A 57,671-nucleotide genomic window follows, 5' to 3' on the forward strand; every position below is an offset into this window, starting at 1 on the left:
ACTGTCGTCAGTCAGGTGAATAATTTTATCGCTCATATATAACTCCACAGGAATAAGCCTGGTACGTTGGTTTTGTCTCCACCAACGACGTGTTGATGTCGCATTAACCAACTAAAGGTTGACTTTATTTCACCGGATACGCTTTCGTAAAGCAATAGTAAGCTGATATTCTACCACACTATGAGCAAAACACATTTAACAGAACAGAAGTTTTCCGACTTCGCCCTGCACCCAAAGGTGACGGAAGCCCTTGAAAAAAAAGGGTTTCATAACTGCACGCCCATTCAGGCCCTCGCGCTGCCGCTAACGCTGGCCGGTCGCGATGTTGCAGGGCAGGCGCAAACCGGTACTGGCAAAACGATGGCGTTCTTAACGTCAACGTTTCATTATTTACTTTCTCATCCAGCGATTGCAGACCGCAAAGTTAACCAGCCGCGTGCGCTAATTATGGCCCCAACGCGAGAACTGGCGGTACAGATCCATGCAGACGCTGAGCCCCTGGCGCAGGCTACCGGCCTGAAGCTTGGCCTGGCCTATGGCGGCGACGGCTACGATAAACAGCTTAAAGTGCTGGAAAGCGGTGTGGATATCCTGATCGGTACCACGGGCCGCCTCATTGATTACGCAAAACAGAACCACATTAACCTCGGTGCCATCCAGGTTGTGGTGCTGGATGAAGCTGACCGTATGTACGATCTGGGCTTCATTAAAGACATCCGCTGGCTGTTCCGTCGCATGCCTCCGGCAAATCAGCGTCTGAACATGCTGTTCTCCGCGACCCTTTCTTATCGCGTACGTGAGCTGGCGTTCGAGCAGATGAACAACGCCGAATACGTGGAAGTGGAGCCCGAGCAGAAAACAGGTCACCGCATTAAAGAAGAGCTCTTCTATCCATCTAATGAAGAGAAAATGCGTCTGCTGCAAACGCTGATCGAAGAAGAGTGGCCAGACCGCGCCATTATTTTCGCGAACACCAAACACCGCTGCGAAGACATCTGGGGTCATCTGGCTGCAGACGGTCACCGTGTTGGCCTGCTGACCGGCGATGTGGCGCAGAAAAAACGCCTGCGTATTCTTGAAGAATTTACCCGTGGCGATCTCGATATTCTGGTCGCAACCGACGTGGCAGCACGTGGTTTACACATTCCAGCCGTGACGCACGTCTTTAACTATGACCTGCCAGATGACTGCGAAGACTATGTTCACCGTATCGGTCGTACCGGTCGTGCGGGCGCAAGCGGTCACTCTATTAGCCTTGCGTGTGAAGAGTATGCGCTGAATCTTCCAGCCATTGAGACCTACATCGGTCACTCTATTCCGCAGAGCAAATACAATCCGGAAGCGCTGCTAAGCGAACTGCCGCCGCCTAAGCGCCTTACCCGCGCCCGCTCCGGCAATGGCCCGCGTCGCTCTGGCGCACCGCGTAATCGTCGTCGTTCAGGTTAAGAAAATATGCTCAGTTCCACCTCGCTTTATGCGGCAATTGATCTCGGTTCGAATAGTTTTCATATGCTGGTTGTGCGCGAGGTGGCGGGAAGCATACAAACGCTGACGCGTATTAAGCGCAAGGTCCGCCTCGCGGCGGGCCTGAGCAGCGATAACCACCTATCCCATGAAGCCATGGAACGTGGCTGGCAGTGTCTGCGGCTCTTTGCTGAGCGTCTGCAGGATATCCCGCATTCCCAAATTACCGTTGTCGCCACGGCGACGCTCCGCCTGGCAGTTAACGCCGTAGATTTTATTGCTAAAGCGCAGGAAATTCTGGGGTGTCCGGTTCAGGTTATCAGCGGTGAAGAAGAAGCCCGCCTGATCTATCAGGGCGTTGCCCATACGACAGGAGGTGACGATCGCCGTCTGGTCGTGGATATCGGCGGTGCCAGCACCGAACTCGTGACCGGCACCGGCGCCCAAGCAACGTCACTGTTCAGCCTGTCGATGGGCTGCGTGACCTGGCTTGAGCGCTACTTCACTGACCGGAATCTGGGGAAAGAAAACTTCGACGAGGCGGAGAATGCCGCACGCGAGGTGTTGCGTCCGGTCATGGATGAACTTCGTTATCACGGCTGGAAAGTCTGCGTGGGTGCTTCTGGCACTGTGCAGGCCTTGCAGGAAATCATGATGGCGCAGGGAATGGATGAGCGGATCACGCTTGCCAAGCTCCAGCAGCTTAAACAGCGCGCTATTCAGTGTGGGCGGCTGGAAGAGCTTGAAATTGAAGGCCTGACGCTTGAACGTGCGCTGGTTTTCCCGAGCGGGCTGGCCATTCTGATTGCGATTTTCACCGAGCTAAACATTCAGTGTATGACGCTGGCTGGCGGCGCACTGCGAGAAGGCCTGGTCTATGGGATGTTGCATCTGTCGGTTGATCAGGACATTCGCAGCCGTACTCTGCGCAACGTGCAGCGTCGTTTTCTGGTTGATATCGACCAGGCGGGTCGTGTGGCGCAACTGGCATCACGCTTCGCCGATCAGGTTGCTACCGGCTGGGATCTTGACCCTTTGAGCCGTGATTTATTGCTGAGTGCCTGCGCGCTACATGAAGTGGGGCTGAGCATTGATTTCAAACAGGCCCCTGTTCATGCGGCCTATCTGGTACGTAACCTCGATTTACCGGGCTACACGCCTGCACAGAAAAAGTTGCTGGCAACCCTGCTGCTGAACCAGACCAACGCCGTTGACCTCTCCTCTTTACATCAACAAAACGCCGTACCGCCACGCGTGGCCGAGCATCTGTGTCGTCTGCTACGTCTGGCGATTTTGTTTGCCAGCCGCCGCCGCGATGATTTGCTACCTGCCATCAATCTGGTCGCTGATGGCGAGAAGCTTTCGCTGACGTTACCGGAAAACTGGATTGATAATCATCCACTTGGGGCAGAGATGATCGAACAGGAGTGCCAGTGGCAGAGTTATGTACACTGGGTTCTTGAAGTGAAGTAATACCCTGAGCATTGCCGGGTGGCGGTTTCGCCATACCCGGCCTTCGAATAATTATCCTTTCTCTTTGGCTTTTGCCAGCATCGCACGAATGTTCGCCACGTTAGCCTGCCCCTTGTGCATCCGCTCTTCTGCCGTAATCACTTTGCGCTCCTGCTCCCAGATCAGATCGTCCTGCGGTAGCTCCAGCAGGAAACGACTCGGTTCCGGACGCACCAGTTCGCCATACTGACGGCGCTCTTTGCACAGTGTAAATGTCAGCTCCTTCTGCGCACGGGTGATCCCGACATAGGCCAGACGGCGTTCCTCGTCGACGTTATCTTCATCAATGCTGCTCTGGTGCGGCAGCAAACCTTCTTCCATACCGACCAGATATACATACGGGAACTCCAGTCCTTTTGACGCGTGTAACGTCATCAGCTGAACCTGGTCAGCCTCTTCCTCGCTCTCGCCACGCTCCATCATGTCGCGAAGGGTAAAGCGGGTGACCACCTGAGTCAGGGTCATTGGCTCATCTATCTCCGAGCCTTCCAGCATCTCTGTCATCCAGCTAAACAGCTGGTTGACGTTTTTCATCCGCATCTCAGCTGCCTTCGGGCTGGCGGAGGTTTCGTACAACCAGGATTCGTAATCAATACCGTGAATGAGATCGCGTACTGCCGCGACAGGTTCACGTTCCGCAAGGCGTTGCACTTCACCCAGCCAGTGGGTGAAACGGGTTAACGAATCGTAACCACGTCCGGTCAGCGTCTGACTCAGCCCCATATCAAAGCTGGCGGTAAACAGGCTTTTGTTGCGGGTCATCGCCCATTCGCCAAGCTTTTGTAGTGTCGCCGGGCCGATCTCACGTTTCGGGGTGTTCACGATGCGCAGAAACGCGCTGTCATCATCCGGGTTGGTGAGCACGCGCAGATAGGCCAGCAGATCCTTGATTTCAGGACGCGAGAAGAACGACGTACCACCCGAAATTTTGTAGGGGATGCGGTTTTGCATCAGCATCTTTTCAAAGACGCGCGACTGGTGGTTACCGCGATACAGGATGGCGTAATCCTTGTACTCGGTTTTATTCACGAAGTGGTGGGCAATGAGCTCGCCGGTAACGCGTTCAGCCTCATGCTCTTCATTATTGGCACTGAGCACTTTCAGCTCGGTGCCGTAACCCAGTTCGGAGAACAGACGCTTCTCAAACACATGCGGGTTATTGGCGATCAGGATATTCGCCGACTTGAGGATACGCCCGGAAGAACGGTAGTTTTGCTCCAGCTTAATCACCTGCAACGCAGGAAAATCTTTGCTTAACAACACCAGGTTTTGTGGACGCGCACCGCGCCAGGAGTAAATTGACTGGTCATCGTCACCCACCACGGTGAAACGCGCGCGCTGCCCCACCAGCAGCTTCACCAGTTCGTACTGGCTGGTGTTGGTATCCTGATATTCATCCACCAGCAGGTAGCGGATCTTGTTCTGCCAGCGTTCACGTACCTCTTCATTACGCTGAAGCAGCAGCGTTGGCAGGAGGATCAGATCGTCGAAATCCAATACGTTGCACGCTTTCATATGCGCGTCGTACAGACCATAACAGTGTGCGAAGATCCGATCCCGTTCGCCCTTCGCACTCGCTGCCGCCTGTGCAGGCGTCATCAGATCGTTTTTCCAGTTTGAGATCGTCGAGATCAGCTGTTGCAGCAGAACTTTGTCGTCTTCGATCAGGCCTTCGGTGAGCTCTTTGAGCAACGCCACCTGGTCAGTGTCATCGAAAAGAGAGAAGTTAGACTTCATCCCCAGTGCGGCGTATTCGCGTTTAATGATATCCAGCCCCAGGGTATGGAAGGTGGAGATCATCAGCCCGCGCGCCTCTTTGCGCCCCAGCGTCTGGCCAACACGCTCTTTCATCTCGCGCGCTGCTTTATTGGTAAATGTCACCGCCGCAATGTGGCGTGCCTGATAGCCACACCCACGAATTAAGTGGGCGATTTTATTCGTGATCACGCGGGTTTTACCGGAACCCGCCCCTGCCAGCACCAGGCATGGTCCAGTAACGAATTCGACCGCTTGTTGTTGTCCAGGGTTTAAACGCATGGGAATATTGCTCAATCTTCGAACGGGGTGTGGATTGTAGCAGAAAGCCGGGCGCAGATTTACCGGCTAATGATAAAGTGGAGAAATCGCGTTTAACCCGTAGAGCAGAACCATGAAAAAGAGCGCAGCAGCCCTGCATATTCTGGTAAAAGAACAGAAACTGGCCCAGGAGATCCTTGCCAAGCTGGAGCGCGGCATCAGCTTTGATCATCTGGCAAAGCGCTACTCTAAATGTCCGTCCGGACGCAATGGCGGGGATCTCGGGGAATTTCAACAAGGTGCGATGGTCGGCCCGTTCGATCAGGCAGTCTTTAGCTGCCCGCTCCTGAAGCCCTACGGCCCGGTAAAAACCAAATTTGGCTACCATATCATTAAGGTGCTGTATCGCCGCTGACGCGTGGTATATTGCGCCCCGATTTATTTCAACCAATTCAAGGCACGATCATGGCAAAAACAGCAGCAGCAGTGCACATCCTCGTTAAAGAAGAGAAACTGGCTTTGGATCTTCTGGAGCAGATTAAGAACGGTGCCGACTTCGGTAAGCTGGCGAAGAAGCACTCCATCTGCCCATCAGGCAAACGCGGTGGTGACTTAGGTGAATTCCGTCAGGGTCAGATGGTTCCGGCGTTCGACAAAGTGGTCTTCTCTTGCCCGGTACTGGAGCCAACCGGCCCGCTGCACACGCAGTTCGGTTATCACATTATTAAGGTTCTGTATCGCAAATAAAAAGCCGGGTAGCGGCTGCGCCTTACCCGGCTTACGTCTTAGCGTTTTGTAAGTCGGGTAAGCGAAGCGCCACCCGACAAGGTTGTTAACCCGCTACCGCGATACGTTTCATATCGGTCATGTAGCCACGCAGTTTGTGACCCACTTTCTCGATCTGATGGCTGCGAATCGCTTCGTTCACATCGCGCAGTTGCGCGTTATCCACGGCTCCTTCTGCAATCGCTTTACCCAGATCGCCCGTCTGCAGCGTAGTCATGAACTCTTTCAGCAGCGGTACGCAAGCGTAAGAGAACAGGTAGTTACCATACTCAGCGGTATCAGAGATCACTACGTTCATTTCGTACAGACGCTTACGGGCGATGGTGTTCGCAATCAGCGGCAGCTCGTGCAGTGATTCGTAGTACGCAGACTCTTCGATGATGCCGGAATCCACCATGGTTTCGAACGCCAGCTCAACGCCTGCTTTCACCATGGCAATCATCAGTACGCCTTTATCGAAGTACTCCTGCTCGCCGATTTTACCTTCATACTGTGGCGCGGTTTCAAACGCGGTTTTACCGGTCTCTTCACGCCAGGTCAGCAGTTTCTTATCGTCATTCGCCCAGTCAGCCATCATGCCGGAAGAGAACTCACCGGAGATGATGTCGTCCATATGTTTCTGGAACAGCGGCGCCATGATGGTTTTCAGCTGTTCAGACAATGCGTAAGCACGCAGTTTCGCCGGGTTAGACAGACGGTCCATCATCAGCGTAATACCGCCCTGCTTCAGGGCTTCAGTGATGGTTTCCCAGCCGAATTGAATCAGTTTTTCAGCGTATGCAGGGTCAGTACCCTCTTCCACCAGCTTGTCGAAGCACAGCAGAGAGCCAGCCTGCAGCATGCCGCACAGAATGGTCTGCTCACCCATCAGGTCAGATTTCACTTCTGCAACGAAGGAAGATTCCAGCACGCCCGCACGGTGACCACCGGTTGCGGCAGCCCATGCTTTGGCAATCGCCATACCTTCGCCTTTTGGATCGTTTTCCGGGTGAACCGCGATCAGGGTCGGCACGCCGAAGCCACGTTTGTACTCTTCACGGACTTCCGTACCCGGGCACTTCGGGGCCACCATCACAACGGTGATGTCTTTACGGATCTGCTCGCCCACTTCAACGATGTTGAAACCGTGGGAATAACCCAGCGCCGCGCCATCTTTCATCAGCGGCTGTACGGAACGCACAACGTCAGAGTGCTGTTTGTCTGGCGTCAGGTTAACCACCAGATCCGCCTGCGGGATCAGCTCTTCGTAGGTACCCACTTTAAAGCCGTTTTCGGTCGCTTTACGCCAGGAAGCACGCTTCTCGGCAATCGCTTCTTTACGCAGGGCGTAGGAGATATCCAGACCGGAGTCACGCATGTTCAGGCCCTGGTTCAGACCCTGTGCGCCACAGCCGACAATGACCACTTTTTTACCCTGAAGGTAGCTCGCGCCATCGGCAAATTCGTCGCGCGCCATGAAGCGGCATTTGCCCAGCTGCGCCAGCTGCTGGCGCAAGTTCAGTGTATTAAAGTAGTTAGCCATGGGTGATACCTCGTGATGTTGTGTGTCTTATTGTTCGGTTCGCTGTTCAGCGAGAATGTACCCACATTACAACAGGAAATTCATTGCGGAAATTGATATATTCACAACGTCACGTTGCAATATCTGCAATGTAAAAAAGGGGAGTGACATCAGTGGATTTACGCGATCTGAAAATGTTCCTGCATCTTGCGGAAAGCCGCCACTTTGGCCGCAGCGCCCGGGCGATGCACGTCAGCCCCTCCACGCTTTCGCGGCAAATCCAGCGCCTTGAGGAAGATCTCGGCCAGCCGCTGTTTGTGCGTGATAACCGTACCGTTACCCTCACGGAAGCGGGTGAAGAACTGCGCATTTTTGCCCAGCAGACGCTGTTGCAGTACCAGCAGCTGCGGCACTCGATTGACCAGCAGGGGCCGTCACTTTCCGGCGAGCTGCATATTTTCTGCTCCGTGACCGCCGCCTATAGCCATCTGCCGCCCATTCTCGACCGCTTCCGCGCGGCGCATCCGTCGGTTGAAATTAAGCTCACTACCGGCGACGCCGCCGATGCAATGGAAAAAGTGGTGACTGGCGAAGCGGATCTCGCCATTGCCGGGAAACCCGAAACCTTGCCGGGTGCGGTGGCATTTTCAATGCTGGAGAACCTGGCGGTAGTGCTGATTGCCCCGGCACTGCCCTGCCCGGTGCGTAATCAGGTATCGGTGGAGAAACCGGACTGGTCAACGGTGCCGTTTATCATGGCCGATCAGGGACCGGTACGCCGCCGTATTGAGCTGTGGTTCCGCCGTCAGAAGATCAGCAATCCGTCGATTTACGCAACAGTTGGTGGCCATGAGGCGATGGTCTCAATGGTGGCGCTCGGCTGCGGCGTGGCGCTGCTGCCGGAAGTGGTGCTGGAAAACAGCCCGGAGCCGGTACGTAACCGCGTGATGATTCTGGAACGCAGCGACGAGAAAACACCGTTTGAGCTTGGCGTGTGTGCACAAAAAAAGCGGCTGCATGAGCCGCTTATTGATGCGTTCTGGCAGATCCTGCCAAACCATTAACCCGCGAGGAAGAACCTGAACGCCGGGTTATGCGTCTCATCGTGACAGTCATAGCCCAGTTCGTTCAGCCGCGTTTCGAAATCAGGCTCATGTTCGCCCAGCTCAAACGCGGCCAGCACGCGACCATAGTCCGTGCCGTGGCTGCGGTAGTGGAACAAAGAGATGTTCCAGTGCGTACCCAGCGTATGCAGGAACTTAAGCAGTGCGCCCGGAGATTCCGGAAACTCAAAGCTGAACAGACGTTCCTTGAGCGGTTTCGATGGACGTCCGCCAACCATATAGCGCACATGCAGTTTCGCCATTTCATCATCAGAGAGGTCAACAACGCTGTAGCCACCTTCGTGCAGCAGGCTGAGGATCTCTTTGCGTTCTTCCAGACCGCGACTCAGGCGCACACCGACAAAAATGCAGGCATCTTTGGCGTCAGCAAAACGGTAGTTAAATTCCGTCACTGAGCGGCCGCCGAGCAGCTGGCAGAATTTCAGGAAGCTGCCCTTCTCTTCCGGGATGGTCACCGCCAACAGTGCTTCCCGCTGTTCACCCAGCTCGCAGCGCTCTGAAACATAGCGCAGACCGTGGAAATTAACGTTAGCACCGGAGAGCACATGCGCCAGGCGTTCGCCGCGAATGTTGTGCTGAGCGATGTATTTTTTCATCCCCGCCAGCGCCAGCGCGCCGGACGGTTCCGCCACCGCGCGAACATCCTCGAACAGATCTTTCATCGCCGCGCAGATCGCGTCGCTATCAACCGTGACAATATCGTCAAGATACTCCTGGCACAGGCGGAAGGTCTCATCGCCGATGCGCTTAACAGCCACACCTTCCGCAAACAGCCCGACGCGCGGCAGGTCTACCGGATGACCGGCATCCAGCGCCGCTTTCAGGCAGGCAGAATCTTCCGCTTCAACGGCGATGACTTTGATCTGCGGCATCAGCTGTTTGATCAGCACCGCCACGCCCGCGGCCAGGCCGCCGCCGCCGACCGGTACAAACACGCGGTCAAGATGGGCATCCTGTTGCAGCAGCTCCAGCGCCAGCGTGCCCTGCCCGGCAATCACCATCGGGTGATCGAACGGCGGTACCCAGGTAAACCCCTGCTGCTGCGCCAGCTCAATCGCTTTGGCTTTTGCTTCGTCGAAGTTAGCCCCGTGGAGCAGCACTTCACCGCCAAAACCTCGCACCGCATCGACTTTGATATCTGCGGTAGCGACCGGCATCACGATCAGCGCTTTCAACCCTAAGCGAGCAGAGGAGAATGCGACGCCCTGAGCGTGGTTTCCTGCAGAGGCGGTAATTACGCCGCGTGCTTTTTGCTCGTCGGTTAACCCGGCCATCATCGCGTAGGCCCCGCGCAGCTTAAAACTGTGTACTGGCTGACGGTCTTCGCGCTTCACCAGGATCACGTTATCAAGGCGCGAAGAGAGTTTTTCCATTTTCTGCAGCGGGGTGACCTGCACCGCTTCATAGACCGGCGCGCGTAGCACCGCTCTTAAATATTCCGCCCCCTCAGGGGCGGCAGATAAGGGTTGTGATTCGGCCATCATTAGCCCCCAAGTTTCGATTTATCGCGCACCGCGCCTTTATCTGCACTGGTGGCAAGGCTCGCGTAAGCACGCAGGGCGAAGGAGACTTCACGCTGACGATCTTTCGGCGTCCAGGCTTTGTCGCCGCGCGCTTCTTGCGCCTCACGACGAGCCGCAATTTCCTGGTCGCTGAGCTTCAGCTGAATACCGCGATTTGGAATATCGATTTCGATCAGGTCGCCATCTTCGATAATGGCGATATTGCCGCCACTCGCTGCTTCAGGGGAAACGTGGCCGATGGACAAGCCGGACGTACCGCCAGAGAATCGACCATCAGTGATCAGTGCGCAAGCTTTACCGAGTCCCATGGATTTCAGGAAGGTGGTTGGGTAAAGCATCTCCTGCATACCCGGCCCGCCTTTCGGACCTTCGTAGCGGATCACCACCACATCACCTTCCACCACTTTGCCACCGAGAATCGCCTCTACCGCCTCGTCCTGGCTTTCATACACTTTTGCTGGGCCGGTGAATTTCAGGATGCTGTCGTCCACGCCTGCGGTTTTCACGATGCAGCCGTTTTCCGCAAAGTTACCGTACAGCACAGCCAGACCACCGTCTTTGCTGTAGGCGTGTTCCAGCGAGCGGATGCAGCCTTCAGCGCGGTCATCATCCAGGGTATCCCAGCGGCAGTCCTGCGAGAATGCCTGGGTGGTACGAATACCTGCCGGGCCGGCGCGGAACATCTTTTTCACCGCGTCGTCTTTGGTCAGCATCACGTCGTACTGGTCCAGCGACTCTGGCAGCGTCAGACCAAGCACGTTTTTCACATCACGGTTCAGCAGCCCGGCACGATCCAGTTCGCCCAAAATACCGATTACGCCACCGGCACGGTGCACGTCTTCCATGTGGTACTTCTGGGTACTCGGCGCGACTTTACACAGCTGAGGTACTTTGCGGGAGAGCTTGTCGATGTCGCTCATGGTGAAGTCGATTTCGGCTTCCTGCGCGGCGGCCAGCAGGTGCAGCACAGTGTTGGTGGAACCGCCCATGGCGATATCCAGCGTCATAGCGTTTTCGAACGCCGCTTTGCTGGCGATATTGCGCGGCAGCGCGCTGGCGTCGTCCTGCTCGTAGTAGCGTTTCGTCAGCTCAACAATGCGTTTACCGGCGTTGAGGAACAACTGTTTACGATCGGCGTGGGTCGCCAGCAGCGAGCCGTTGCCCGGCTGCGACAGGCCGAGCGCTTCGGTCAGGCAGTTCATGGAGTTGGCGGTAAACATCCCGGAACAGGAGCCACAGGTCGGGCACGCGGAGCGTTCCACCTGCTCACTCTGCTCATCAGAGACTTTCGGGTCCGCCCCCTGAATCATCGCATCAACCAGGTCGAGCTTGATGATTTTGTCGGAAAGCTTGGTTTTTCCAGCTTCCATAGGGCCGCCGGAGACGAAGATCACCGGAATGTTCAGACGCAGGGAAGCCATCAGCATCCCTGGGGTGATTTTGTCACAGTTGGAGATACAGACCATCGCATCCGCGCAGTGGGCGTTAACCATGTATTCCACTGAGTCGGCGATCAGTTCGCGAGATGGCAGTGAATAGAGCATGCCCCCGTGACCCATCGCAATACCGTCATCCACCGCAATGGTGTTGAACTCTTTCGCCACACCGCCAGAGGCTTCGATTTGCTCGGCAACCAGTTTACCGAGATCGCGCAGGTGCACGTGACCCGGCACAAACTGGGTAAAGGAGTTCACCACGGCGATAATTGGCTTGCCGAAATCGGCGTCGGTCATTCCGGTGGCGCGCCACAGTGCGCGAGCACCCGCCATGTTACGGCCGTGGGTGGTGGTGGCTGAACGATACTTAGGCATGCTTTATTTACTCCCGTCTGACTATTTAAATGGGACGGTGCGTGCCGTCCCATATTTATACTTAGTGATTAACCTGATCCAACCAGCCGTATTTATCTTCTGTTTCACCGGTGAAGAGGCCAAAGAAGGCTTGCTGAATACGTTTGGTGACCGGGCCGCAGCGGCCTTCGCCCACCTGGATACCGTCTACGCTGCGTACCGGCGTAATTTCAGCCGCAGTACCGGACATAAAGACTTCATCCGCCAGGTAGAGAGATTCGCGGGACAGTACCTGCTCGCGCACTTCGATACCCAGATCTTTCGCCAGCTTGATGATGGCGTCACGGGTGATGCCCGGCAGCGCGGACGAGGTAAATGGTGGCGTGAACAGAATGCCATCTTTTACTTCAAACAAGTTTTCGCCCGCACCTTCTGAGATGTAGCCATTCACGTCGAGGGCAATACCTTCCTGATAACCGTGACGGCGCGCTTCGCTACCGACCAGCAGTGAGGAGAGGTAGTTACCGCCCGCTTTAGCCGCGGTCGGGATGGTGTTCGGCGCCACGCGGTTCCAGGAAGAGACCATTGCGTCGATCCCCTGCTCCAGGGCTTCCGCTCCCAGGTAAGCACCCCATGGGAACGCGGCAATGATCACATCGGTGGTATAGCCTGCTGGTGGGTTAACGCCCATGCCCACATCACCCACAAACACCAGCGGACGAATATACGCGCTGGTCAGGTTGTTCTTGCGAATCACCTCGCGGCAGGCTTCCATCAGCTCATCGACACTCTGGGAAACCGGAAAACGATAAATTTTGGCTGAGTCATGCAGACGCTGCATATGTTCACGATGACGGAACACCACTGGCCCTTTGTGAGAGTCGTAGCAACGGATGCCTTCAAACACAGACGTACCGTAGTGCAGCGCGTGGGACATCACGTGGACCTTCGCGTCCTCCCAGCGAACCATCTCACCATTGAACCAAATGTAATCAGCTTTTTTTGTCGTCATTTTTTCGTCCTGTCACGCTTAAGCGCGGATTTGTTGTGATGTGGTTGTGCTCTGGCAGATGGCTACATGGGCAACGTCTACCAGCTTTGATAACTGACTAAACAGTAAGTCGACCGGGCGCGGACTGGCAACGGTTAATTCGATACTGATATTTTCAGCATCAGTGGCCGTCTCCATATTCATAGAGCAAATCTGAAAACCACGATGACGGACCACACGCAAAACGCGTTCTAAGGTTTCTGGATTGAAGCGAGCCTGCACGGCGACCTGATGTTGCATCATGATAATTTCTCCAGCATTTGTGAGTTACTGGCACCTGGCGGTACCAACGGCCAGACATTCTCAAGCTCGTCGATTGAGACATGAAGCAGGTAAGGCCCTTCGCTTGACAGCATGGTGTCGAGTGCCGCTTCAACCTGGTCTTTACGGGTAATGTGCTGGCCAGGGATGCCAAAGGCGCTGGCCAGAGTGAGGAAATCGGGGTTATCGGTCAGGGTGGTTTCGCTGTAACGCTCCTGGAAGAACAACTGTTGCCACTGACGAACCATCCCTAAACGCTGGTTATCGAGTAACACGATTTTCAGCGGCAACTGCTTACGCTTCACGGTGCCCAGCTCCTGAACATTCATCATGAAGGAGCCGTCACCGGAGATACAGATAACGGTATCGTTCGGTCGGGCAACCTGCGCGCCTACTGCTGCTGGCAGACCGAAACCCATCGTCCCTAACCCGCTGGAAGTGATGAAATTTTCCGGGCGAGTGTAGGTCATGTGCTGGGCTGACCACATCTGATGCTGGCCCACGTCGGTGGTAACGACGCTGTCTGCGGGTTTACGATCGGACAACTGTTTCAACAGCAGCGGTGCGTAGATGGCCTCACCGGGGTGGTCGTAACGCCAGGCATGCTCAGCGCGCATATCGGCGGTGTGCTGACGCCATGCGTGGATATCTAACGGTTGCTGCAAAGCGGGTAACAATGCGTTGAGATCACCCTGCAGGGCGACGTGTGCCTGACGCAATTTGTTCATTTCTGCCGGGTCGATATCCATATGGATGACTTTGGCATTCGGCGCGAAGGTGTTCAGCTTACCGGTGACGCGGTCATCGAAACGTGCCCCTACGGCGATGAGCAGATCGCACTCCTGCACCGCCAGGTTTGCGGCTTTGGTGCCGTGCATCCCCAGCATGCCGAGGTAGTACGGATAGTCGGCATCTACCGCGCCCAGACCTTTCAGCGTGCAGGTCGCTGGCATCTGCGTTGTTGCGATAAATTCGCGCAGGGCTGGAACGGCCTGTGCCATGCCTACGCCACCGCCGACGTACAGCATCGGCTGTTTCGCCTGCGCCAGTATCTGGCGCGCCTCTGCAACGTCCTCATGTGGAAACACATCGTCGCTTTCAACGGTGGAGAAGTGCGGCTCCAGATCGCCGAGAGCCACCTGGATATCTTTTGGGATATCCACAAGAACCGGGCCAGGACGGCCAGAACTGGCAACAGCAAATGCTTCAGCCATCACACGCGGCAACTCTTCCAGAGACTGGACGAGGAAACTGTGTTTGGTGCAAGCCAGCGATAAACCAAGTACATCCACTTCCTGGAAGGCATCGGTACCGATAAAGGGAGAAGCGACCTGACCAGTGATTGCCACGACAGGAACAGAGTCGAGCAGTGCATCAGCCAGACCGGTGATCAGGTTGGTTGCACCCGGTCCTGAGGTTGCCATGCAAACCCCAGTTTTGCCGGTAGCCCGCGCATAACCAATGGCTGCCATTGCTGCGCCCTGCTCGTGTCGGCACAACAGGTGTTCCACGCCGCCGTCATACAATGCATCGTAAATCGGCATAATTGCGCCACCCGGATAACCGAATACTGTCTCGACTCCCTGCGCGCGCAACGCATGTACTACCCACTGTGCCCCATTCATAGTTAGTTCCCCGTCATAAATCGGGAGAAACAGAATTTTGTGCTAGTGTTCATTCTCTGCTCCTCGCTTAAGTTTTTTAGTCATAAAAAAACCCCCGGACCTTTCGGTGCGGGGGTCTTAGTTCGTTAAGGCTTGATTTCTAAGCCTTTCCTCGTCCAAGTGCAGCCCCGCACGGTGGGATAATAATCACCACCACGCTAATCACGACCAGGCTAATCACTCGTAGAAGGGCTGTCATTTTCAGTTCTTTTTGCATCTTGTTCGAAGGAATACCTAAAGAGGTATCACAGTTTTTAAATCAAACACAAGATTTATTTATGACCATTTTGATTAGCACACAAATCATATTCCGAAAAATCATTGTTTTATATGAGAAAAACAGAGTGTGAATATTTTTCATAATTTCAAGCGTACTCAGGCCATCAAAACGAACCGCTCTTTTTCTGCGAGAATGCTTCCGCCAAGACGTAATGGTTACATTTTGTCGTCAAAAGCCTGGAACAGGCGTCGTAAAATACAGAACTGACACTAAAGGTGTGATCGAGATACTGGCATAGTCGGCCCTCAAGGAGGTGCTTATGTCACTGTCAGTTGTTTATACGCGTGCGGCTATTGGAGTCAAAGCACCGCTGATTTCCGTAGAGGTCCATCTGAGCAATGGGCTTCCCGGATTAACGCTCGTCGGCTTGCCGGAAACAACGGTGAAAGAAGCCAGAGATCGGGTTCGCAGCGCAATCATCAATAGCGGTTATACCTTCCCCGCAAAGAAGATCACTATCAACCTGGCGCCTGCGGACCTGCCCAAAGAGGGAGGTCGATATGATTTACCTATCGCTATAGCGCTTCTCGCGGCCTCTGAACAGCTTAATGCGTCCAGGCTATGCTCGTATGAGTTCATCGGTGAACTGGCGCTTACAGGCGCATTGAGGGGCGTTCCTGGTGCAATCTCAGGTGCACTGGAAGCCATTCGTGCTGGTCGACAAATCATTGTTGCCAATGAAAATGGTTCCGAGGTGAGCCTAATAGCCGAAAAAGGATGCCTGATAGCAGGGCACTTGCAGGAGGTCTGTGCATATCTTGAGGGGCGACATGAGTTAGCAGAGCCTGAAGAAACAGGGGATCTCCTACCTGAAAGCCTGGACGATCTCAGCGAGATTATCGGTCAGGAGCAGGGGAAACGGGCACTGGAGATTACCGCTGCCGGAGGGCATAACCTGCTGTTGATTGGTCCGCCGGGTACAGGGAAAACGATGCTGGCGAGCAGATTAAATGGTCTGCTTCCCCCACTCAATAACCATGAGGCACTTGAAAGCGCTGCGATATTTAGCCTGGTGAGTTCTGTGTCGTTACAAAAACAGTGGCGACGTCGCCCCTTCCGCTCTCCGCACCACAGTGCCTCACTAACAGCCATGGTAGGGGGAGGTACTATACCGGTGCCGGGAGAGATCTCACTGGCCCACAATGGCATTCTGTTTCTTGATGAGCTGCCTGAGTTTGAAAGGCGAGTGCTGGATGCTCTGAGGGAGCCTATCGAATCGGGTGAAATTCATATCTCCCGTACACGTGCCAAAATAAGCTACCCCGCGCAGTTCCAGCTGGTTGCAGCAATGAACCCCAGCCCGTCAGGACATTATCAGGGTAATCATAATCGCTGTACGCCTGAGCAGACGCTGCGATATCTGGGGAAACTCTCTGGCCCTTTTCTGGATCGTTTCGATTTATCCCTGGAGATCCCTTTGCCTCCCCCTGGCCTGCTCAGCCAGAGTAGCGTCAGAGGGGAGAGCACGGTAGAGGTTCGCGAGCGGGTTATCGCCGCTCAGGCCCGACAGTATATACGTCAAAATAAACTGAATGCCCGTCTGGATAATGCTGAGATTCGGCAGTTTTGCAAGCTAAAGGCCGAGGACGCAAACTGGCTGGAAGAAACATTGACGCGATTTGGGCTCTCAATTCGTGCGTGGCAGCGCCTCTTAAAAGTTGCCCGAACTATCGCCGATGTGGAAAGGTGTCATGAAATTGAGAGACAACATCTGCAGGAAGCGTTGAGCTATCGTGCAATCGATCGTCTGCTTTTGCACCTGCAAAAGTTACTGGCGTAAAAAAGGGGCCGTAGCCCCTTTCTTATTAGTCGTCAGACTCGGTGTAGTCTTCTGCACCTTCCATCTGTGGCTTACCGCCAGACAGCGTATGGAAGCGCTTTGGACGTTTAATGCGCGCCATGTACTTGATCCATACACGTTCCGCTTCAGACTGCGGCTCACGCTCGCCACGGCAAACAGAAACAAACTGTTTTTCGTCTTCAGTTGCAGGTTCACGCTTACCCAGATCCAGCTCGTTAAAGGCATAACCATGGCGCTCAAGCAGTTGAGCTTCTTTGATGGTGAAATCGCCGTGACGAGAGAACCCGCGCGGATAATGTTTATTGTCGAAAAAACGATTAGTCGTCGTAAAGCTTTCCGCCATCCTACACGCTCCTAATTCTTTGGCCGAGCTATTTATGGCGCGGAGTATTAGTTACGCTTGACAGAGTGTAAAACAAAACATTTAAATCATAACGACAAATAATTTTGTGGAGAAAGATGTGGATACGGAATTGCTAAAAACTTTCCTTGAAGTGAGCAGAACGCGCCACTTTGGGCGAGCAGCTGAAGCCCTTTACCTGACGCAGTCAGCAGTCAGTTTTCGTATTCGACAGCTGGAAAACCAACTGGGCGTGAATCTTTTTACCCGCCATCGCAACAACATACGTTTAACCCCTGCCGGAGAGAAACTGCTCCCGTACGCAGAAACGCTGATGAATACCTGGCAAGCTGCCCGCAAAGAGGTTGCACATACTTCCAGGCATAATGAGTTTTCAATAGGGGCCAGTGCTTCACTGTGGGAATGCATGCTAAGTCAATGGCTTACCCGGCTGTATCATTCTCATGGGCATTTGCAATTTGAAGCCAGGATTGCACAACGGCAGTCGCTGGTTAAGCAACTTCATGAACGCCAGCTTGATCTTCTGATCACAACCGAAGCCCCCAAGATGGACGAATTTAGCAGCCAGATTGTGGGTCAGTTTGGCCTGGCGCTTTATGCTTCTGAACCTTCAATGATGAAGGCAGACTTGACCTATTTGCGACTGGAGTGGGGGCCTGATTTTCAGCAGAACGAGACGGGGTTGATTGCAGCTGATGATGTTCCGCAGTTAACGACCAGCTCTGCAGAGATCGCCTGCCAGCAACTTTCCTTGCTGAAGGGTTGCACCTGGTTACCTGTCCGCTGGGCTGATGCTAAAGCCGGGCTTCACACTGTATTGGATTCCACAACGCTTACCAGGCCGCTGTATGCGATTTGGCTGCAAAACAGTGATAAACAATCACAGATAAAAGATCTATTAAAAATCAATGTAATAGATTGATACATCAGCCAGCAGGAATGCTGGCTGAAAATTAAGAAGAGAGTTTTCTTCAGTGTTTCAGGCAAAAAAAATCCTTTGCCGGAGCAAAGGATTATATATGGCAGGGGCGGAGAGACTCGAACTCGCGACACCCGGTTTTGGAGACCGGTGCTCTACCAACTGAGCTACGCCCCTAAAGTTTTTTGCCATTAAGCCTGCCAATAAGGCAGGCTTAATGTCTTAATAAGTGGCGGAACGGACGGGACTCGAACCCGCGACCCCCTGCGTGACAGGCAGGTATTCTAACCGACTGAACTACCGCTCCACCGAAGACTGCTGTAACCACCGGATTTATGCACCGGCTTACTACTTAATTTGATGCCCTGGCAGTTCCCTACTCTCACATGGGGAGACCCCACACTACCATCGGCGCTACGGCGTTTCACTTCTGAGTTCGGCATGGGGTCAGGTGGGACCACCGCGCTAAAGCCGCCAGGCAAATTCTGTTAAATCTGTATCAGAGCTGAAATTTGATTGTCTGTCTCTTCGCCGAAACAGCTTCGGCGTTGTAAGGTTAAGCCTCACGGTTCATTAGTATCGGTTAGCTCAACGCATCGCTGCGCTTACACACCCGACCTATCAACGTCGTAGTCTTCAACGTTCCTTCAGGACTCTCAAGGAGTCAGGGAGAACTCATCTCGGGGCAAGTTTCGTGCTTAGATGCTTTCAGCACTTATCTCTTCCGCATTTAGCTACCGGGCAGTGCCATTGGCATGACAACCCGAACACCAGTGATGCGTCCACTCCGGTCCTCTCGTACTAGGAGCAGCCCCCCTCAATTCTCCAGCGCCCACGGCAGATAGGGACCGAACTGTCTCACGACGTTCTAAACCCAGCTCGCGTACCACTTTAAATGGCGAACAGCCATACCCTTGGGACCTACTTCAGCCCCGGATGTGATGAGCCGACATCGAGGTGCCAAACACCGCCGTCGATATGAACTCTTGGGCGGTATCAGCCTGTTATCCCCGAGTACCTTTTATCCGTTGAGCGATGGCCCTTCCATTCAGAACCACCGGATCACTATGACCTGCTTTCGCACCTGCTCGAGCCGTCACTCTCGCAGTCAAGCTAGCTTATGCCATTGCACTAACCTCCTGATGTCCGACCAGATTAGCTAACCTTCGTGCTCCTCCGTTACTCTTTGGGAGGAGACCGCCCCAGTCAAACTACCCACCAGACACTGTCCGCAACCCGGATTACGGGTCTACGTTAGAACACCAGCCATTAAAGGGTGGTATTTCAAGGGCGGCTCCACGCAGACTGGCGTCCACGCTTCAAAGCCTCCCACCTATCCTACACATCAAGGACCAGTGTTCAGTGTCAAGCTATAGTAAAGGTTCACGGGGTCTTTCCGTCTTGCCGCGGGTACACTGCATCTTCACAGCGAGTTCAATTTCACTGAGTCTCGGGTGGAGACAGCCCGCCATCATTACGCCATTCGTGCAGGTCGGAACTTACCCGACAAGGAATTTCGCTACCTTAGGACCGTTATAGTTACGGCCGCCGTTTACCGGGGCTTCGATCAAGAGCTTCGCGTTGCCGCTAACCCCATCAATTAACCTTCCGGCACCGGGCAGGCGTCACACCGTATACGTCCACTTTCGTGTTTGCACAGTGCTGTGTTTTTAATAAACAGTTGCAGCCAGCTGGTATCTTCGACTGATTTCAGCTCCACCCGCAGGGGCTTCACCTACATATCAGCGTGCCTTCTCCCGAAGTTACGGCACCATTTTGCCTAGTTCCTTCACCCGAGTTCTCTCAAGCGCCTTGGTATTCTCTACCTGACCACCTGTGTCGGTTTGGGGTACGATTTGATGTTACCTGATGCTTAGAGGCTTTTCCTGGAAGCAGGGCATTTGTTACTTCAGCACCGTAGTGCCTCGTCATCACACCTCAGCGTTAATAAGGTACCGGATTTACCTGGAACCTCCGCCTACATGCTTAAACCGGGACAACCGTCGCCCGGCTAACATAGCCTTCTCCGTCCCCCCTTCGCAGTAACACCAAGTACAGGAATATTAACCTGTTTCCCATCGACTACGCCTTTCGGCCTCGCCTTAGGGGTCGACTCACCCTGCCCCGATTAACGTTGGACAGGAACCCTTGGTCTTCCGGCGTGCGGGCTTTTCACCCGCATTATCGTTACTTATGTCAGCATTCGCACTTCTGATACCTCCAGCACCCCTCACAGGACACCTTCAACGGCTTACAGAACGCTCCCCTACCCAACAACACATAGTGTCGCTGCCGCAGCTTCGGTGCATGGTTTAGCCCCGTTACATCTTCCGCGCAGGCCGACTCGACCAGTGAGCTATTACGCTTTCTTTAAATGATGGCTGCTTCTAAGCCAACATCCTGGCTGTCTGTGCCTTCCCACATCGTTTCCCACTTAACCATGACTTTGGGACCTTAGCTGGCGGTCTGGGTTGTTTCCCTCTTCACGACGGACGTTAGCACCCGCCGTGTGTCTCCCGTGATAACATTCTTCGGTATTCGTAGTTTGCATCGGGTTGGTAAGCCGGGATGGCCCCCTAGCCGAAACAGTGCTCTACCCCCGAAGATGAGTTCACGAGGCGCTACCTAAATAGCTTTCGGGGAGAACCAGCTATCTCCCGGTTTGATTGGCCTTTCACCCCCAGCCACAAGTCATCCGCTAATTTTTCAACATTAGTCGGTTCGGTCCTCCAGTTAGTGTTACCCAACCTTCAACCTGCCCATGGCTAGATCACCGGGTTTCGGGTCTATACCCTGCAACTTAACGCCCAGTTAAGACTCGGTTTCCCTTCGGCTCCCCTATACGGTTAACCTTGCTACAGAATATAAGTCGCTGACCCATTATACAAAAAGGTACGCAGTCACACCACGAAGGTGCTCCCACTGCTTGTACGTACACGGTTTCAGGTTCTTTTTCACTCCCCTCGCCGGGGTTCTTTTCGCCTTTCCCTCACGGTACTGGTTCACTATCGGTCAGTCAGGAGTATTTAGCCTTGGAGGATGGTCCCCCCATATTCAGACAGGATACATCCACGTGTCCCGCCCTACTCTTCGAGTTCACAGCCTGTGCATTTTCGTGTACGGGACTATCACCCTGTACCGTCGGACTTTCCAGACCGTTCCACTAACACACAAGCTGATTCAGACTCTGGGCTGCTCCCCGTTCGCTCGCCGCTACTGGGGGAATCTCGGTTGATTTCTTTTCCTCGGGGTACTTAGATGTTTCAGTTCCCCCGGTTCGCCTCGTTAACCTATGTATTCAGTTAACGATAGTGCAACGAATTGCACTGGGTTTCCCCATTCGGACATCGCCGGGTCAAAGGTTCATATCACCTCGCCGGCGCTTTTCGCAGATTAGCACGTCCTTCATCGCCTCTGACTGCCAGGGCATCCACCGTGTACGCTTAGTCGCTTAACCTCACAACCCGAAGATGTTTCTTTCGATTCACCATCGACTTGCGAAAATTTGAGAGACTCGAACACACATTAACTGTGTGTCGTTTCAATTTTCAGCTTGATCCAGATTTTTAAAGAGCAAAACTTCGCAGTGCACCTTTTCAGGTTCACTCTGAAGTTTTCTTGGGTTCGCAGTAAAGGATGGTGGAGCTATGCGGGATCGAACCGCAGACCTCCTGCGTGCAAAGCAGGCGCTCTCCCAGCTGAGCTATAGCCCCATCGTTTGCAATCTCTGTACCGCTCATCCTTTAAAAGGAGTTTGGTAGGCCTGAGTGGACTTGAACCACCGACCTCACCCTTATCAGGGGTGCGCTCTAACCACCTGAGCTACAAGCCTGCAGAGATTTTTACTGCTGTTTTTCATCAGACAATCTGTGTGAGCACTGCAAAGGCAGGTTCTTTAAGGTAAGGAGGTGATCCAACCGCAGGTTCCCCTACGGTTACCTTGTTACGACTTCACCCCAGTCATGAATCACAAAGTGGTAAGCGCCCTCCCGAAGGTTAAGCTACCTACTTCTTTTGCAACCCACTCCCATGGTGTGACGGGCGGTGTGTACAAGGCCCGGGAACGTATTCACCGTAGCATTCTGATCTACGATTACTAGCGATTCCGACTTCATGGAGTCGAGTTGCAGACTCAATCCGGACTACGACGCACTTTATGAGGTCCGCTTGCTCTCGCGAGGTCGCTTCTCTTTGTATGCGCCATTGTAGCACGTGTGTAGCCCTACTCGTAAGGGCCATGATGACTTGACGTCATCCCCACCTTCCTCCAGTTTATCACTGGCAGTCTCCTTTGAGTTCCCGGCCGGACCGCTGGCAACAAAGGATAAGGGTTGCGCTCGTTGCGGGACTTAACCCAACATTTCACAACACGAGCTGACGACAGCCATGCAGCACCTGTCTCAGAGTTCCCGAAGGCACCAAAGCATCTCTGCTAAGTTCTCTGGATGTCAAGAGTAGGTAAGGTTCTTCGCGTTGCATCGAATTAAACCACATGCTCCACCGCTTGTGCGGGCCCCCGTCAATTCATTTGAGTTTTAACCTTGCGGCCGTACTCCCGGGCGGTCGACTTAACGCGTTAGCTCCGGAAGCCACGCCTCAAGGGCACAACCTCCAAGTCGACATCGTTTACGGCGTGGACTACCGGGTATCTAATCCTGTTTGCTCCCCACGCTTTCGCACCTGAGCGTCAGTCTTTGTCCGGGGGCCGCCTTCGCCACCGGTATTCCTCCAGATCTCTACGCATTTCACCGCTACACCCGAATTCTACCCCCCTCTACAAGACTCTAGCCTGCCAGTTTCGAATGCAGTTCCCGTGTTGAGCCCGGGGATTTCACATCCGACTTGACAGACCGCCTGCGTGCGCTTTACGCCCAGTAATTCCGATTAACGCTTGCACCCTCCGTATTACCGCGGCTGCTGGCACGGAGTTAGCCGGTGCTTCTTCTGCGGGTAACGTCAATTGCTGAGGTTATTAACCTCAACACCTTCCTCCCCGCTGAAAGTACTTTACAACCCGAAGGCCTTCTTCATACACGCGGCATGGCTGCATCAGGCTTGCGCCCATTGTGCAATATTCCCCACTGCTGCCTCCCGTAGGAGTCTGGACCGTGTCTCAGTTCCAGTGTGGCTGGTCATCCTCTCAGACCAGCTAGGGATCGTCGCCTAGGTGAGCCGTTACCCCACCTACTAGCTAATCCCATCTGGGCACATCTGATGGCAAGAGGCCCGAAGGTCCCCCTCTTTGGTCTTGCGACGTTATGCGGTATTAGCTACCGTTTCCAGTAGTTATCCCCCTCCATCAGGCAGTTTCCCAGACATTACTCACCCGTCCGCCGCTCGTCACCCGAGAGCAAGCTCTCTGTGCTACCGCTCGACTTGCATGTGTTAGGCCTGCCGCCAGCGTTCAATCTGAGCCATGATCAAACTCTTCAATTTAAAAGTTTGATGCTCAATGAATTAAACTTCGTAATGAATTACGTGTTCACTCGTTGAGACTTGGTATTCATTTTTCGTCCGAGGACGTTAAGAATCCATGTCACTTTGAGTGCCCACACAGATTGTCTGATAAATTGTTAAAGAGCAGTTGCAACGCGGCTTTCAGCTCACCGTTGCGAGGTCCCGTATATTACGTTTTCCTCATTCAGAGTCAAGCGATTATTTTCACTTTTCTCTGTTGGTGTTCATCTCTGAACCCCGCTAACCCGGCGGCTTGTAAGCCGTTGTTCCGTGTCAGTGGAGGCGCATTATAGGGAGTTCTCAGACGTTGACAACCCCTCTTTTGAAAAAAACTTTCAACCGCCTCTTTTTTGCTCAAAACCGTGCTACAACGCCAGTTTTTCGAGCGTTTCAAAGCCGTAACGATGTAAAACGGGCAAAAGTTGTTCAGTTTCTTTTGTGATCGCCATACAAAAAGCGATATTTGCATCGGTAGATTTTGCATCTGGCGCTTCATGTTCCAACAGCCAGGCAGTACGACGCGCAATGGCCGCACCGGAATCCACCAGACGAGTCCCCTCTGGCAGAACAGCCAGAAGCTCTTCCTGTAAAAGAGGGAAATGGGTACATCCCAGAACAACGGTGTCTGGCGGCTCCGGCATCCGCAACCACGGGCGCAAAATGCGGCGCAGCTCTTCCAGCGAAACAGCGTGTCCATGCAACTTCGCTTCAGCCATTTCGACAAGCTCCGCCGATCCGAGCATTGCTATCTGGCATTCATTAGCAAAGCGGTCGATCAGTTCACGCGTATAAGGACGCTTCACGGTGCCACGTGTTGCCAGCAAACCAACGATACCGTTCGCCGTCAGACGCGCGGCTGGCTTTATTGCAGGAACGACGCCCACAACCGGGAACTGGAATTTTTCACGCAAGGCAGGAAGGGAAACCGTACTCGCCGTATTGCAGGCGATGACCGCCAGCGCAAGGGGGTAACGCTTTTGTACCGCGGTAACAATTTCAACCACACGCTCAACAATAAACTCTTCGCTTTTTTCCCCGTACGGAAAAGCGACGTTATCAAAAGCGTAGATGTAATGGAGATTCGGCAGGAGATGCCGAATCTCATCATAGACCGAAAGCCCACCAACGCCGGAATCAAACACCAGTACAGTGGGACGCGGATCAGAAGGTGTAGCTGCCAGACAAGGTGTATTCCCGTCCTGCAGTTTGATAGCCATAAACTGTCTCGTAATCTTTATCGAACAGATTGGCTATTTTACCACGAACTGTGAGGTGAGAGGTGACAGGATATGAAACTGCGATATCCCACAAACTTACGCCACCCATTTTCACACGTTCTGACGCATAGGTATTCGGATCGATCGCAACGTCGTAGCGAGTTCCCAGATAACGGTACGCCAGATTCCAGTCGAGATCCCAGACCTGCCAGTCAAGCTGATACTTAACCTGCTGCTTAGAGCGGCGAGCCAGGACTTCGTTGGTTTTCGCATTACGTGGGTCAACATAATCGTAAGAAATCTGATGGCCTACCGGGCCAGTGTCAAACTGCGCCGTGGCTTCCACGCCTTTGATACGCGCTTCATCAACGTTGTAGTAACGGTATGTATGCGGATCGCTGCTGATCAGATTATCAATATCATTACGATAACCTGTAATACGCCAGTTAACCGGTCCCGTCAGGCCTTCAAAACCTCCTTCCCACTGCTTACTCTCTTCCGGTTTAAGGTCCGGATTACCATAGTTCGCACTGTGGATCTGACTCATCGTAGGCGCTTTAAATGCGGTACCGTAGGAGGCTATCACGCGATAACCATCCACAAACTCCCACGCTGCGCTGGTTTGCCATGTTCCATGGTTACCAAAGTTGGAGTTGTCGTCATTACGCGCCGCCGCTTCCAGCGTCACGCTGTTGAACTGCTGCATCGCTGAAACGAACACGCCGGTATTACGCTGCTCGTAACCTTTATCCAGGTAGCCCGTTCCGGCCTGCGTCTTCTGCTTTTGCCAGTCCAGTCCTGCACCAATGTTGCCGTGACCGACTTCAACAGTATTAAGCCACTGGGTGGTGTACTGCTTCACATCATCCATCGTTGCGGAATCAGCATAGCGCCCTTTCTTCGGGTCATAGTTCTGATCTTTACTGCGACCGTAACCCGCCACCAGTTGCGACTGGAAAATCCCCTGGTTGTAACGTAGTCCTGTATCCCAGTTCTGGCTGTAGAGCTGGCGAGTATCCGGTCGCCCATCCACCATAAAGTTGGCGTCATAGTGATCGTAACCGTCATACGCCGTGCGGTTGTCATAACCAAAACCACGGAAGAAGCCGCTCACGCTGTCGGTAATCTGCTGTTCCACAGAGCCGTACAGTGACTTGCTCATAAAGCCATCGCGGTCAGGCTGACGCGGTGCGTCCTGGGCTGCAATATCAAAACCACGGGTATAGGTATAGTTACCCGCCATGGTGATCCTGGTTTTATCAAGAACCTGCTGGAAAGAGCCATCATAGGTTTGGTAACCCTTAGACCCCACACCTGCAGAAATTTCCGCACCCGGTTTATCGCGTCCGGTAATGATGTTGATCACACCGCCAATCGCGTCGGAACCATACAGAGCCGAACGTGGGCCACGAATGTATTCAATACGCTGAATCAGGGAAGTCGGGATCTGGCTCAGGTCAGGTACGTTGCTGATCCCGGCGTTATTCAAAGGAATACCGTCAATCAGCACCAGCACATGGCGAGATTCCGTTCCGCGAATAAATGTCGAAGAGTTCGAGCCCATTCCACCGCTTTGCGCGATATCCACGCCAGGCAGACGTGACATGATTTCCACCACACTCTTTGCCTGCCAGCGTTCAATATCTTCACGCGTCACAACAGATGTCGGAGCCAGAACGGTTTTTGCCGGTTGTTCAAAACGGTTTGCAGTCACCACCAACGAGTCTGCGCTATCCTGCGCCCAGCCCGAAAATGCCGTGACGGACAACGCCGTCAGCAGCGATACTTTTTTAATCATTGTTAAAGCATCCACAATATAAGAAGGATGCCGCAGGATTCATCTATAGCACGCGATGATGAAACCAAATGCGACGTGATCCCGGCAGGTCTTCGGGCTAGGTGGCTTTAGAAGGATGAAGACTTCCCATTTTCACAGTGTCTACAACGCTCATCCCGCCAGTCTTTACCGCTGCGCGTCAGCTCCAGATTTACACTGGATTCCCTTTTCACTCTCAGGAGACCGGAAACAGAATGCTACAATTAGACACGTATAGATGTCCAGATAGCTATTAGCCATTAAATCTGGACATCCCCTGAACAATGCCTACAATCCCCGCGTAATTCTTTATCACTCAGGACGCATCATGACCCCAGAACACCTCCCGACAGAACAGTACGACGCGCAGCTGGCAGAGAAAGTTGTCCGCCTGCAAAGTATGATGACGCCTTTCAACGCGCCCGTTCCCGAGGTGTTCCGCTCTCCTGTCAGCCACTACCGCATGCGCGCCGAGTTCCGCATCTGGCACGACGGTGACGACCTGTACCACATCATTTTTGATCAGCAGACAAAATCCCGTATCCGCGTAGACAGTTTTCCGGCGGCGAGCGAGCTGATTAACCAGCTAATGACCCTCATTATGGACGGTGTGCGCACCAACCCAGTGCTGCGCAATAAGCTGTTCCAGATTGACTACCTGACTACCCAAAGTAACCAGGCGATTGTCTCTCTGCTGTATCACAAAGCGCTGAATGACGAGTGGCGCGAGCAGGCAGAAGCCCTGCGCGATGCGCTGCGCGCGCTGAACATCAATGTTCATCTGATTGGCCGTGCTACCAAAACCAAAATCATGCTGGATCAGGATTACATCGACGAGCGTCTGCCGGTGGCGGGTAAAGAGATGGTGTATCGTCAGGTAGAGAACAGCTTCACCCAGCCGAACGCCGCGATGAACGTGCAGATGCTTGAGTGGGCGCTGAAGGCGACGGAAGGATCGACGGGCGATCTGCTTGAGCTGTACTGCGGTAACGGCAACTTCTCGCTGGCGCTGGCGCGTAACTTCGAGCGCGTGCTGGCCACAGAAATCGCAAAACCATCGGTTGCTGCGGCACAGTACAACATCGCGGCTAATCATATCGACAACGTGCAGATCATTCGTATGGCCGCAGAAGAGTTCACGCAGGCCATGAACGGCGTACGCGAGTTTAATCGCCTGCAGGGCATTGATCTGAAGAGCTACCAGTGTGAGACGATTTTTGTCGATCCGCCGCGCAGTGGCCTGGACAGCGAAACCGAGAAGATGGTGCAGGCGTACCCGCGTATTTTGTACATCTCCTGTAATCCGGAGACGCTATGCAAGAACCTCGAAACATTCAGCCAGACGCACAAGGTTGAACGTCTGGCGCTGTTCGATCAGTTCCCGTATACGCACCATATGGAGTGTGGTGTACTGCTCACGGCGAAGTAATTATCTGGCGTTTTTGGCAGGTGGCGCTTCGCTCACCTGCCCTACAAATAATTCATTACTCTGGTAACTGGCTCTTACAGCTACGCATGCGCGAGCCAATCCAGAACACCAGCGCCACAGACAGTACCGCAGGGAAGAAGTTAGAGCCGATATCCGGATACTCGGCACGCACCACAGTGCTATACAGCAACACACCCAGAATAAAGCAGGCGGCAGCCAACCCCGGTAACCCGACCGGCATAGTGCGGTTCAGGTAACGTTGATGCAGACAGTAAACCGTCAGCACCAGTGCAATTAGCGGGAAAATCGAAAAAGGTACGATTGAGCTAAAAATAGCGGCAAACGTACCATTAATGGATAAGCCAGCGATCAATGCCAGCAACAGCGTCCCTTTATCCTGACCTGACTGTTTCATTACTCACCTTCACTCTTCGGTTTGATGTGCCAGTTTCTCTTGTTCACGGCGATACCAGTAGTACGCACCTTTAGAAATCATGCGAAGCTGTAATACCAGTCGCTCTTCGAGCTGCTTGCGTTGTTCAATGCTGATATCCAGCGCTTCGGCACCCGCGCTGAAAACAATCGTCACCATCGCCTCAGCCTGTGCTTCAGTAAACGCACGCGGCATATGGTTTTCGAGTTCAAGATAGTCGGCAAGTTCCGCGATGAAATGCTGAATTTCACGCGCGACGGCAGCACGAAACGCCGCAGAGGTTCCGGAACGCTCGCGCAGAAGCAGACGAAACGCGTTGGGGTTATTGCCAATAAATTCCATAAAGGTCGACACGGAGGTGCGGATCACGCTGCCGCCTTTTGCGATACGCTGACGCGCCTGGCGCATGAGCTGGCGCAGCATCAGACCACTTTCGTCGACCATGGTCAGACCCAGTTCATCCACATCACGGAAGTGACGATAGAAGGACGTTGGCGCAATCCCGGCCTCGCGCGCAACTTCACGCAGGCTCAAACTGGCAAAACTACGCTCGGCACTCAGTTGACTGAATGCGGCTTCCACCAGCGAACGCCGGGTTTTCTCTTTTTGTTGTGCTCTTACGCCCATCACGATAGTTGAATCCTTCCAAAGGCCTGATGGCACTATACCAGAGAATAAAATTAATCTGTTTGCCTGGCTTTGTGAATGATTGTTTACGCGCGGTTTGTGCTTCACTGCCCGAAAAAAGCACAACGATAATTGGGTTACTCTGGCAATGATGTTATGATTCTGTTGCTTTTATGTATAAGAACAGGTAAGCCTTGCCATGCCACATTCCTACGATTACGACGCAATAGTTATTGGTTCCGGCCCCGGCGGCGAAGGTGCTGCTATGGGTCTGGTGAAACAGGGAGCCCGAGTAGCGGTCATTGAGCGCTACCATAATGTTGGCGGCGGTTGCACCCACTGGGGCACCATCCCTTCGAAAGCCCTCCGCCACGCCGTTAGCCGCATTATCGAATTTAACCAGAACCCTCTCTACAGCGACCACTCCCGACTTCTTCGTTCATCCTTTGCCGACATCCTGAATCACGCGGATACCGTCATTAACCAGCAGACACGTATGCGTCAGGGGTTTTATGAGCGTAACCACTGTGAAATTTTGCAGGGTAACGCGCATTTTGTTGATGAGCACACCCTGGCGCTCGAATGCCACGACGGTTCGGTTGAAACCATCACCGCTGAAAAATTCGTTATTGCCTGCGGCTCACGCCCGTACCACCCGGCCGATGTAGATTTCTCGCACCCACGCATCTACGACAGTGACTCCATCCTCAGCCTGCACCACGAACCACGCCACGTGATTATCTATGGCGCTGGGGTGATTGGCTGCGAATATGCGTCGATCTTCCGGGGCATGGAGGTCAAAGTTGACCTGATCAACACCCGCGATCGCCTGCTGGCCTTCCTCGACCAGGAGATGTCGGATTCCCTCTCGTATCACTTCTGGAACAGCGGTGTCGTCATTCGCCACAACGAAGAGTACGAGAAAATCGAAGGCTGCGATGACGGTGTGATCATGCACCTGAAATCTGGCAAGAAGCTGAAAGCCGACTGCCTGCTGTATGCCAACGGCCGTACCGGTAACACCGATTCACTGGCGCTGGAAAACATTGGTCTGGAAACCGACAGCCGTGGTCAGTTGAAGGTCAACAGTATGTACCAGACCGCCCTGCCGCACGTTTATGCAGTCGGGGATGTTATTGGCTATCCAAGTCTCGCGTCAGCAGCCTACGACCAGGGACGCATTGCGGCTCAGGCGCTGGTGAAAGGCGAAGCAACGGCGCATCTGATTGAAGATATTCCGACAGGGATTTACACCATCCCGGAAATTAGCTCAGTCGGGAAAACCGAACAGCAACTGACGGCTATGAAAGTGCCTTACGAGGTGGGTCGTGCGCAGTTTAAACATCTGGCGCGCGCGCAAATCGTAGGTATGAGTGTGGGAACGCTGAAGATTCTGTTCCATCGCGAGACGAAAGAGATCCTCGGTATTCACTGCTTTGGTGAACGCGCGGCGGAAATCATTCATATCGGCCAGGCGATAATGGAGCAAAAAGGGGGTGGTAACACCATCGAGTACTTCGTTAACACCACCTTTAACTACCCGACCATGGCAGAAGCCTATCGGGTAGCGGCACTAAACGGTCTGAACCGCCTGTTTTAACGCGCTGTCAAAATGGCCATCCATTGAACTCCGGATGGCCTCTGCCAGCTGCTCATAGCGGCTGCGCAGCGGCGAACCCGGGCGATATACCAGGCCAATCGTACGGCGCGGCTCTGGCTTAATGCACGGCAGGTACACCACGCCATCTCGCGTGCGTTCACGAGGTACGGCCAGCGCAGGCAGCAGTGTAATACCACTTCCCGCAGCCACCATATTACGCAGCGTTTCCAGGCTGGTTGCGCGGAAATGGGTATCTTCATCAGCACCCGCTTCAAAGCAAAAACCCATCGCCTGATCGCGCAGGCAGTGGCCATCTTCCAGCATCAGCAGCTTCTCGCCGGCCAGATCGGCCATCGGCACGCGATCGCGGTTCGCCCACGGGTGATCTTGATAGATCGCCAGCATCATCGGCTCATCAAACAGCGGCACCTCAATAAAGGCTTCGCTCTCTTTGACCAGCGCCAGAATGGCACAGTCGAGCTTACCGCTATCTAACTGCGCCAGCAGCTGATGGGTCTGCGCTTCATGCAGGTACATTTCAAGTTTCGGGAACGTCTGGTGCAGCATCGGAATGATGTGCGGTAACAGGTACGGGCCAACGGTTGGGATCAGGCCAATATGCAGTGGGCCTGACATCGTTTCCCCCTGCTGGCTTGCCATTTCCTTGAGCACTTTGACCTCGCGCAGCACGGTGCGCGCCTGATCAACCAGCAAAAGACCTGCCTGGGTGAACAGTACCTTACGACTGGTGCGCTCCAGCAGCATCACACCCAGTTCATCCTCCAGCTTGCGGATCTGACCGCTCAGTGTAGGCTGGCTGACGTGGCAGGAATCTGCCGCGCGGCGAAAATGACGGTGCTCGGCTAACGCTACCAGGTATTCAAGATCACGAATATTCATTATTCATCCTCCGTCGCCACGATAGTTCATGGCGATAGATAGCATAGCAACGAACGATTATCCCTATCAAGCATTCTGTTGAATAATACACCACATAGACGAGGCGGCACGTGTTTGACCCAAAACGACCCCGCTCCGTCAGCGAGTTTCTCTCAAAACTCGAACAACTAAAGCCAACGTGAACTTTTGCGGACCCCGTGGTCCGCTTTTTTTTTGCGTAAAAAAGCCTGGCGTTAAGCCAGGCTCCGTTTTTCTCCCACTCCCCGTGGGAGAGGGCCGGGGTGAGGGCACCCGCCCGCACAGTTTAAACTAAGCGGTTTTTCGCATCCGCAATCGCCTGCGCGACCTGCTTAGGTGACACGCCGCCTTTCGCCGCACGCTTATCCAGGCAAGACTGTAATGCCAGAATCGGATAAACATCATCCCCGATAACCGCGCTGAACTTCTGCAGCTCGGCAAGCGCCAGATCTTCCAGCGGTTTACCCTGGCGAATCGCTTCCACTACCGCTTCGCCCACAATATGGTGCGCTTCACGGAACGGTACGCCTTTCGCAACGAGGTAATCCGCCAGCTCAGTGGAGTTTGCATACCCCTGCTGCGCCGCTTCCTGGCAACGCGGGCGTTTCACCTGAATACCATCCAGCACCAGTGCGCCCATATGCAGACAGTCCAGCCAGGTGTCGAGCGCGTCGAACAGCCCTTCTTTGTCTTCCTGCATATCTTTGTTATACGCCAGCGGCAGCCCTTTCAGGGTCATCATCATGCCGGTCAGCGCGCCCTGGACGCGGCCACACTTGCCGCGGATAAGCTCCAGCGCATCCGGGTTTTTCTTCTGCGGCATCAGGGAAGAACCTGAAGTCACACGGTCAGACAACTCGACAAACCCGGCCTCACCGGAGTTGAAGAAGATCAGGTCTTCTGCGAAACGCGACAGGTGAACCATGCCGATAGAAGCATTTGAGAGCAGTTCCAGCACGTGGTCACGGTCAGACACGCTGTCCAGGCTGTTACGGGTGGCAGAGGCAAAGCCCAACCAGCCTGCCAGCTGTTCACGGTCAATTTCATACGCCGTACCGGCCAGCGCGCCGCTACCCAGCGGACTCACGTCCAGACGTTTCAGAGTATCCTGCAGACGGCTTTCATCACGCGCCAACATCTCGACATAGGCCAGGCACCAGTGCGCAAACGTCACTGGCTGCGCACGCTGCAGATGGGTGTAACCCGGCATGACCGCGTCCTGGTTATTCTGAGCGGTTTCCACCAGCGCACTCTGCAGTTGACGGTTAGCGGCCAGCAGTTCGCCAACGGTATCTTTACACCACAGCTTCAGATCGGTTGCGACCTGGTCGTTACGGCTACGGCCAGTGTGCAGCTTCTTACCCAACTGACCGACTTTATCGATCAGTTTGCCTTCTACCCAGCTGTGAATGTCTTCGGCGTCGCTCTGGAGGATTTGCTCCGGGTTCAGGCGCACTTCCTCCAGCAGATTATTCAGTGCCTCTTCCAGCTGCTGCTGTTCCTCTGCGGTCAGTACGCCAACTGTCACCAGCGCTTTGGACCAGGCCACAGAGCCGACAATATCCTGTTCGGCCAGGCGGTAGTCGAAGCGCAAAGAGTCGTTGAACTGTTTGAACCGCTGATCCGCTGCCTGTGTAAAACGCCCACCCCAAAGTGCCATAACATCGTTCCTTTATTCGTTAGTTCCGCCGGGTGGCGCTACGCTTACCCGGCCTACGGTCATTCAATAAAAACTTACGCTAAAATACGCGTGCCAATCGGCGTGCCGTTAAACAGCGCCGGGAGTTGCTCCGCGTGACGCCAGGAGGCGATATCTACCGGGCGACCGAGCGTGCGCGCGGCATCCAGTGCAGCGTTCACTTTGACGATCATACCGTCGGTAATAATGCCCTGCGCAATCAGCTGCTCGGCTTTCGCCGCCGTCATTTCCGCAATGCGCTGACCTTTGCCGTCCAGAATACCGCTCACATCAGAGAGCAGGATCAGGTCTGCGCCCAGCGTTGCCGCCAGTGCCGTTGCCGCCTGGTCCGCGTTCACGTTCATCAGCTCGCCCTCTTCGGTGACACCGATAGAACTGACCACCGGCAGGAAACCACCGTCCAGCAGCGTGTTAATCAGCTTAGGCGAACCTGGCTGCGCCAGTCCAACATGACCGAGTTCTTCGTCGAGCTGAGTCACTTTTACGCTATCGCCATCGCCCAGGTAGAGGCCAACGGAAGCAATATGGTGTTTCTTCGCCCATGCCAGTAGCGTTTTGTTCGCCGTCCCCGCCAGCGCACCGGTGATGATGTCAATCTGATCGGCAGGCGTAACGCGCAGACCATTTTTCTTTTTCACCGGCAGATTGAGCCCTTTCATCAGCTCATCCACCACGCAGCCGCCACCGTGAACAATCACCAGCGGACGTTGGTGTGATTCGCGATAGTTAACCAGCGCGGTAAAAAGACGCTCCAGCGCTTCTTCGCTGTCCAGCAGTACACCACCGAGTTTGATAATTAATGGGTTCATCATCACACCTTAAATAAGAGCCTGCGTTTCAGGGAAGCCGAAACGAATATTTGCGCACTGCATTGCCTGAGCGGCAGCGCCTTTGAGTAAGTTATCTTCTGCGGCGACCACAATCAGGTGTTCGCCCTGCACGGCAAAGCCGATATCGCAGAACGGCAGACCGACCACGTTTTTCAGCGCCGGCACGCCTTTATCGTACAAACGCACCAGCGGTTTATCCGCGTATGCCTGAGTGAAGACCTCGTTCACCTGTTCTTTGGTTACGCCCGGTTTCAGGCGGCAGGTAATAGTTTCGAGGATCCCACGCGGGAAGCTGCCCAGGTGCGGGGTGAAAATAACCTCCGCGCCCAGATGGGTAGTAATTTCAGGGTGATGACGGTGATTAAACACGCCATACGGCTGAAGGCTCACTTCGCAGAAGCTGTTGGAGATAGCGGCCTTGCGCCCTGCACCGCTCACGCCGCTGGTGGCGTTGATCACCGGCCACTGGTTCAGATCCAGCAGGCCCGCGTCGATCAAAGGCTTAAGAGAAAGCTGCGCCGCCGTTGGATAGCAGCCCGGGACAGCAATCAGATCCGCTTCTTTCAGTTTGTCTGCGCTCCACTCCGCCAGGCCGTACACCGCTTTTTCAAGCAGATCCGGGTGCTGATGGGTAAAACCGTAATATTTTTCATAGAACGCGCCATCGTTAACACGGAACGCGCCAGAGAGGTCGAACACCACACAACCGGCCGCCAGAAATTGCGGTGCCAGGTCGTGGCTGACTTCGTGCGCAGTGGCCAAAAACACCACGTCGAAGCCTTCGGTGAACTCACTGATGTCAGACATTGGCTGCAACGGCAGATCAACAATGCCCTTAAGTTGCGGATGCAAATCAGAAATTAACTTTCCTGCATCATTGCTTTGCGCTGACACGGTCAAAGCGGTTATGGTCATATGTGGATGGCGATTCACGTAGCTTACAAGCTCTGCGCCCGCATAACCGCTAGCGCCTACAATCAGCGTATTCAACATCGGGTTCCTTTATGCTCAACGTTAATGTATTTTTATTCACATTTATTGCATGAATATTGATACTATCACGACCTAAGGTGTGTCAACAATGAAAATGAACTTACCGCCATTTATCGAGATCTACCGCGCCCTGATTGCCACACCGTCCATCAGTGCAACCGAAGAAGCGCTGGATCAGAGCAATGAGTCTTTAATCAATCTGCTGGCGGGTTGGTTTAGCGATCTTGGGTTTAACGTTGAGGTTCAGCCCGTCCCCGGAACCCGCCACAAATTTAACCTGCTCGCCAGCACCGGAACCGGTGCGGGCGGCCTGCTGCTGGCCGGTCATACTGACACCGTACCGTTTGACGACGGCCGCTGGACGCGCGATCCGTTCACCCTGACCGAACATGACAACAAGCTCTACGGTCTGGGCACCGCCGACATGAAAGGATTCTTCGCCTTTATCCTCGACGCGCTGCGTGACGTCGACGTGACGAAACTGAAGAAACCGCTCTACATTCTGGCGACCGCCGATGAAGAAACCAGCATGGCGGGCGCTCGCTACTTCTCTGAAAACACGTCGATTCGCCCGGATTGCGCGATCATCGGCGAGCCAACGTCTCTGCAACCGATTCGCGCGCACAAAGGCCATATCTCGACGGCAGTGCGCGTGCTGGGCCAGTCCGGCCACTCCAGCGACCCGGCGCGCGGCGTGAATGCCATTGAGCTGATGCACGATGCCATCGGCCACATCATGCAGCTGCGTGATTCCCTGAAAGAGCGCTATCACCATGATTCGTTCACCGTTCCTTATCCGACGCTGAACCTCGGCAGCCTTCACGGCGGCGATGCCTCCAACCGTATCTGCGCCTGTTGCGAGCTGCACATGGATATCCGCCCGCTGCCGGGTATGACGCTGAGCGATCTGAACGGATTACTGACAGAAGCTTTGGCACCGGTGAGTGAACGCTGGCCTGGTCGTCTGACGGTTTCCGATCTTCATCCGCCAATTCCGGGCTATGAGTGCCCGCCGGATCACCAGTTGGTCGACGTGGTGGAAAAACTGCTTGGCGAGAAAACCGATGTGGTGAACTACTGCACCGAAGCGCCGTTTATTCAAACGCTCTGCCCGACGCTGGTCCTTGGCCCTGGCTCCATCAACCAGGCCCACCAGCCGGATGAGTATCTGGAAACTCGCTTTATCAAGCCAACCCGCGAACTGATTACTCAGGTTGTGCATCACTTCTGCTGGCATTAATGACCTTTCCCCTCTCATCTGAGAGGGGAAAATCTCGCGATCTCCGTCACATTCCCATAAGCATCACTTATCTGACGCGAAGCGAATTAAATTTCGTAAATTACCCACATTTATTCGTTTGCTGAACCGTTTTCGCAGCAATTGACGACGGGGGTTTTACGTGGCTTTATAAAGGGAGATGACAAAATAATGTCCAGAAGATTTTCGACTGGGCATAAACAAAAATGATGGGGTGACTGGGTTTTTATGAACGAACAATATTCCGCGTTGCGTAGTAATGTCAGTATGCTCGGCAAAGTGCTTGGAGATACCATCAAAGATGCGTTGGGGGAGAACATCCTCGACCGTGTTGAAACCATCCGCAAGCTATCGAAATCTTCTCGTGCAGGTAATGAGGCCAATCGTCAGGAGCTGCTAACCACCTTGCAGAACCTTTCTAACGATGAGCTGTTACCCGTTGCACGCGCATTCAGCCAGTTCCTGAACCTGGCAAACACCGCTGAGCAATACCACAGCATTTCGCCAAATGGCGAAGCTGCCAGCAACCCGGAAGTCATTGCCCGTACGCTTCGTAAACTCAAAGATCAGCCAGGCCTCAATGAAGACACCATCAAAAAAGCGGTGGAGTCCCTTTCGCTCGAACTGGTACTGACCGCGCACCCAACCGAAATCACCCGTCGTACCCTGATCCACAAAATGGTGGAAGTGAACAACTGCCTGAAGCAGTTGGATAACAAAGACATCGCTGACTACGAGCGCAACCAGCTGATGCGCCGCCTGCGCCAGCTGATTGCCCAATCCTGGCACACCGATGAAATTCGTAAGCATCGCCCAAGCCCGGTTGACGAAGCCAAATGGGGCTTTGCGGTGGTAGAAAACAGCCTGTGGGAAGGGGTTCCGAACTACCTGCGCGAACTGAACGAACAGCTGGAAGAGAACCTGGGTTACCGCCTGCCGGTGGATTTTGTGCCAGTGCGCTTCACCTCCTGGATGGGCGGAGACCGCGACGGCAACCCGAACGTGACCGCAGAGATCACCCGTCATGTCCTGTTGCTGAGCCGCTGGAAGGCTACCGACCTGTTCCTGAAAGACATTCAGGTGCTGATCTCCGAACTGTCGATGGTTGAAGCAACACCGGAACTGCGCGAGCTGGCTGGTGAAGAAGGTGCCAGCGAGCCGTATCGTTTCCTGATGAAAAAACTGCGCAGTCAACTGATGGCTACTCAGGCCTGGCTGGAAGCACGACTTAAAGGCCAGCGCCTGCCAAAACCCGAAGGTCTTCTGAGCCAGAACGAACAGCTCTGGGAGCCCCTGTACGCCTGTTATAAATCTCTGCAGGCCTGTGGGATGGGCATCATCGCGAACGGTGAGTTGCTTGATACCCTGCGCCGCGTGAAGTGTTTTGGCGTACCGCTGGTGCGTATCGATGTGCGTCAGGAGAGCACCCGTCATACCGAAGCCCTGGGCGAACTGACCCGCTATCTCGGCATCGGCGATTATGAAAGCTGGTCCGAAGCCGACAAGCAGGCCTTCCTGATCCGCGAACTGAACTCCAAACGTCCTTTGCTGCCTCGCAACTGGGAACCAAGCAACGACACCCGCGAAGTTCTCAACACCTGTAAAGCGATCGTTGATGCGCCGAAAGGATCGGTGGCGGCCTATGTGATCTCCATGGCGAAAACGCCGTCCGACGTGCTGGCCGTTCATCTCCTGCTGAAAGAAGCCGGTATCGACTACGCCCTGCCGGTCGCGCCGCTGTTTGAAACCCTCGATGACCTGAACAATGCCAATGATGTCATGACCCAGTTGCTGAACATCGACTGGTATCGTGGCTTTATTCAGGGCAAACAGATGGTCATGATTGGCTATTCTGACTCCGCAAAAGATGCGGGCGTAATGGCAGCATCATGGGCCCAGTACCAGGCGCAAGATGCACTGATTAAAACCTGTGAGAAAGCCGGTATTGAGCTGACCCTGTTCCACGGACGCGGCGGTTCCATTGGCCGTGGCGGTGCACCTGCTCATGCCGCACTGCTGTCACAACCGCCGGGAAGTCTGAAAGGCGGCCTGCGCGTGACCGAACAGGGCGAGATGATCCGCTTCAAGTACGGTCTGCCAGAAGTCACCATCAGCAGCCTGTCGCTTTACACCAGCGCTATTCTGGAAGCGAACTTGCTACCGCCGCCGGAGCCAAAAGCGTCCTGGTGTCATATTATGGACGAGCTGTCAGATATCTCCTGCGATCTGTACCGCGGCTACGTGCGTGAAAACAAAGACTTCGTACCTTACTTCCGTTCAGCGACGCCTGAGCAGGAACTGGGTAAACTGCCGCTGGGCTCACGTCCTGCGAAGCGTCGCCCAACCGGTGGCGTAGAATCCCTGCGTGCTATCCCGTGGATCTTCGCCTGGACGCAGAACCGTTTGATGCTGCCAGCCTGGCTGGGTGCCGGTGCCGCGCTGCAGAAAGTGGTAGAAGATGGCAAACAGAGCGAGCTGGAAGCTATGTGTCGCGACTGGCCATTCTTCTCAACCCGCCTGGGTATGCTGGAGATGGTCTTCTCGAAAGCTGACCTGTGGCTGGCGGAATACTACGATCAGCGCCTGGTGAAACCTGAGCTGTGGGCACTGGGTAAAGAGCTGCGCGAACTGCTGGAAGGTGACATCAAAGTGGTGCTGGATATCGCCAACGACTCCCACCTGATGGCGGACCTGCCGTGGATTGCCGAGTCTATTCAGCTGCGTAACATCTATACCGACCCGTTGAACGTCCTGCAGGCAGAACTGCTGCACCGTTCGCGTCTGGCGGAAGAAGAAGGTAAAGAGCCGGATCCACGCGTTGAACAGGCGCTGATGGTGACGATTGCAGGCGTTGCGGCAGGTATGCGTAACACCGGCTAATGCTTTATGCCCGGCAGCGCTGCGCTTGCCGGGCAATACCTCGGTATTCACATCATGCACCACGATATCACCCACATCCTGACTGACCTGATAAACGGCACGTTGCCGCTACGTCAGGTGCATTTTGCAAACTCAACATCCTCCGTTCCCGCACTTGCCTTGCAGGTCGATTTTCCTCGTCTGGAGATCGTGCTCGAAGGTTCGGTGAAAGACCTGGCTGCTTCCGTTTTACAGCAGGGTGATGTTTTATACGTTCCTGCTGGCGGCTGGAATGATCCGCAATGGCAAAAGCCCGCGACGACGTTGAGCATTCTGTTTGGCAAACAACAACTTGGGTTTAGCCTCCTGCACTGGGATGGCGTTGAAGTCCGTAACCTGGCAAAACGGCATGTTGCCCGCAGAGGTCCTCGTATTGGCTCATTCCTGCTACAAACGCTCCATGAAATGCAGATGCAGCCGCATGAGCAGCAAACCGCGCGGCTGATTATCGCCAGCCTGCTTAGCCACTGCGTCGACCTGCTGGGCAGCCAGATCCAAACCGCCTCGCGTAGTCAGGCTCTGTTTGAAGCGATTCGGGTCTATATTGACGAGCACTACGCCGCGCCGCTAACCCGTGAATCCGTGGCGCAGGCGTTTTACATCTCCCCCAACTATCTGTCGCATCTCTTCCAGAAAACAGGTGCAGTGGGTTTCAATGAATACCTGACGCATACCCGGCTGGAACACGCGCGTCAGTTGCTGAAAGGGTATGATTTAAAAGTGAAAGAGGTGGCACATGCCTGCGGGTTTGTTGACAGTAACTATTTCTGCCGGTTGTTCCGTAAAAACACAGAGCGATCCCCGTCAGAATACCGTCGCCAGTATCACAGCCAGCTAACAGGGAAAGTGGCTAGTCCAGAATGAGCTGAGTATGCTGCGGTGCGGAAAACATTTTACGCACCGCTCCCATCACCCTTTGCGGGTCACGTAAAAAGGCGTTAATCCCGCACTTCACGTAGCGGGTATGTTCGAAGCGTTCACTGCCAGCCAGTTCGATATCCGCGATCAGTAGAACAACATCGGCGCGACGAATATCGTCATCTGTGAGCTCGTTTTCAACGCCCAGAGCTCCCTGCGTCTCAATGTGAACGCTCCACTTCTCATGCAGGCAGAGTTTTTCAAGCCTTTCGGCTGCCATATAGGTATGTGCAACGCCACTGACACAAGCGGTCACCGCCACCAGGTGACGTTCCGTTATCACTGCCATACTTAACCTCCTACGGTGACATGGAAACCTTCGCGCTCAGCCATTTGACGCATCGCCGCAACCTCACTTTCTGTTGGCGGAACCACTTGCCGCATCCCCCACTCCTGACCAAGGAGACGATACTTTGGTTCCCCGTACTGATGGAACGGCAGTAAATGCAATTGCCGTATTCCAGAAGGTAACAGAAACGCCAGCACGCGAGCCATGTTCGTTTCATTGAGCGTAAAACCCGGAATAAGCGGCACGCGAGGGATCACATTTACTCCGTCTGCCACCAGTTGCATAAAATTATCGAGCACTCTGGGCAGATTCATTGCTACCACTGAACGCGCCAGCTCCGTATCCATTATTTTCAAATCAAACAGCACTTCATCACACTGGTGCGCCAGTGGCAGTAAGCGAGATAAAGGCGCATCTCCTGCCGTTTCGATGGCTGTATGCACGCCATATCGACGCAGCCTCTGCAAAAGCAGTGTCGCAAAAGGTGCCTGCATCAACACTTCCCCTCCGGAGAGGGTGACGCCACCCCCCGAAGAACGGAAGAACACATCGTCTTTCATTACCTCACGTTCGAGCACATCGAGCGTAACGTCTCTTCCAATATGCTCGAACGCGCCAGAAGGGCACTCATTAGCATCCCGCAGACAGGGGCTACAGTGCAAACATTTGCTCACGCGGCGCACTGTCTCGATTTTCGGTGAGATCGACTCAGGATTAGCACACCAGGGGCAGCGGTGAGGACAACCTTTAAAAAACACTACCGTACGAATGCCACGCCCATCATTCAACGAATAGCGCTGAATGTTGAAAATACGCGCCGCATTGGCGCGCGTTTCAACCTCGTCACAGCTGATGTGCTGTGCGACGGATAATGTCATCCTGGATCTCCTTCGATAACTCAACAAAGAAGGCGCTGTATCCGGCAACCCGGACGACCAACCCGGCAAAATCCTGTGGGCGCTGCTGTGCTTCGCGTAGCGTGTCCGCGTTAACGACGTTGAACTGGATATGCTGCAGTTTAAGCTGGGTGAACGCGCGCAGAAAATCCGCCAGCTTTTGCAGCCCGGTATCGCCTTCCAGCGTCGCAGGCGTGAATTTAACGTTCAGAAGTGTACCGTTAGATAATAAATAGTTATCCAGCTTACTCACCGATTTCAGTACCGCCGTCGGGCCCTGCATATCTTGCCCGAGCATAGGAGAGAGCCCACCGTCTGCCAGCTGCTCACCTGCCAAGCGACCATCCGGTGTGGCACCCACGACTGCGCCCAGCGGTACGTGTGCCGACACGGTATATGAACCGGGGGTAAATTGCCCACCACGCGGGTTGCGGTATTTTTCGACCTCTTTACAGTAATGGCGCAGCAATTCAGCGCTGATATTGTCGACATCATCAATATCATTGCCGTATTTTTCGAAGCGGTTGATCAGCCTTGCACGCACTTTCTCGCCTTCAGGGGTGGCAAAATTGGCTTTTAACACGGCTAATAGCTCATCAAAACTTAAGCGTTGCTGTTCAAAAACCAGCCCTTTCAGAGCATGCAATGAGTCACTCAAATTCGCTATCCCTATCCCCTGCACGCCAGAGAAGTTATAGCGTGCACCGCCGTCGGTAATATCTCTCCCCGTAACCAGGCAATCACTGATAAACGAAGAGAGAAGCGGCACGGGCGCCCAGTCGCGGTGGCCGATATCGCAGATATTGCTCCCCTCGACCATCAGCGCAATGTAGTGATTAATTTTGGCGCGAATATGCCTCAGCAACTCTTCATAACTGAGATCCGCATTACCTTCGTTCTCCTGCATCGCGATTTCCATGACTTTCAGCAGGTTAAACATCGCGATATCGTGAAGGCCGTAGGTTTTACCCGGAATGGATAGTTCAACGCAGCCGACAACAGCGTAATCACGTGCATCTTCAAGTGACACACCACGATTCAGGAAAGCTGGCACCACCACTTCATCGTTAAATATCTGCGGAATACCGGTTCCCAGACGGATCGTCTCTGCAGTTTTGAGCAGGAAAGGTCGGTCAATAAGTTCGTTCACTCGCACGCCAAGGTTGGGCTGCGGAAGCTGAACGCTCTGGTAGGCATCCAGGCACAGGAAGGAAAGCACATTCACCGCACTGCGACCACTCTCCGTCAGGCCGCCCAGCAGTGCAGTATATCCCGTCGGAAATCCGGCAAAATAACGTGCGCTGCTGGTCGAACGTAATAACACCACGTCATTGCACTTCACCCACAGTGATTCCAGAAGTTCTTTCAGAAACGAAGGATCGTCACCTTGCGAGAGCGAAGCCTGATAAAACGGCAACATATACTGATCAAAGCGCCCGATGGAGAGCGAGCTGGCGTTAGATTCGTACTGTAAAATAACGTTCATGTACCAGAATAGCTGACACGCCTGCCAGAACGTTTGCGGTTTATGCTGAGCGTTATGACGAGAGTTTTCCGCAATCTTGAGTAATTCCTCGCGTCGAGAGCCATGGCTGATGGCAGCGACGTCTTCAGCCAGCACTGCATAGCGCAGAATGTGGCGCTGCGAGGCTTCAAGCAGAATCAGCGCCGCGGCATAGAAGGTGTTCTCCGTATCGCGGGTGCAGTGTTCACGCATTTCCTCTACCAGCGCACCCAGACCATTATTCAGCAGGCGTGGGTAATCAATGATGATATGCCCCTGCCCTTTATCCGTCTGATTGACGCTAAAAATCTGTGTCCCCACGGCGGCTTTCACTTCATCCGTCATCTGGCTGTTGATGAAATCTTTCATCGACCGTTTTTCCCACCAGGGATACAGCACTTCACGGTAGATCCGCTTATCCTCGTCGCTAATGTCGAAGCGATCCTGGGGTCGTGTGGCAAACTGATCCAACTCCTTAAGCAGCCAGTACGGGTCCATCTCAGGGGACATAATCCCTGCGCGCGGTTTAACGGTGCGGTTTCCGGCAATCAGTTCCTCATCACGAATCGCGATATTCACATGGTCGAGAATGTACGCCGTGGCTTTCGCGCGCCTGAGCATAACCGGCTCGCCTTCCGTCTGCTGATAACTGGCGGTATAGAGCAAAGCACGCTCAAGTGAGATTTCGCGCGGGTTAGCAAAGAGTGCGTCTTTCAGACGCTGGGTACGATTCGTCATGAGGTAACTCCTGTAACGGAAAAACGAGCCCGCCCCGAAGGGCGGGAGAGCATCAGGCGGTTTGTGTCAGGTGGGCATCAATTTTGTTCATGATGGCGTCAGCACGCTTTACCGCGTCGCTAATGTTGACGCGCACGATGGTTTTCCCGCTAAAACGCTCTTCGAATTTAATGCCGATATCTTTAGTCAGGATCACCATATCCGCTGCGGCGATATCCTCAGCCGTCAGTTCGTTCTCAAGACCTATCGACCCCTGCGTTTCAACTTTCACTTCCCAGCCTTTGGCTTTAGCGGCACTTTCCAGTGCTTCGGCCGCCATATAGGTATGCGCAACGCCTGACGGGCATGCCGTTACTGCGATAATTCGGGCCATGTTCTCTTCCTCATTCAGTTAATTTCGAAATCCAGATCCAGGTCGTCCTCTTTTTCTTCGACCTGTTTTGCATTCTTGCGGGCAATACTTTTCAGCACGTTAACGCTGATGGCGGTAACCACCGCACCCACGGCTACTGCCGCGATGTAGCCCAGTTTGCCCTCCACCACAGGGAGAACGATAAGCCCACCCCATCCGGCATAACATTGTGCGCCCATCACGGCAGCCGTCACTGCACCGCACGCGGAGCCCAACATGATGGAAGGGATCACGCGCAGAGGATCGGCTGCAGCAAATGGAATCGCCCCTTCGGTGACCCCAACGCAGCCCATCACCAGTGCCGCTTTACCCGCTTCACGCTCTTCACCAGTAAAATTCTTGCGATTAATGAGCGTCGCCAGGCCTAACCCCAGCGGAGGCACACAGATACCCACCGCTGCGATTGCCACAACGGTGTAGACGCCCTGGGCAACACAAATCAACATAAAGGCATAGGCCACTTTGTTAATTGGCCCTCCCATATCGAAGGCCAGCATCAGCCCCATGATGACGGCCAGCACAACGATGCTGCCCTGCTGCATTCCTTGCAGCCACTGAGTTAACCCCGTGGTCAACGCCCCGACAGGCTCACCCAGGCCCCACATCATGATGCCCGCGGTAAGAAAAGTGCCGATGATAGGGATGATGAAGATAGGCATGACTGAGCGCAGCACTTTCGGAACCGGCAGTTTCTTCAGATACCAGACAACTATCCCACCGAGTATCCCGGCAATAATGGCGCCGAAGAAACCCGCACCGAAGCTGTTACCAACCCAGGCCGCAATGGCGCAAGGTGCAAGCGCGGCACGTTCGGCAATGGAATAGCCAATATAGGCGGCGAGGAAGGGGACCATCAGCGTTAACCCGGCCACGCCGATATCGAACAGTTTTTTCAGGTTGGGATCGGTTGCTGCATCCGGTACCGCGCCTTTGCCGTACAACATGACTGAAACCGCCAGCAAAATTCCGCCTGCAACCACGAACGGAATCATGTGCGACACACCTGTCATCAGATGCTGCCGCGTGTTCTTGAGAATATGCACCAACTCTTTCATATGTCGCTCCTGGCCTAAAGCCCTAAAGGTGTTGTGGCAAACAATAGGCAATCAGAAAGTCGGCGGACAGGAGACAAAAAGGCCATTTACTGGATTTTTGTAATGTTGAAATGAAAATGCGATCCGCCTCGACATTTCGCACAGACGGAAGCGTAAGACAAACCATTACAACCTGTGAGTCAAATCTCACTTTTCGAGTGATATTACATTTGTCCAGTTTTTGGCAGATTTGTCACATGGCGCGCGTCATCACCGCACTCGTATGCTGTTCCCCAATTAATGATGATTGGTTTGAGGAGTGTGTGTATGGCTCTGGTAGTGGAATTTATCTGTGAATTACCCAACGGGGTTCACGCGCGTCCGGCAAGTCATGTGGAAACGCTGTGCAATACGTTTAGCTCACAAATCGAATGGCACAACCTGCGCACTGGCCGTAAGGCCGATGCCAGAAGCGCACTGGCTCTTATTGGTACCGATACGCTGGCAGGTGATGCATGTCGCCTGGTGATTCAAGGGGAAGATGAGCAAAACGCCCATCAACAACTGGAACACTGGATCCGGGAAGAGTTCCCGCACTGTGATTCACCACTCGCAGAAACCATCACTACCGAGCTTGATCCATTACCAGAATCCCTCACGCGCCTTAACCCAACGCTGTTCCGCGCCATGCCTGTTTGCAGCGGTAGCGCCCAGGGTATTCTGACCTTACTGACCTCGTTGGATCTCAATGCACTGACTGATTTACCCGATGCGAAAAATGTTGAAGAAGAGCAGTCTGCGCTGAATAACGGTCTCACCCTGCTGGTGAAAAACATTGAGTTGCGTGCGATGGACAGCGAGAGTACCGCCAGCGCCATTCTCGATGCGCATCGATCGCTGGCGACGGATACCTCACTGCGCCAGCATCTTCTTGCAGGCGTGAGCCAGGGACTGAGCTGCGCGCAAGCAACAATCGCTACTGCAAACCATTTCTGCGATGCGTTTTCTCGTTCCAGTAGCAGCTACCTGCAGGAGCGGGTACTGGACGTGCGCGATGTCTGCTATCAACTTTTACAACACATTTATGGAGAACAACGCTTCCCGGCGCCAGGCCAGTTGACGCAGCCGACCGTCTGCCTTGCAGACGACCTCACTCCCGGTCAGTTCCTGGAACTGGATAAAACATTACTCAAAGGGCTGCTGTTAAAGAGCGGCGGAACCACTTCGCACACCGTTATTCTTGCGCGCTCCTTCAATATTCCCACGCTGGTCGGCGTCGATAGCGAAGGTCTTCTTCAATGGCGCAACCAGCCTGTCTTCGTAGATGGCAATGCGGGCGTGGTTGTGGTCAATGCCAGTGATGCGGTGGTGCGCTACTATCAGCAGGAAGCACGAGTACAACAGGCGATCCGCGAGCAGCAACGCATCTGGCTTGATCGGGAAGCCAGAACATCAGATGGCCTGCGCATTGAGATTGCCGCGAACATCGCTCATGCAGTGGAAGCCGTGGCGGCATTTTGTAACGGTGCCGAAGGCGTTGGCCTGTTCCGCACCGAAATGCTGTATATGGATCGCACCAGCGCCCCCGGTGAAAACGAGCTGTACAACATTTTCTGCCAGGCACTTGAAAGTGCAAATGAGCGCAGCATTATCGTGCGTACTATGGATATCGGCGGCGATAAACCGGTGGAGTACCTGAACATACCGGCAGAAAACAACCCCTTCCTCGGCTACCGCGCAGTACGTATCTACGAAGAGTATGCAACGCTTTTCACCACCCAGCTTCGGGCGATCCTGCGCGCCTCTGCTCACGGCAACCTGAAGATCATGATCCCGATGATCTCCTCCATGGAAGAGATCCTGTGGGTTAAAGAGAAGCTTGCCGAAGCGAAGCAGCAGCTTCGTACTGAACATATTCCATTTGATGAAAAAATCCCGCTCGGCATCATGCTGGAAGTGCCCTCGGTGATGTTCATCATCGATCAATGCTGCGAAGAAATTGATTTCTTTAGTATCGGCAGCAATGACCTGACGCAGTATCTCCTTGCCGTTGATCGAGACAATGCCAAAGTCACGCGCCATTACAACAGCCTGAACCCGGCTTTCCTGCGCGCACTGGATTACGCGGTACAGGCCGTCCATCGCCAGGGAAAATGGATTGGCCTGTGCGGTGAGCTGGGTGCAAAAGGTTCTGTGTTGCCATTGCTGGTAGGTTTGGGCCTGGACGAGCTCAGTATGGGGTCGCCTGCTATCCCGGCGACCAAAGCGCGCCTGGCACAGCTTGATAGCCGCGCCTGCCGCCAGTTGTTGAACCAGGCCATGGCGTGTCGCACCTCGCTTGAAGTGGAACACCTGCTCGCCCAGTTCCGCATGAATCAGCAGGATACGCCGCTGGTGACGCCACGCTGCATTTCTCTGGATAACGACTGGAACAGTAAAGAAGAGGTCATGAAAGGCATGACCGATAACCTTTTGCTCGCTGGGCGTTGCCGCTATCCGCGCAAGCTGGAAGCCGATCTGTGGGCGCGCGAAGCCGTATTTTCTACCGGGCTGGGTTTTAGTTTTGCCATCCCACACAGCAAATCGGAGCACATTGAGCAATCCACCATCAGCGTTGCACGCCTGAAAGCCCCCGTCATGTGGGGAGATGAGGAAGCGCAATTCATCATCATGCTGACGCTGAACAAACACGCCGCAGGCGACCAGCACATGCGAATTTTCTCACGCCTGGCACGTCGCATCATGCATGAAGATTTCCGCAACGCGCTGGTGAACGCCAGCTCCGGGGAGGCTATTGCTTCTCTGCTGCAACACGAATTAGAACTTTAATACGAGGAAGAGTGATGGAACTGTATCTGGATACCGCCAACGTGGCGGAAGTCGAACGCCTTGCACGCATTTTTTCCATTGCGGGCGTGACCACTAACCCAAGCATTATCGCTGCCAGCCGTGAATCCATCTGGGACGTGCTGCCGCGCCTGCAAAAGGCCATCGGGCCGGACGGCACGCTGTTTGCCCAAACCATGAGCCGCGATGCAGAGGGCATGGTGGCGGAGGCTAAACGCCTGAGTAATGTCATACCGGACATCGTGGTCAAAATTCCGGTGACGGCTCAGGGGCTTATCGCGATTCAGGCTCTGGAAAAAGAGGGCATTACCACGCTGGGTACCGCCGTATACAGCGCAGCACAGGGGTTACTCGCCGCACTGGCAGGAGCAAAGTATGTGGCCCCGTATGTGAACCGCGTCGACGCTCAAGGCGGTGACGGTATTCGCATGGTGCAAGAACTGCAATCCCTGCTTGAAATGCATGCGCCAGAGAGCAAAGTACTTGCCGCCAGCTTTAAAACTCCGCGACAGGCGCTGGATTGCCTGCTTGCCGGATGCGAAGCAATCACGCTTCCTTTAGATGTAGCGCAACAAATGCTCGGCACCCCAGCGGTAGAGTCAGCCATAGAGAAGTTCGAGCAAGACTGGAAAAACGCGTTTGGTAACCTCAACCTCTAAGGGAGAACTGTTATGGACCGTATCATTCAATCGCCGGGGAAATACATCCAGGGCGCTAATGTGCTAACCCGTCTCGGCGACTATCTGAAGCCACTTGCACAGCGCTGGCTGGTGGTTGGCGATAAATTTGTGCTGGGCTTTGCTGAAGAGACTTTACGCAAGAGTTTTAAAAACGCAGAACTGCATGCTGAAATCGCACCGTTTGGCGGCGAATGTTCGCAAAATGAAATCGATCGACTAAAAAAACTGGCAGACAGTGCCGACTGCATGGCGGTACTGGGTATCGGCGGCGGTAAAACGCTGGATACCGCCAAAGCGCTGGCACACTTTATGGATGTGCCGGTCGCCATTGCCCCGACTATCGCCTCCACTGATGCGCCGTGCAGCGCGCTTTCCGTGATTTATACCGACAACGGCGAGTTCGATCGCTACCTGATGCTACCGCACAACCCGAACATGGTTATCGTCGACACCAATGTGGTTGCAGGAGCACCACCACGTCTGCTGGCTGCGGGGATTGGCGATGCACTGGCCACCTGGTTTGAAGCACGAGCCTGTTCCCGCAGTGGCGCAACCACCATGGCAGGAGGCAAATGTACGCAGGCTGCGTTAGCGCTCGCCGAGCTGTGCTACAACACGCTGATTGAAGAGGGTGAAAAAGCGATGCTGGCGGCGGAACAGCACGTCGTAACACCGGCGCTGGAACGCATCATTGAAGCCAATACGTATCTCAGCGGCGTCGGTTTTGAAAGCGGCGGGCTGGCTGCAGCACACGCCATTCACAACGGCATGACGGCAGTGCCGGACGCACATCACTTCTATCATGGTGAAAAAGTCGCATTCGGTACGCTGACGCAGCTGGTACTGGAAAACGCCCCGGTAGAAGAAATAGAGACCGTCGCGGCGCTTTGTCACAGCGTTGGTTTGCCCATCACGCTGGCACAGCTGAACATCAAAGAGGATATCCCGGCTAAAATGCGTCTGATTGCGGAAGCCTCCTGCGCGGAAGGCGAAACCATTCATAACATGCCGGGCGGCGTGTCGCCGGACCAGGTTTACGCGGCACTGTTGGTTGCCGATCAGTACGGACAGCGGTTCTTACAGGAGTGGGAATAGTCGCAGCCCACATGGTGTTAAAAAATCCCCGCCGAAGCGGGGATTTTTTATTTACTGCAGGTCGAAACGATCCAAATCCATCACTTTCGCCCATGCTGCAACGAAGTCACGGACAAACTTCTCGCTGGCATCGCTGCTGGCATAAACTTCTGCCAGCGCGCGCAGGACGGCATTAGAGCCGAAGACCAGATCGGCTCGGGTCGCGGTATATTTCACTTCACCGCTGGCGCGGTCGCTACCGGCAAACAGTTCGTTTGACTCATCGGTCGCTTTCCACTGGGTATTCATATCCAGCAGATTGACGAAGAAGTCATTACTCAGCACGCCCTCGCGGTCGGTGAACACGCCATTCTTGCTGCCATCGAAGTTAGCACCCAATGCACGCAAGCCACCCACCAGCACCGTCAGTTCAGGCGCGGTCAGCGTCAGCTGTTGGGCCTTATCAATCAGGAGTGATTCCGTGGTCGAGGCATTAACCTGGGCACGGTAGTTGCGGAAGCCATCGGCAATCGGTTCGAGCAGGTTGAACATCTCGATATCCGTCTGATCCTGACGTGCATCCACACGGCCTGGTGTGAACGGTACAGTGACATATACGCCTGCCGCTTTCGCGGCTTGCTCCACGCCTACTACGCCCGCCAGCACGATAATATCTGCCAGGGAAGCTTTGTTAGTGGTGCGCTGAATAGCTTCCAGAGCAGGAAGTGCACGAACCGCTGCGGCGTTCACATCCCAGTCACGCTGAGGCGCCAGCGCCAGACGTGCGCCATTGGCACCGCCACGCTTATCGCCGCCGCGGAAGGTTGAAGCAGACGCCCAGGCAACAGAAACCAGCTCGCTTACGGAGAGACCCGATGCCGCAATTTCCGCTTTCAGACTTTCAATATCTTCCTTCGAAGGGTTGAACACCGCCTGTGGCAGCGGATCCTGCCAAATCAGATCTTCTTTCGGCACTTCCGGACCAATGTACCGCGCTTTTGGCCCCATATCACGGTGGGTCAGTTTGAACCATGCACGTGCGAAAGCTTCGTTGAAAGCCTGCGGATCGTTCAGGAAACGACGGGAGATTTTTTCGAATTCCGGGTCAAAACGCAGCGTCAGGTCGGTGACCAGCATGGTTGGTTTGCGTTTTTTCGACGGGTCGAACGGATCAGGCATAATGTCCGGCGCATTTACGGCTTCAAACTGAATGGCACCGGCCGGGCTACGTGTCTGCACCCACTCATATTTGAACAGGTTCTCGAAGAAATAGTTGCTCCACTGGGTCGGGGTTTGTGACCAGATGACTTCCAGACCAGAGGTGATAGCATCTTCGCCAACGCCAGAGCCGTGCGTACTATGCCAGCCAAGACCCTGCGCCTCAATCGGTGCGGCTTCCGGATCAGCACCTACATGGGTCGCTTCTCCTGCGCCGTGGGTTTTACCGAGAGTATGCCCCCCTGCAATCAACGCGACGGTCTCTTCGTCATCCATACCCATGTTACCAAAGGTGGCGCGAATCGCCGCTGCCGCTGACAGCGGTTCGCCGCTGGCATTTGGCCCTTCCGGGTTAACGTAAATCAGGCCCATTTCGGTTGCGCCGAGTGGACGCTTCGCCAGCTCTTCCGGGTCGCGGTGCTTCAGCCAGGTCGTTTCGTCGCCCCAGTTAACGTCCATATCCGGTTCCCAGACGTCTTCACGCCCGGCACCAAAACCAAAAGTGCGGAAACCCGAGTTTTCCAGCGCCACGTTACCCGCGAGGATAAACAGGTCAGCCCAGGAGATTTTTTGCCCGTATTTTTGCTTAATTGGCCACAGCAGGCGGCGTGCTTTATCCAGGCTGACGTTATCAGGCCAGGAGTTCAGCGGCGCAAAGCGCTGTTGACCGCGTCCTGCACCACCGCGCCCATCAACGGAGCGATAGGTGCCTGCACCGTGCCAGGCCATACGAATAAACAGACCTGCATAGCTGCCCCAGTCGGCTGGCCACCACGGTTGAGAGTCGGTTAAAAGTGCTTTGAGGTCGCCTTTAAGCGCAGAGTAATCAAGTTTGCTGAATTCTTTGCGGTAGTCGAAGTCTTCACCCAGAGGGTTCGAACGGTTGGAATGTTGGTTAAGAAGGTCGACACGGAGTTGTTTTGGCCACCAGTCACGGCTGCTGGTACCTGCCCCCGCGCTCTGATCGTGACCGCCCTGATGGAACGGGCATTTGCCGACTTTATTGGTATCGTCTGACGTGCTCATCGCTATGCTCCCTTTTACAGTGTTACCGTTACGATATACGCCCTTATTGATAAGGTACAGTTGGGATAACCCACAGATTCGATAGTTAATTCCGTTTAATTACACTTTGAAAATTTGTGACTTTTGTACGTCTTTGGCAGAATTGCCGATATGACAGGAAAATAAAACCCTTATAAATCAAAAAACCCTCCGAAGAGGGCTTTTTTGTTACACGCCTGGTCTAACACCGAGCGTGTGGCATATGGCGTAACTCATCTCCGCACGGTTCAGCGTGTAGAAGTGGAAATCCTTCACCCCTTCACGACTTAAAATCTTCACCATGTCCATCGCGATATTTGCGCCCACCAGCTTGCGTGTTTCCGGGTCATCGTCCAGCCCTTCGTACATTTTAGACATCCAAAGCGGAATGCGCACATTCGTCATGTCAGCAAATTTCTTCGCCTGTTTGAAGTTAGAGACCGGCAGAATACCTGGGATGATTTCAACGTCGATGCCTGCGGAAACACAGCGGTCACGGAAGCGCAGGTAGCTTTCCACATCAAAGAAGAACTGGGTAATCGCGCGGTTTGCACCGGCTTCCACTTTACGCTTCAGGTTAAGCAGATCGGCCTGGGCGCTTTTCGCTTCCGGGTGAACTTCAGGATAAGCGGCAACGGAGATATCAAAATCGGCCACGTCTTTCAGCAGCGCGACCAGGTCGGCAGCATACATTTCCGGCTTACCGCTACCCGGCGGCAGGTCACCGCGCAGGGCAACAATATGACGAATGCCGTTGTTCCAGTAATCCTGGGCGATAGCACGCAGTTCATCACGGGTTGCGTCGATGCAGGTGAGATGTGGGGCCGCTTCCAGACCGGTGCGATCTTTAATGCCTTTAATGATGCTGTGCGTACGGTCACGCTCGCCGGAGTTTGCACCGTAGGTGACGGAGACAAACTTCGGTTTCAGGCTGCTCAGGCGATCGATAGAGCTCCACAGAGTTTGCTCCATTTCACTGGTGCGCGGCGGGAAAAATTCAAAAGAGACGTTAATCTGGCCGTTTACTTCGGCCAGGCTCTGATTCAGGGCTTCCCGCTGGTTGGCGTGAAAAAAGCTCATACCGTACCTCTATCAATCGCGTGTCGTTGTGTGTTGTTTTGTGAACTTCTATACGTTTAGACGTCCAGATGTAAAAATGACGGAAAAGCGGGGGGACGTCAACAGAAATAATCAACAATAACGGTGAGGTTTGCTCAGGGAATATGAGGAAAATTCATGATGAGGGTAATTCCCTCTCCCGGAGAGAGAGGGAAATTCAGGCGTTACAGTAACTTAGCCAGGCGGTTGATGTCGGACTGGATCGCGCCGGCGGTCACATCGCGGCCCGCCCCCGGACCGCGGATCACCAGTGGGTTATCACGATACCAGCGGCTTTCGATCGCGAAGACGTTATCGCACGGCAAAAGTGCTGCCAGCGGATGTTCAGGACGCACCGCCTCAACACCCACACGCGCTTTTCCGTTGGCCTCAAAACGCGCCACATAGCGCAAAACCAGCCCCATCTCGTTCGCCGCTTCCAGACGCTGTACCATCTGCTCGTTAAGCTCTTCACCATTTTCAAAGAAATGGTCTATAGAACCTTCTTCACAGCCAGCAGTCACCAGTGATTCGACGCGCACGGAATCCGGTTCGATGTCGTATCCGGCTTCACGCGCGAGGATCACCAGCTTGCGCATTACATCTTTACCGGAGAGGTCAACGCGCGGATCGGGCTCGGTTAAGCCCTGCTGCCACGCCTGATCCACCAAGTCGGTGAACGGTACGGTGCCGTCAAACTGCAGGAACAACCAGGAGAGCGTGCCGGAGAAGATACCGCTCAGCGCCAGAATACTGTCGCCGCTTTCAATCAGATCACGCACGGTGTGGTTAACCGGCAGGCCCGCGCCCACGGTGGCGTTATAGAGCCAGTGACGACCTGTTTTTTCAAACGCGTCGTGGATCTGACGGTATTTATCGGTGCTACTTGCCCCCGCCAGCTTATTGGCGCTAATGACGTGGAACCCGTGGCTGGCGAAATCAAGATACTGATCGGCCAGTTGTTCGCTGGCGGTGACGTCCAGCACTACCAGATCGTCATACGGGTGCGCACGCATCCACAGGAACAGCGACTCTTCATCCTGCTCGACGGCTTCATCATTAAAGAAGGCAAGCGCACGGCTGGCGTCCAGCCCTTCGTAGTTCAGCAGGCTGCGGCGGCTGTCCACCACGCCAGCGAGAATAAATTCAAACCCGGTACGTGCAGAGAGAGTGACCTGTTCGCGGGCAAACAGCTCCAGCCAGCGGGAACCGATGTTGCCTTTACCGAACAGCACCAGGCCAATGCGTTTTTCCGCGCGGAACAGAGAGGTATGCAGACCCTGAATCAGGCTCTCGGTAGGCCCTTTACGCAGCACGGCGACCAGGCTGATGCCCTCTTCGGACTGCCAGGTAAACTCCACCGGCTGTCCCTTCAGTTGCTGCCAGAAACGGTGGCAGTGCAGCGGGTTACGGGTGACGCCCGCGCCCACCATCGCCACCAGCGCCAGCCCCTGACGCAGGCGAAGCTCGCCCGGCAGGCCCGCTTCATCCAGAATTTTCAGCGCGCTGTCCGCCACTTCTGCGGTATAGCAGAACTGCAGCAGCTGGCGGTCGTTATGCACGCCAACGGCCAGCGGACGCACCTGAGCACGCTTTAACACCAGGTCGATGTCCTTATGTGCCAGTTTGAAATCCTGTCCTGCCGGAACCTGGAACTCAATCAGACAGATGTCGTCGTGGCTGGTAACAATACGCGCCCCGGTACCGGAAGCCAGCACGCGCTCAATGCGCGTGGAGCCCTGATCCGGGGTGTAACTGCAGCGCAGCTGCAGGTCAATATCGCTGCCGGAGACTGGCTGCAGCGTGCGCGCGTGCAGTACCGGTGCCGCCAGACGTGCCAGTTCGCTGGCTTCGTCGAGACGCAGCAGCGGCAGTAAACAGGCATCTTTCACTTTGCGCGGGTCGGCGCTGTAAACACCAGCCACGTCACTCCAGATGGTGACGCGGGACACGCCCGCCAGAGCACCGATTTGCGTTGCAGAGTAGTCGGAGCCGTTACGCCCCAGCAGCACCGTTTCGCCCGCGTTGCTGCGGCTGATAAAGCCGGTGACGACAATGCGTTTACCTGGATGTTGCACCAGCAGCTGTTGCAGTAACGGGTAAGACAATCCTTCGTCGACCTGCGGCTGTGCAGCACGCTCAGCGCGCAGGAAATCGCGCGCGTCGAGCCAGGCGGCTTCAACACCAAGATGTTGCAATACGGCAGCCATGAGACGCGCAGACCACACTTCCCCGTGGCCGACCACTTCGGCATACACCGCTTCGGTAATGCCGCTGTCCAGCAGGGCAGCCAGACGCTCAAGGTCATGGGTGAAGGCACTGATCAGCCCGTCCGCTACGTCTGCAGGCAGCAGGCCAGCAATTAGCTCGCTCTGATAACGACGTAAGGACTGTTGCACCTGATGCGCAGAAAGGCGATCGGTCTGGCTCAATTTCAGCCAGCTAATCAACTGGTTGGTGGTGCTGCCCGCCGCAGAGACAACCATCATGTCCCCCGGCTGCGAATACTCTGTCATGATCCCTGCGACACGCAGATAACATTTCACATCAGCAAGACTACTACCACCAAACTTGTGCAGCTGACGACCCTTCGCCCCTGCCTGCGCTATCACACTCATGATTACCCCTTGGCTGCGACCCGGAAGCCATTTTCCAGATCGGCAATTAAATCTTCAGAATCTTCAATACCGGTTGAGATTCGCAGCAGCGTCTCGGAAATCCCGGCGGCGGCACGTGCTTCGAGTGCCATACCTGCGTGCGTCATGGTCGCGGCGTGGGAGATTAAGCTTTCAACCCCACCTAAGGATTCCGCCAGCGTAAACAATGACAGCCCGCTCAGGAAGCGACGCAGCGTTTGCTCGTCACCGTCCAGTTCAAAACTTAACATCGCGCCAAATCCCTTCTGCTGGCGCGCGGCGATCTCGTGCCCCTGGTTTTCCGGCAGCGACGGGTGATAGAGCTTCTTCACCAGCGGCTGCGTTTTCAGGAAATCGACAATCGCCTGAGCATTGCGCTGCGCCACTTCCATGCGCGGCGACAGCGTACGAATGCCACGTAACAGCAAGTAGCTGTCGAAGGCACCCGCGGTGACGCCAATGTTATTGGCCCACCATGCCAGTTCCGTGACAACCTCGGGATCTTTTGCAATCACCACACCCGCGACCACGTCAGAATGGCCGTTCAGATATTTAGTGCATGAATGCAATACCAGATCAGCACCCAATGCTAATGGGTTCTGAAGGGCCGGACTGAGGAACGTATTATCCACTACACTTATCGCTCCCGCATCCCTTGCGAGCTGACAAATTTTCGCAATGTCGACAACGCGCAACAATGGGTTGCTTGGACTTTCCACCAGTACCAGCTTCGGTTTCTCTGCCAGCGCCTGTTTCAGCGCCTGTTCGTCGTTTTGATCGACAAACAGCACGCGATAACAGCCGCGCTTTGCCAGACTATCAAACAGACGATAGCTGCCGCCGTAGCAGTCGTGCGGCGCAACCAGCAGATCACCCGGTTTCAGGAACACCGTTGTCACCAGGTGAATGGCGGACATACCGGTATTGGTTAATACTGCACCTGCGCCACCTTCCAGCTCAGCCAGCGCGCGCTGGGTCACATCACGCGTAGGGTTGCCACGACGCGAGTAATCATGCGCGCGGGGTTCATTAAATCCGGTGAAATTATAGGTACTGGAAAGATGAATCGGCGGGACAACGCAGCCGTACTGCTCGTCATCATTTAATCCGCTACGCACTGCAATAGTGGCCTGTTTACGCGTCATGGTGAAGGCTTCCTGGCGAATGAGGTGAAAAGTCAGGCACCAGAGTAAACATTGAATGTATGGACGTCAATACATCTGGACATCTAAACTTCTTTGCGTATAGATTGAGCAATGCGCAAATAGCCGTTAAAATTATATGCTTTAGTGCACGCTGCAGCGGCAATATCCGTGCCACGGTATCGTCTCTACGGTAAACTAGGCAAGATTACGGTTCAAAACCCAGAGTTACAGGTTTTGCACCCTTAGATAAATGACTGAGAGGATTAAAGGTATCTCATGGCTGAATGGAGCGGCGAATATATCAGCCCATACGCTGAGCACGGTAAGAAGAGTGAGCAAGTAAAGAAAATTACGGTTTCCATTCCTCTGAAGGTGTTGAAGATCCTCACCGATGAACGTACGCGTCGTCAGGTGAACAACCTGCGCCACGCAACCAACAGCGAACTGTTGTGCGAAGCGTTTCTGCATGCGTTTACCGGTCAACCGTTGCCGAACGATGACGATCTGCGCAAAGAGCGTAGCGACGAAATCCCGGAAGAGGCGAAGGTGATCATGCGTGAACTGGGTATTGACCCGGAGACGTGGGAATACTGAAAAGCGGATACAAAAAAGGCACCTTGCGGTGCCTTTTTTTCGGGAAACTTATTTAGCGCCCGGGATGCTGAAACGCTTGTTGAAGCGGTCAACACGGCCACCGGTTGCAACATCACGCTGCTTACCAGTGTAGAACGGGTGGCATTTGCCGCACACGTCCAGGTTCAGATCGTGACCCACGGTAGAGCGGATCTGGATAGAGTTACCGCAAGAACAGTTTGCAGTAATCATTTCGTATTTCGGGTGAATATCTTTTTTCATGGGAGAACCTCAGTTAAGGCCGCGTCGCTCTTCC

Annotated in this window: 45 protein-coding genes, 4 tRNA genes, 3 rRNA genes and 1 riboswitch (1 of these 53 only partly in view); of the genes, 16 read left to right on the plus strand and 36 right to left on the minus strand. The window is 54.3% G+C overall.

The window, feature by feature from the left end; all coding sequences use genetic code 11:
• Positions 1–36, minus strand: partial view of a thioredoxin TrxA gene (gene trxA / locus ACJ9Y9_RS23170; RefSeq protein ID WP_006179218.1) — the 5' portion only. The gene continues 294 nt to the left of window position 1, outside the view; the window shows 36 of its 330 coding nt (coding positions 1–36); the start codon lies at positions 34–36; its stop codon lies off the left edge, out of view.
• A gap of 144 nt (positions 37–180) precedes the next feature.
• Here trxA and rhlB point away from each other — a divergent pair, with 144 nt between their 5' ends.
• Both rhlB and gppA read left to right on the plus strand, forming a co-directional pair.
• A complete protein-coding gene (rhlB, locus tag ACJ9Y9_RS23175) occupies positions 181–1,446 on the plus strand; it encodes an ATP-dependent RNA helicase RhlB (protein WP_028018210.1) in 1,266 nt (421 codons plus the stop codon).
• A gap of 6 nt (positions 1,447–1,452) precedes the next feature.
• Positions 1,453–2,937 (plus strand): guanosine-5'-triphosphate,3'-diphosphate diphosphatase, encoded by a 1,485-nt coding sequence (gppA, locus tag ACJ9Y9_RS23180; protein WP_028018211.1) that lies wholly within the window; start codon positions 1,453–1,455, stop codon positions 2,935–2,937.
• Positions 2,938–2,988: 51 nt separating this feature from the next.
• Here the strand turns inward: gppA and rep are convergent, their stop codons facing one another.
• Complete coding sequence (gene rep, locus ACJ9Y9_RS23185; RefSeq protein ID WP_028018212.1) at positions 2,989–5,013, minus strand: DNA helicase Rep; 2,025 nt, start codon at positions 5,011–5,013, stop codon at positions 2,989–2,991.
• A 112-nt stretch (positions 5,014–5,125) separates the two neighbouring features.
• On the opposite strand from rep, the gene ppiC (ACJ9Y9_RS23190) reads away from it, so the two are divergent.
• A complete protein-coding gene (ppiC, locus tag ACJ9Y9_RS23190) occupies positions 5,126–5,407 on the plus strand; it encodes a peptidylprolyl isomerase PpiC (protein WP_028018213.1) in 282 nt (93 codons plus the stop codon).
• 50 nt (positions 5,408–5,457) lie between these two features.
• Complete coding sequence (ppiC, locus tag ACJ9Y9_RS23195) at positions 5,458–5,739, plus strand: peptidylprolyl isomerase PpiC (RefSeq protein WP_023309650.1); 282 nt, start codon at positions 5,458–5,460, stop codon at positions 5,737–5,739.
• 85 nt (positions 5,740–5,824) lie between these two features.
• Here the strand turns inward: ppiC (ACJ9Y9_RS23195) and ilvC are convergent, their stop codons facing one another.
• Positions 5,825–7,300, minus strand: coding sequence for a ketol-acid reductoisomerase (gene ilvC / locus ACJ9Y9_RS23200; RefSeq protein WP_021242831.1), 1,476 nt, complete (start codon positions 7,298–7,300; stop codon positions 5,825–5,827).
• A 152-nt stretch (positions 7,301–7,452) separates the two neighbouring features.
• On the opposite strand from ilvC, the gene ilvY reads away from it, so the two are divergent.
• A complete protein-coding gene (gene ilvY, locus ACJ9Y9_RS23205) occupies positions 7,453–8,343 on the plus strand; it encodes an HTH-type transcriptional activator IlvY (protein ID WP_028018214.1) in 891 nt (296 codons plus the stop codon).
• On the opposite strand, the gene ilvA is transcribed toward ilvY, so the two are convergent.
• From ilvA to ilvL, 7 genes are all read right to left on the minus strand, one after another.
• Positions 8,340–9,884, minus strand: a complete 1,545-nt coding sequence (gene ilvA / locus ACJ9Y9_RS23210; protein ID WP_028018215.1) for a threonine ammonia-lyase, biosynthetic — start codon at positions 9,882–9,884, stop codon at positions 8,340–8,342. The genes ilvY and ilvA overlap by 4 nt on opposite strands.
• Positions 9,885–9,886: 2 nt before the next feature.
• On the minus strand, positions 9,887–11,737 hold the full coding sequence (gene ilvD, locus ACJ9Y9_RS23215) for a dihydroxy-acid dehydratase (protein WP_028018216.1): 1,851 nt from the start codon (positions 11,735–11,737) through the stop codon (positions 9,887–9,889).
• 61 nt (positions 11,738–11,798) lie between these two features.
• Positions 11,799–12,728, minus strand: a complete 930-nt coding sequence (ilvE, locus tag ACJ9Y9_RS23220) for a branched-chain-amino-acid transaminase (protein WP_021242827.1) — start codon at positions 12,726–12,728, stop codon at positions 11,799–11,801.
• 18 nt (positions 12,729–12,746) lie between these two features.
• Positions 12,747–13,010, minus strand: a complete 264-nt coding sequence (gene ilvM, locus ACJ9Y9_RS23225; RefSeq protein WP_028018217.1) for an acetolactate synthase 2 small subunit — start codon at positions 13,008–13,010, stop codon at positions 12,747–12,749.
• Positions 13,007–14,653 carry an acetolactate synthase 2 catalytic subunit gene (gene ilvG, locus ACJ9Y9_RS23230; protein ID WP_028018218.1) on the minus strand — a complete coding sequence of 549 codons (1,647 nt, stop codon included), beginning with the start codon at positions 14,651–14,653 and terminating at the stop codon, positions 13,007–13,009. Before ilvG ends, ilvM begins: the two co-directional genes overlap by 4 nt.
• Positions 14,654–14,655: 2 nt before the next feature.
• Positions 14,656–14,706: a peptide IlvX gene (ilvX, locus tag ACJ9Y9_RS23235; RefSeq protein WP_108091188.1), complete on the minus strand. Its 51-nt coding sequence runs from the start codon at positions 14,704–14,706 to the stop codon at positions 14,656–14,658.
• A gap of 86 nt (positions 14,707–14,792) precedes the next feature.
• On the minus strand, positions 14,793–14,891 hold the full coding sequence (gene ilvL, locus ACJ9Y9_RS23240) for an ilv operon leader peptide (protein ID WP_001311244.1): 99 nt from the start codon (positions 14,889–14,891) through the stop codon (positions 14,793–14,795).
• Between the two features lie 340 nt (positions 14,892–15,231).
• On the opposite strand from ilvL, the gene ACJ9Y9_RS23245 reads away from it, so the two are divergent.
• Positions 15,232–16,752, plus strand: coding sequence for a YifB family Mg chelatase-like AAA ATPase (locus ACJ9Y9_RS23245; protein WP_028018219.1), 1,521 nt, complete (start codon positions 15,232–15,234; stop codon positions 16,750–16,752).
• A gap of 25 nt (positions 16,753–16,777) precedes the next feature.
• Here ACJ9Y9_RS23245 and ACJ9Y9_RS23250 read toward each other — a convergent pair whose 3' ends face one another.
• Positions 16,778–17,116 (minus strand): DUF413 domain-containing protein, encoded by a 339-nt coding sequence (locus ACJ9Y9_RS23250; protein WP_008501577.1) that lies wholly within the window; start codon positions 17,114–17,116, stop codon positions 16,778–16,780.
• A 118-nt stretch (positions 17,117–17,234) separates the two neighbouring features.
• On the opposite strand from ACJ9Y9_RS23250, the gene hdfR reads away from it, so the two are divergent.
• Positions 17,235–18,056, plus strand: coding sequence for an HTH-type transcriptional regulator HdfR (hdfR, locus tag ACJ9Y9_RS23255; RefSeq protein ID WP_028018220.1), 822 nt, complete (start codon positions 17,235–17,237; stop codon positions 18,054–18,056).
• Between the two features lie 98 nt (positions 18,057–18,154).
• Here hdfR and ACJ9Y9_RS23260 read toward each other — a convergent pair.
• The 9 genes from ACJ9Y9_RS23260 to btuB all read right to left on the minus strand — a co-directional run bounded on the left by ACJ9Y9_RS23260 (position 18,155) and on the right by btuB (position 26,525).
• Positions 18,155–18,230, minus strand: a tRNA-Trp gene (locus ACJ9Y9_RS23260).
• A 53-nt stretch (positions 18,231–18,283) separates the two neighbouring features.
• Positions 18,284–18,360 (minus strand) — tRNA-Asp (locus ACJ9Y9_RS23265).
• Positions 18,361–18,416: 56 nt separating this feature from the next.
• Positions 18,417–18,532, minus strand: a 5S ribosomal RNA gene (rrf, locus tag ACJ9Y9_RS23270).
• Between the two features lie 73 nt (positions 18,533–18,605).
• Positions 18,606–21,510, minus strand: a 23S ribosomal RNA gene (locus tag ACJ9Y9_RS23275).
• A gap of 180 nt (positions 21,511–21,690) precedes the next feature.
• Positions 21,691–21,766: transfer RNA gene (locus ACJ9Y9_RS23280), tRNA-Ala, on the minus strand.
• A 42-nt stretch (positions 21,767–21,808) separates the two neighbouring features.
• A tRNA-Ile gene (locus tag ACJ9Y9_RS23285) sits at positions 21,809–21,885 on the minus strand.
• Positions 21,886–21,954: 69 nt separating this feature from the next.
• Positions 21,955–23,489: ribosomal RNA gene (locus ACJ9Y9_RS23290) — 16S ribosomal RNA — on the minus strand.
• Together the 16S, 23S and 5S rRNA genes with 4 tRNA genes alongside form the textbook arrangement of a ribosomal RNA operon.
• A gap of 386 nt (positions 23,490–23,875) precedes the next feature.
• A complete protein-coding gene (gene murI / locus ACJ9Y9_RS23295; RefSeq protein WP_028018084.1) occupies positions 23,876–24,727 on the minus strand; it encodes a glutamate racemase in 852 nt (283 codons plus the stop codon).
• Entirely contained in the window at positions 24,672–26,525 is a 1,854-nt protein-coding gene (gene btuB, locus ACJ9Y9_RS23300) for a TonB-dependent vitamin B12 receptor BtuB (protein WP_028018085.1), read from the minus strand. Before btuB ends, murI begins: the two co-directional genes overlap by 56 nt.
• A gap of 65 nt (positions 26,526–26,590) precedes the next feature.
• Positions 26,591–26,767, minus strand: a riboswitch (cobalamin riboswitch).
• Positions 26,768–26,871: 104 nt separating this feature from the next.
• On the opposite strand from btuB, the gene trmA reads away from it, so the two are divergent.
• Positions 26,872–27,972, plus strand: a complete 1,101-nt coding sequence (trmA, locus tag ACJ9Y9_RS23305; RefSeq protein WP_028021375.1) for a tRNA (uridine(54)-C5)-methyltransferase TrmA — start codon at positions 26,872–26,874, stop codon at positions 27,970–27,972.
• Between the two features lie 55 nt (positions 27,973–28,027).
• Here the strand turns inward: trmA and ACJ9Y9_RS23310 are convergent, their stop codons facing one another.
• Positions 28,028–28,387 (minus strand): YijD family membrane protein, encoded by a 360-nt coding sequence (locus tag ACJ9Y9_RS23310; RefSeq protein ID WP_028018087.1) that lies wholly within the window; start codon positions 28,385–28,387, stop codon positions 28,028–28,030.
• A 9-nt stretch (positions 28,388–28,396) separates the two neighbouring features.
• On the minus strand, positions 28,397–29,035 hold the full coding sequence (gene fabR / locus ACJ9Y9_RS23315; RefSeq protein ID WP_028018088.1) for an HTH-type transcriptional repressor FabR: 639 nt from the start codon (positions 29,033–29,035) through the stop codon (positions 28,397–28,399).
• A gap of 196 nt (positions 29,036–29,231) precedes the next feature.
• Here fabR and sthA point away from each other — a divergent pair, with 196 nt between their 5' ends.
• Complete coding sequence (gene sthA / locus ACJ9Y9_RS23320) at positions 29,232–30,632, plus strand: Si-specific NAD(P)(+) transhydrogenase (RefSeq protein WP_028018089.1); 1,401 nt, start codon at positions 29,232–29,234, stop codon at positions 30,630–30,632.
• Here the strand turns inward: sthA and oxyR are convergent.
• From oxyR to argC, 4 genes are all read right to left on the minus strand, one after another.
• The gene (oxyR, locus tag ACJ9Y9_RS23325; protein WP_028018090.1) at positions 30,606–31,532 is read right to left on the minus strand and encodes a DNA-binding transcriptional regulator OxyR; all 927 of its coding nucleotides are present in this window, start codon (positions 31,530–31,532) and stop codon (positions 30,606–30,608) included. The two genes, sthA and oxyR, sit on opposite strands and share 27 nt — an antisense overlap.
• 304 nt (positions 31,533–31,836) lie before the next feature.
• A complete protein-coding gene (gene argH, locus ACJ9Y9_RS23330) occupies positions 31,837–33,210 on the minus strand; it encodes an argininosuccinate lyase (RefSeq protein ID WP_028018091.1) in 1,374 nt (457 codons plus the stop codon).
• 74 nt (positions 33,211–33,284) lie between these two features.
• Positions 33,285–34,061 (minus strand): acetylglutamate kinase, encoded by a 777-nt coding sequence (argB, locus tag ACJ9Y9_RS23335; protein WP_108091191.1) that lies wholly within the window; start codon positions 34,059–34,061, stop codon positions 33,285–33,287.
• 6 nt (positions 34,062–34,067) lie between these two features.
• Positions 34,068–35,072 (minus strand): N-acetyl-gamma-glutamyl-phosphate reductase, encoded by a 1,005-nt coding sequence (gene argC, locus ACJ9Y9_RS23340; protein WP_028018093.1) that lies wholly within the window; start codon positions 35,070–35,072, stop codon positions 34,068–34,070.
• Positions 35,073–35,160: 88 nt separating this feature from the next.
• On the opposite strand from argC, the gene argE reads away from it, so the two are divergent.
• The 3 genes from argE to ACJ9Y9_RS23355 all read left to right on the plus strand — a co-directional run bounded on the left by argE (position 35,161) and on the right by ACJ9Y9_RS23355 (position 40,113).
• Complete coding sequence (argE, locus tag ACJ9Y9_RS23345; protein ID WP_028018094.1) at positions 35,161–36,312, plus strand: acetylornithine deacetylase; 1,152 nt, start codon at positions 35,161–35,163, stop codon at positions 36,310–36,312.
• A 246-nt stretch (positions 36,313–36,558) separates the two neighbouring features.
• Entirely contained in the window at positions 36,559–39,210 is a 2,652-nt protein-coding gene (gene ppc / locus ACJ9Y9_RS23350; protein WP_028018095.1) for a phosphoenolpyruvate carboxylase, read from the plus strand.
• Positions 39,211–39,264: 54 nt separating this feature from the next.
• On the plus strand, positions 39,265–40,113 hold the full coding sequence (locus ACJ9Y9_RS23355; protein ID WP_028018096.1) for an AraC family transcriptional regulator: 849 nt from the start codon (positions 39,265–39,267) through the stop codon (positions 40,111–40,113).
• Here the strand turns inward: ACJ9Y9_RS23355 and ACJ9Y9_RS23360 are convergent.
• The 5 genes from ACJ9Y9_RS23360 to ACJ9Y9_RS23380 are packed head-to-tail and all read right to left on the minus strand — an operon-like array spanning position 40,100 to position 45,061.
• Positions 40,100–40,456 (minus strand): PTS fructose-like transporter subunit IIB, encoded by a 357-nt coding sequence (locus tag ACJ9Y9_RS23360; protein ID WP_028018097.1) that lies wholly within the window; start codon positions 40,454–40,456, stop codon positions 40,100–40,102. The two genes, ACJ9Y9_RS23355 and ACJ9Y9_RS23360, sit on opposite strands and share 14 nt — an antisense overlap.
• A gap of 2 nt (positions 40,457–40,458) precedes the next feature.
• Positions 40,459–41,334 (minus strand): [formate-C-acetyltransferase]-activating enzyme, encoded by an 876-nt coding sequence (locus ACJ9Y9_RS23365; protein WP_028018098.1) that lies wholly within the window; start codon positions 41,332–41,334, stop codon positions 40,459–40,461.
• Complete coding sequence (locus ACJ9Y9_RS23370; RefSeq protein ID WP_028018099.1) at positions 41,300–43,594, minus strand: formate C-acetyltransferase; 2,295 nt, start codon at positions 43,592–43,594, stop codon at positions 41,300–41,302. The genes ACJ9Y9_RS23365 and ACJ9Y9_RS23370 overlap by 35 nt, the downstream gene beginning before the upstream one ends.
• A 52-nt stretch (positions 43,595–43,646) precedes the next feature.
• Positions 43,647–43,967, minus strand: a complete 321-nt coding sequence (locus tag ACJ9Y9_RS23375; protein WP_028018100.1) for a PTS fructose-like transporter subunit IIB — start codon at positions 43,965–43,967, stop codon at positions 43,647–43,649.
• A gap of 14 nt (positions 43,968–43,981) precedes the next feature.
• Positions 43,982–45,061 (minus strand): PTS fructose transporter subunit EIIC, encoded by a 1,080-nt coding sequence (locus tag ACJ9Y9_RS23380; RefSeq protein WP_028018101.1) that lies wholly within the window; start codon positions 45,059–45,061, stop codon positions 43,982–43,984.
• Positions 45,062–45,367: 306 nt separating this feature from the next.
• Between ACJ9Y9_RS23380 and ptsP the strand changes: the two genes are divergently transcribed.
• Genes ptsP through ACJ9Y9_RS23395 form a run of 3 tightly spaced genes read left to right on the plus strand, consistent with a single transcriptional unit; the run spans position 45,368 to position 49,662 of the window.
• Positions 45,368–47,869: a phosphoenolpyruvate--protein phosphotransferase gene (ptsP, locus tag ACJ9Y9_RS23385; RefSeq protein WP_028018102.1), complete on the plus strand. Its 2,502-nt coding sequence runs from the start codon at positions 45,368–45,370 to the stop codon at positions 47,867–47,869.
• Positions 47,870–47,883: 14 nt separating this feature from the next.
• Positions 47,884–48,546: a fructose-6-phosphate aldolase gene (gene fsa, locus ACJ9Y9_RS23390; protein ID WP_028018103.1), complete on the plus strand. Its 663-nt coding sequence runs from the start codon at positions 47,884–47,886 to the stop codon at positions 48,544–48,546.
• Between the two features lie 12 nt (positions 48,547–48,558).
• Positions 48,559–49,662: a glycerol dehydrogenase gene (locus ACJ9Y9_RS23395; protein ID WP_028018104.1), complete on the plus strand. Its 1,104-nt coding sequence runs from the start codon at positions 48,559–48,561 to the stop codon at positions 49,660–49,662.
• A 51-nt stretch (positions 49,663–49,713) separates the two neighbouring features.
• Here the strand turns inward: ACJ9Y9_RS23395 and katG are convergent, their stop codons facing one another.
• From katG to metB, 4 genes are all read right to left on the minus strand, one after another.
• Positions 49,714–51,885, minus strand: coding sequence for a catalase/peroxidase HPI (gene katG / locus ACJ9Y9_RS23400; RefSeq protein ID WP_028018105.1), 2,172 nt, complete (start codon positions 51,883–51,885; stop codon positions 49,714–49,716).
• 207 nt (positions 51,886–52,092) lie between these two features.
• Positions 52,093–52,983 carry a methylenetetrahydrofolate reductase gene (gene metF, locus ACJ9Y9_RS23405; protein WP_028018106.1) on the minus strand — a complete coding sequence of 297 codons (891 nt, stop codon included), beginning with the start codon at positions 52,981–52,983 and terminating at the stop codon, positions 52,093–52,095.
• Between the two features lie 203 nt (positions 52,984–53,186).
• The gene (locus tag ACJ9Y9_RS23410; RefSeq protein ID WP_028018107.1) at positions 53,187–55,619 is read right to left on the minus strand and encodes a bifunctional aspartate kinase/homoserine dehydrogenase II; all 2,433 of its coding nucleotides are present in this window, start codon (positions 55,617–55,619) and stop codon (positions 53,187–53,189) included.
• A 2-nt stretch (positions 55,620–55,621) separates the two neighbouring features.
• The gene (metB, locus tag ACJ9Y9_RS23415) at positions 55,622–56,782 is read right to left on the minus strand and encodes a cystathionine gamma-synthase (protein WP_028018108.1); all 1,161 of its coding nucleotides are present in this window, start codon (positions 56,780–56,782) and stop codon (positions 55,622–55,624) included.
• A 276-nt stretch (positions 56,783–57,058) separates the two neighbouring features.
• Here metB and metJ point away from each other — a divergent pair, with 276 nt between their 5' ends.
• On the plus strand, positions 57,059–57,376 hold the full coding sequence (gene metJ, locus ACJ9Y9_RS23420) for a met regulon transcriptional regulator MetJ (RefSeq protein ID WP_003862042.1): 318 nt from the start codon (positions 57,059–57,061) through the stop codon (positions 57,374–57,376).
• A 48-nt stretch (positions 57,377–57,424) separates the two neighbouring features.
• On the opposite strand, the gene rpmE is transcribed toward metJ, so the two are convergent.
• On the minus strand, positions 57,425–57,637 hold the full coding sequence (rpmE, locus tag ACJ9Y9_RS23425; RefSeq protein WP_003862040.1) for a 50S ribosomal protein L31: 213 nt from the start codon (positions 57,635–57,637) through the stop codon (positions 57,425–57,427).
• Positions 57,638–57,671 lie beyond the last annotated feature (34 nt).

The sequence above is a fragment of the Enterobacter sp. CPE_E1241 genome (assembly GCF_045618265.1).
Taxonomy (GTDB): Bacteria; Pseudomonadota; Gammaproteobacteria; order Enterobacterales; family Enterobacteriaceae; genus Enterobacter; species Enterobacter adelaidei.

Coding starts and splice junctions, on each gene's coding strand:
- rhlB (WP_028018210.1), top strand. CDS start 181: ATGAGCAAAACACATTTAACAGAACAGAAGTTTTCCGACTTCGCCCTG.
- gppA (WP_028018211.1), top strand. CDS start 1,453: ATGCTCAGTTCCACCTCGCTTTATGCGGCAATTGATCTCGGTTCGAAT.
- rep (WP_028018212.1), bottom strand. CDS start 5,013: ATGCGTTTAAACCCTGGACAACAACAAGCGGTCGAATTCGTTACTGGA.
- ppiC (WP_028018213.1), top strand. CDS start 5,126: ATGAAAAAGAGCGCAGCAGCCCTGCATATTCTGGTAAAAGAACAGAAA.
- ppiC (WP_023309650.1), top strand. CDS start 5,458: ATGGCAAAAACAGCAGCAGCAGTGCACATCCTCGTTAAAGAAGAGAAA.
- ilvC (WP_021242831.1), bottom strand. CDS start 7,300: ATGGCTAACTACTTTAATACACTGAACTTGCGCCAGCAGCTGGCGCAG.
- ilvA (WP_028018215.1), bottom strand. CDS start 9,884: ATGGCCGAATCACAACCCTTATCTGCCGCCCCTGAGGGGGCGGAATAT.
- ilvD (WP_028018216.1), bottom strand. CDS start 11,737: ATGCCTAAGTATCGTTCAGCCACCACCACCCACGGCCGTAACATGGCG.
- ilvE (WP_021242827.1), bottom strand. CDS start 12,728: ATGACGACAAAAAAAGCTGATTACATTTGGTTCAATGGTGAGATGGTT.
- ilvM (WP_028018217.1), bottom strand. CDS start 13,010: ATGATGCAACATCAGGTCGCCGTGCAGGCTCGCTTCAATCCAGAAACC.
- ilvG (WP_028018218.1), bottom strand. CDS start 14,653: ATGAATGGGGCACAGTGGGTAGTACATGCGTTGCGCGCGCAGGGAGTC.
- ilvL (WP_001311244.1), bottom strand. CDS start 14,891: ATGACAGCCCTTCTACGAGTGATTAGCCTGGTCGTGATTAGCGTGGTG.
- ACJ9Y9_RS23245 (WP_028018219.1), top strand. CDS start 15,232: ATGTCACTGTCAGTTGTTTATACGCGTGCGGCTATTGGAGTCAAAGCA.
- ACJ9Y9_RS23250 (WP_008501577.1), bottom strand. CDS start 17,116: ATGGCGGAAAGCTTTACGACGACTAATCGTTTTTTCGACAATAAACAT.
- murI (WP_028018084.1), bottom strand. CDS start 24,727: ATGGCTATCAAACTGCAGGACGGGAATACACCTTGTCTGGCAGCTACA.
- btuB (WP_028018085.1), bottom strand. CDS start 26,525: ATGATTAAAAAAGTATCGCTGCTGACGGCGTTGTCCGTCACGGCATTT.
- trmA (WP_028021375.1), top strand. CDS start 26,872: ATGACCCCAGAACACCTCCCGACAGAACAGTACGACGCGCAGCTGGCA.
- ACJ9Y9_RS23310 (WP_028018087.1), bottom strand. CDS start 28,387: ATGAAACAGTCAGGTCAGGATAAAGGGACGCTGTTGCTGGCATTGATC.
- sthA (WP_028018089.1), top strand. CDS start 29,232: ATGCCACATTCCTACGATTACGACGCAATAGTTATTGGTTCCGGCCCC.
- oxyR (WP_028018090.1), bottom strand. CDS start 31,532: ATGAATATTCGTGATCTTGAATACCTGGTAGCGTTAGCCGAGCACCGT.
- argH (WP_028018091.1), bottom strand. CDS start 33,210: ATGGCACTTTGGGGTGGGCGTTTTACACAGGCAGCGGATCAGCGGTTC.
- argB (WP_108091191.1), bottom strand. CDS start 34,061: ATGATGAACCCATTAATTATCAAACTCGGTGGTGTACTGCTGGACAGC.
- argC (WP_028018093.1), bottom strand. CDS start 35,072: ATGTTGAATACGCTGATTGTAGGCGCTAGCGGTTATGCGGGCGCAGAG.
- argE (WP_028018094.1), top strand. CDS start 35,161: ATGAAAATGAACTTACCGCCATTTATCGAGATCTACCGCGCCCTGATT.
- ppc (WP_028018095.1), top strand. CDS start 36,559: ATGAACGAACAATATTCCGCGTTGCGTAGTAATGTCAGTATGCTCGGC.
- ACJ9Y9_RS23355 (WP_028018096.1), top strand. CDS start 39,265: ATGCACCACGATATCACCCACATCCTGACTGACCTGATAAACGGCACG.
- ACJ9Y9_RS23360 (WP_028018097.1), bottom strand. CDS start 40,456: ATGGCAGTGATAACGGAACGTCACCTGGTGGCGGTGACCGCTTGTGTC.
- ACJ9Y9_RS23365 (WP_028018098.1), bottom strand. CDS start 41,334: ATGACATTATCCGTCGCACAGCACATCAGCTGTGACGAGGTTGAAACG.
- ACJ9Y9_RS23370 (WP_028018099.1), bottom strand. CDS start 43,594: ATGACGAATCGTACCCAGCGTCTGAAAGACGCACTCTTTGCTAACCCG.
- ACJ9Y9_RS23375 (WP_028018100.1), bottom strand. CDS start 43,967: ATGGCCCGAATTATCGCAGTAACGGCATGCCCGTCAGGCGTTGCGCAT.
- ACJ9Y9_RS23380 (WP_028018101.1), bottom strand. CDS start 45,061: ATGAAAGAGTTGGTGCATATTCTCAAGAACACGCGGCAGCATCTGATG.
- ptsP (WP_028018102.1), top strand. CDS start 45,368: ATGGCTCTGGTAGTGGAATTTATCTGTGAATTACCCAACGGGGTTCAC.
- fsa (WP_028018103.1), top strand. CDS start 47,884: ATGGAACTGTATCTGGATACCGCCAACGTGGCGGAAGTCGAACGCCTT.
- ACJ9Y9_RS23395 (WP_028018104.1), top strand. CDS start 48,559: ATGGACCGTATCATTCAATCGCCGGGGAAATACATCCAGGGCGCTAAT.
- katG (WP_028018105.1), bottom strand. CDS start 51,885: ATGAGCACGTCAGACGATACCAATAAAGTCGGCAAATGCCCGTTCCAT.
- metF (WP_028018106.1), bottom strand. CDS start 52,983: ATGAGCTTTTTTCACGCCAACCAGCGGGAAGCCCTGAATCAGAGCCTG.
- ACJ9Y9_RS23410 (WP_028018107.1), bottom strand. CDS start 55,619: ATGAGTGTGATAGCGCAGGCAGGGGCGAAGGGTCGTCAGCTGCACAAG.
- metB (WP_028018108.1), bottom strand. CDS start 56,782: ATGACGCGTAAACAGGCCACTATTGCAGTGCGTAGCGGATTAAATGAT.
- metJ (WP_003862042.1), top strand. CDS start 57,059: ATGGCTGAATGGAGCGGCGAATATATCAGCCCATACGCTGAGCACGGT.
- rpmE (WP_003862040.1), bottom strand. CDS start 57,637: ATGAAAAAAGATATTCACCCGAAATACGAAATGATTACTGCAAACTGT.